Here is a 57,671-nt window from a genome sequence, read left to right on the forward strand (position 1 = left end):
CTACCTAGGCCGCTAGTTCTCGTTCTCGTTACAAGGCTCCGCCTACCGCAGCCTGAATTCAGGTTGCGGCAGGCAGAGCCTGCGATTCAGTCCGTCACAAGGCGGAGCCTTGTAACGAGTGACTCGTGACGGGGTTCCTGCCTCGTCACGCTATGTCTTTCAGGCTCCCGCCTGACCAGCGCAACGAATTCAGGCTGCGGTAGGCGGAGCCTTGTAACGAGAACGAGAACTAGCGGCCTAGGTAGGCGTCGATTTGTTCGGCTTTGCGGAGCAGGTAGGGGATGTGTTGCTCGGTGGTTTTCACCAACCTTGACATCTGACGCATTTGTTCGCTGAACTCGCCGGCAAACTTGCGCTGTTGCTCGTCGCGCCACGTTTGTTCGAGTTGATTCATTTGGGTTCCGAGCGCGGTGGAACGCTCTTTCAGCTCTTCGACAAATCGATGCAAGTGCGATGCGAATTGACGAAGTTGTTCGGGATCGACAACAGCTTGACTCATGAGGATTCCTTTTGACTTGCGGCGGCTTGTTTTTCGGCGGCGATCGCGTGATCGAGCTGTTGCAGTTGTTTGCGGTAATGCTGGCCGGTTAACGAGAGGGCCAGTTTTTCAGAGAGTTCTATGAGCAGCATTAGACTGGTGCGGCGAAGCGGCTTTGGTGCGACCACGGCCCGTCGGAGAGCGACCGCACGAAGTTCCTTCATCGCGGGCAGGTCTTTGCCCATCGCGAGCAGGCACTTTGCGCGAAGGAAATGTGCTGCCGGCGAGTACTCGTCCAGTTCGGTCAACCGCCCTGCGTCCTTGTACGACTCTTCGAATAGTTCGGCATCGAACTTTGCCTCTGCCATGACAAGTCGGTAGCTGACTTGCGACGGGTCGCGTTCCAGCCGCGCGCGACAGACATCCATGCGGCGGTGAGCCCAGTCGCTGCGGCTGCGTTCGAGTTCCCGGTCGGCTTCGACCGAGTTGATACGATCCGCCAGATCCGTGACTTCGCGGAGCTGTTGCAGCGAGCGGGCCAAGATCGCTTCTTCGAGCTGCCAAGTCACCTGTTCGTCGTCAGGAAAAATCTGCTTGGCTTGTTGCAGTAATCGCTTGGCTTCGATCGGACGTTGTTCGTCGCGATAGATCGCCGCAAGTTCTAAAAAGCCGTCCAGGTCGGTCGGATTGGCTTTGAGTTTGTGTTCGAGTTCTTGCCGACGTTCCAGTTGGACTTTTTGTTTTTGTTCCTGCGAAGCTTCGCTGCCAAAGTCTTCGGTCGTCGACGGGCGTCGCAGAAGTTCGTCGGGCGTGACCGGTCGCCAGCGTCCGCCTTCGAGTGGGCTGAGGTCGGGATTGCCAGTTTGGTTTCCCGTCGACGCGGAAGACTCCCGAGTTTGCCCTTTGGATTCACGGGGCATTGGCTCGCTTGCTAACGGAGAACGGCCAGACGTGTCGGTCATCGGATCGACAGAGCGGAATTGAGAATTGGACTCGTTCATGGCTGCCGCAGATTTAAAAGAAAAGGTTGCAGCGGACGAACCGCTGCAACCCAGTTTGAACGCTCTTTCCGCTGGATGCAAATCGGTAAGGGCAAATCACCAGGGGGCACGGATGTAATAGTACCCGAATTGATCCGTGTGGCTGGGCCACGCTGGTGTGGGTCGGAGCTGCCCCGCGGGTGCCGCGCCGATGCCTGGTGCGCTGCGTCCGAATTGGTGATGGATCGGATACATCGTGTTTTGGCTGACGCCCCAGGCGTAGTTGGTACGCATGTGAGCGGTCGGCGGAACGACAACGGCCAACGGTTGGTTGTAGTTCTGTTGGTAGTATCCGCCGTGCCAAGGACGGTCCATGGCAAAGTTATGCGACCAACGCTGGGTCATTGATTTGCGTCCGACGGCCGAAGCATCGTCGCTGGTCGCCACGGAGAACGTCGCGACGCAGGCCAGAAGAAGCAGTAGTTTTCGCATCTTTCTATTCTGTGGGTTAAAAGTCTTTGATCGATCGATGGCGAACTGGGTTAGCGTGGCAAACGCAGCTTGTTCCAGTAGACGTTTTCGATGGCGGTGCGAACGGGCGGGTAGCTGTATTTGACTTTCGTACGGTTCAAGCCACGGCCGTTGTCATAAAAGTTGTGATAACGGTCTTTGTGCTTGTACATCATTTCGTGCGGATAAAACGGTTGGTACGTGAAGTACGTGTTTCCGACGAATTGTGGCACTGGCAACGGAGAAACGTACATTTGGGCGTTTGCCGCGTTGCAGTTGCCTTGCGAGTAAAAGTTGTAAAACAGATCCGGACGGTCGTATTGGCGCGGTTGGCAACCGATTTCCTGGTTGCGTCGTCCCAGCCCAAGTTTGCTGAGGCAGGATCCGTCGGCGCAGGTTCCGTTTTCGCATGCCGGGCAGCTGCCGACAGCTTCGCCTTCATAAACGATGTCGCCGACATAGTTGGTCGGGGCGACAGCGGGAGCAGCAACCGTGTCACTGACCACTTCTGCTTTCACGATGAATGCTTCGTCGGCGTGGCTGGTCGAAGTGATCGTCGCCAGTGACAGCCCGGCGGCCAGAGCGACGGAGGCGACAATGTATTGTTTGAATTGCAGTTTCATCCGGTGGTTCCTCCGAACCGTTGTTTCAGCCAAAGATTCCGTTCTTGGTAACGAGGCAAACGCGCCTCAAGCCTGACTCCCGCGTCACCTCATTGACGCTGGCCTTGGTGCGAGCGGTGTCCGCCTGACAAACTTGCTGGCAATCTAGACCCACACAGCAATCCTTGTCGGTCGAATTAGGGGGTGTCCCACAGTCGCCGCTTTTGAAGTCGGGCGACCGCTGTATCGAGCACCACCGAAGCGATCGCCAGACGCGTTTCCACCCGCCTATTCGGCCTAACCGGAAAACTTTGCCGCCGTCGCCTATCTAGAAAAACTAATGCTGCTGCCGTAACTTGGTCGATCACGCAAGGCTGGTGAACCACCGACAGACGACTTTTCGAGAGTGCAAAGGACCCCTAACTCGTGGCAAAACGACGTACCCGAAACCAGACAGGAAAGAACGGTAAGTCGCTTTTCGAATCGGTTGATGAATCGATCTTGCAAGCGATCCCGCTCCGTCAAGCGGCACAAGAACGCTACCTGAACTATTCGCTTTCGGTCATCACCAGCCGCGCGCTGCCCGATGTTCGTGACGGGTTGAAACCGGTACAGCGACGAACGCTGTACACGATGCATCAACAGGGGCTGAACTCGACCGCCAAGCATCGCAAGTGTGCGAAAGTCGTCGGGGACGTGATGGGTAACTACCACCCCCACGGTGACAGCTCGATCTACGAAGCGTTGGTGCGGATGGCCCAGCCGTTTTCGATGCGAATGCCACTGATCGACGGCAGCGGCAACTTCGGCAGTGTGGACGGCGACAACGCGGCGGCGATGCGTTACACCGAATGTCGTATGACGCCGATCGCGGGCGAGGTGTTGGCGGACCTGTCGACCCGCACAGTGCCGTTCAAAGCGAACTATGACGGCACCCGTGAAGAACCCGTCGTGCTGCCCAGCCGTTTGCCGAACCTGCTGCTCAACGGGACGACCGGCATCGCTGTCGGGATGGCAACCAACATCCCCCCGCACAACTTGAAAGAGATCGTTGCCGCACTTTTGAAACTGCTGCGTGATCCCGAGATCAAGGATTACCAACTGGTCGCCAACGACGCGATTCAGGCACCGGACTTTCCGACCGGCGGGCAGATCATCAACACGAAAGAAGAACTTCGTGAGATCTACCAAAACGGTCAGGGCACGATCAAGCTGCGTGGGACGGCGAAGGAAGGCGAAGCGTCTACCAAAGCACAAAAGATTCTGCAGATCGATTCGATTCCCTACAGCGTCAACAAGGCGTTGTTGGTCGAACGGATGAGCGAACTGGTGTTCGATGGCAAGCTGCCGTTGGTGACCGAAGTTCGCGACCTGTCGACGGATGAGATCCGCATCGACGTGTACTTAAAGAAAGACGCGGATGAATCCAAAGTGCTCGCGTTTTTGTACAAGCACACCGACTTGCAAAAGAACTTCAACGTCAACATGACGTGCCTGATTCCGACGGAGAATCCTGAGCTTGGGACGCCGGAACGGTTGTCGCTGAAGGAAATGCTGTGGTACTTCTTGAAGTTCCGCTTGGAGATCGTCACACGACGACTAGAAAACGAGCTCGCCGCCCTGGAACGACGGCTGCATATCCTCGAAGGCTTCGCGCTGATCTTCGATGCGCTCGACGAAATCATCAAGATCATCCGCAACAGCGACGGCAAGGCTGACGCGGCCGCAAAGATCATGAAACGTTTTCCAGCCGACCAAGGCGGCCTGGACGAAGACCAGACCGATGCGATTTTGGAGCTGAAACTGTATCGGCTCGCTCGCTTGGAAATCAACTTGATCATGGACGAGTTGAAAGACAAGAACAAACGGGCTCGTCAGATTCGCAAGCTGCTGAAAGAAGACACCCAAGACACGAATTCGTCTGGACGTTGGGCGATCGTTCGCGAAGAAATCGAATCGCTCGTGACGACCTACGTTGGCGACAAGTGGTCTCGACGTTTGACCGCGATCGATTCCAACGAAAGCGAACTGGAATACAGCGAAGAAGACTTCATCGTCGCCGAAGACTGCCACGTGCTGGTCACTCGCGATGGCTGGGTCAAGCGTCAAAAACAAATCAACGATCCCTCCAAAAGCCGTCTGCGTCAGGGCGACGAAGTCCTGGCCGTTGTGGCTGGCGACACACGATCGACGCTCGGGTTTTTCTCGTCACTTGGCGTCTGCTACACCACGCGGTTTATCGACGTCCCCGCCTCGACGGGCTTTGGCGAGCCAATCCAAAAGCTGTTCAAAATGAAAGACGGCGAACGCATCATCGCTGTCATGTCATTCGATTCACGAACGCTTGCGGGCAGCATTCAAGAGGATCCCAAGCACCCCGATTACTACCCCGAAGTCCACGCGATCGCGGCGACCACCAACGGTTATGCGATGCGGTTCGGGCTGGCCGCGTTTGCAGAGCCGTCGACCCGAAGCGGTCGCCGCTACGCACGCGTTGCCACAGACGCCTCGGTGATCGATGTGTTGGCGATCGGTGGCAGCGAAGTGTTGCTGGCCGTTTCGACGAATTGCCGGGCGATCGTTTGTGAAAGCGTGGAAGTGAACTATCTGTCCGGTGCTGGCAAAGGCGTGATGTTGATTCGCTTGGGCAAGGACGACCAGTTGCTGGGATTCAAGGCCAGCAGCGGTGATCGTGATCTGCTGACAGTGGAAACCAACCGCGGTGCCAAAAAGACAATTAGCACAGCCAAATACCGCGTGACCAGCCGTGGCGGGCGCGGCGTCGAAATTCAAAAGAACGGCAAGATCGCCAAGATCATTGCACCGCCACCGGCCGCGCCGGAACCTTTCGAGGAATCGTGATGCGTCTGCGGCCCTCGCTGTGATAGCGACCTGTCACGCGGGCCTGTGACATCGATTCTCCCGACAACTAATCCAGAATAACTCAACCGCAACCTACTTCATCAATGGCAAAGAAATACAACGCCGAAGCCATCGTCGCTCTCGAAGGACTCGAACCCGTTCGTAAGCGACCCGGGATGTATATCGGCGGGGTCAGTAGCGCCGGCCTGCATCACTTGATTTGGGAAATCGTCGACAACTCTGTCGACGAAGCCATGAATGGCCACGCCAGTGAAATCGTGGTGACGTTGCATAAAGACGGCCAGTCGGTATCGGTCGGCGATAACGGTCGTGGGATCCCGGTCGACAAGCACCCCAAAACCAAAAAGCCAGCTTTGGAAATGGTGCTGACCGTGCTTCACGCCGGTGGCAAGTTCGAAGGGCAAAACTACAAAACCGCCGGTGGTCTACACGGCGTCGGAGCTTCGGTCGTCAACGCGCTCAGCAAGTCGTTGACGGCGGTCGTCAAACGTGATGGCGCCCAGTACAAGATGGAATTCGAGCGTGGAGTCCTGAAAGGGCGGCTGCAAAAATTGAAAGGCGCCGTTCGTGGGACCGGGACCGAGATCACCTTTTCGCCTGACCCACAGATCTTTCCGAAAACAACGTTTGATGCCGAAACGATCCGCCACCGTTTAGAAACCGCAAGCTTTCTGCACCGCGGATTGAAGGTCGTCTTTGACAACCAAGTCGACGGCAAAAAGGAAACGTTCCTGCACGAAAAAGGCATCGTCGATTACTTGGCGGCGGTATTAAAGGAACGGAAAGCCCGACCGATTCACGAAGCACCCTTCACACATGCGGTCGACGACGACATCCGTTTGGAAGTCGCAATGCAGTGGACCGAGTCGACCGACGAGCACGTTCGCAGCTATGTCAACGGGATTCCCACCGGCAGCGGCGGTACCCACGAAAACGGTTATCGCGGTGGCTTGAACAAGGCCGTACGGAACTACATCGACACGCACAATCTGACTCCACGCGGGGTCAAGATCACCCACGAAGATATTCGCGAGGGCATGGTCGCAATCGTGTCCGTCTTTATCAGCGATCCACAGTTCCAAGGTCAAACGAAGGACCGGCTGAACAATACCGAAACACACAGTGCTGTCGAATCTGCGGTGCGTGGCGAGATCGAACAGTGGATGAACAGCAACCGTTCGATCGCGGATTCGATCATCGCTCGGATCATTGCTGCCGCGCGGGCTCGAGCGGCTTCGCGCGCCGCGTCCGAAGCGGTTTCCCGAAAGGGCGGATCGAAACGGACGATGCTGCCCGGAAAACTCAGTGATTGTGTCTCCGGTGGCAAAATGGAATCCGAGCTGATCATCGTGGAAGGCGACTCGGCAGGCGGAACAGCCAAGCAATGCCGCGACCGGAACTACCAAGCGATTTTGCCGCTGCGTGGTAAGGTGCTGAACACCGAGAGCGCGACGCTGAAAAAGATCCTCGACAATCGCGAAATCCAAGACGTCGTTGCTTCGCTGGGTTGTGGTATCGGACCGAAGATCGATCTCACGCAGCTACGATACGGACGCATCATCTTGCTCGCCGATGCGGACTCCGACGGTCATCACATCACCACGTTGTTGTTGACGTTCTTCTATCGCCACATGCCACAATTAATTTCGGACGGGCGATTGTTTATCGCCGTTCCGCCGCTGTACCGAATCGACTTGGGCAAAGAAACCTACTGGGCAAAAGACGACGCGCACCGCGCGAAGATCCTGACGGAGTACAGCGGTCGTGCGAAACCGGAGATTACCCGCTTTAAAGGTCTGGGAGAAATGATGCCCAAGGTTCTTTGGGAAACAACCTTGGACCCAGCCAATCGTCAGCTCTTGCGCGTCGAAGTGGACGACCAATTAGAAACCGACCGTGTAATCAGCGACTTGATGGGCCGCGACGCTTCCGCCCGATTCCGCTTCATCATGGATCGTGCCGGCGACGCCGAAGTCGATGTCTAGACTTTTGTCGGCTTCAAGTAAGATGGCTAAGTGATACGGCGCCGGTTTCGACGGACGCCACAACGCTTCGACCAACCACTTGAAACGATGCGCCAATTCTACCTATCAAACTTGCTCGCTTTCGTTGCGTTCTTTCATGCGTTCCCAACGGCGTTGCAAGCCCAGCGTTCAGACGACCGATCGGCTGATGCAATTGCGACAGAGCTTGCGAACAAAATCACCAAGGTGTGGCGCAGTGGATTTGAAAGTAACCTTGATCAAGTCGCAACAGTTGAAACGAGTCCAACGATCTCGGCCGGCCTGATTCCACTTGAACAGATCCGTGTCCGTTTCAACGACCAGTTTGAGTGGACTTTGGCTCGTGACGTCGTGAAGAAACGGCTGCTCGAACGGTTTACGTTCGAAGAGCTTCAGACGATCGCGACGTTTTATCAGTCCTCTGCCGGACAAAAGATGCTCGCCCAAACCCCAGCGTTAGAGCAAACACTTTCGCAGCTTGTCCAACACGGAATGCTGCGAGCAAAACTTTCCAAGGTTGCCGAGGGGCAATTGCGAGAAAAACTTTCTTCGATGGAACCCGCGGATCAGAAGTTTGTGATCGACGCGATGAAGGAAAATTCCGTGGACACGAAGAATCTGCTCGGACGCTGGCATGCAGACGACCGAGATGAAACCGGCGAGGGTTACGTCGGTTGGAATGAACGGCAACGATCGGGCAAATGGACAACCGTCGCACGAAGTGTCGACCATCAGGCGAAAGAGTATTGGACCTTTGACGACGAAGGCATTTGGTTTTCTAAAGGACGACTGATCGTTGAGATCTCAAGCCAACCAGGGTCGCTCGCGCTGTTCACGATTGTTGAAGAAGCGACACCAACTGTCCTAAAAAGTCGGACGGTCGATGAGACGATCGGACATTCTGAGTGGCCATTGAATGAAGATGACCGCATCCCGATCAAGATTCCTGAAATGCCTCTGGGCTATCGCGATCCGTTGGTCCGAGCGAACTGATTCGATCCCTTAGCAAACAAAACGACGCCACTTTACGGTGTCCAAGTCGCCGAGCTAGCGGCGACTTGAACGTTATCGATTCGGACGTGCCGGACTTCAGTGATGGTGTCCGCCGTGATGACGGTGATAGTGTCCCGGCACGACGTCGTAGTGATTTCCGTGTCGGTAGACTTGCGTCGGATAGTAGTCGATGTGTGGCCGACTGGGGTGATAGTTCCGATATCGACTGGTGTAGCCGTAGGAAGGTGAATAGCTGCGGTAGCTGCTGTAACCTCGATAGGTCGGAACCCCATAGCCGAAGCTGCGTGACGAGAAGCCACCGTAGTGAGCACCAAACGAGCTTCCGTAGTTTCCGATCCGGAGCGAGAAACCCTGTGCGTTCGCAGCCGGGGTGTCAGCCAGTGTGAGTGCACCGATAGCGATGAGCGGGGCCACGATCATAGTCAGTTTTCGAAACATCTTTCTGTCCGTAGAGGTCAAAAGGTGAGCGGCGTTCGGCCGCGAATTGCATGAATGGTTGAGGTGTTGAGGGCAGCCATGGTTAGCCGCCCGGCTCGTTCCCTGAATAAAAGCATCAGGCGGACCATAAGAGTGCCAAACCCGGAAACACACGTGAAACACGGCAAAAACCCCACTCGAGGACCAATACACAGAAACGATAGGTGTTGTCAATGTGAGTGCGCGGCTGTTCGAAATGAGACTTTGCTGGCGGATTTCTGCGTTGATCGACTGCTTTCCTTACCCGCCGAATCCGGGGTGTAGAACGTGTAATTTGCGGGTGGTCGCTCCCGGCTCTTGTGCCCCCACGAGGAGGGTTGGATCGAGTACGATTGCACCAGCCCGGGGGAGGGCTAGAGTGACTTGCATGGAAGCGGCCACAACGCACGTAGCGGAAATGAATCCATGGGCGCGGCTGACAAGCGTCGTGAGAAACTTCGACAGCTGTTCAAGAGTTTGGCACCGATCAGTGCGTTTTCGAAGGAACAGGTGCGTGAGTGCTGTCCTGATTTGACCGCGGGGTTCGTCAGCGCGACGCTGAAGGACCTGGTCCGTGAAGGAATTCTGGATCGCTACCAGAGCGATGAGAACGAAACGTTTGCGTGGCGAAACGCGCAGATTCGTGTTGATCCGTCGCATTGGATCGAGCGTCAAGTCAGCGGGAACCAAGTCACCGCACAGCCCGAGCATGAGCGGCCTCGCGAGCGTTTGCTTGCGGTCGGTGCCGAGCAACTCCGGGACGCAGAGTTGCTGGCGATTTTGATTCGGGTCGGGATCAAAGGGGAATCGGCGATCGAGGCGGGGCGTCGGCTTTCCCGCGCATTTGACAAGAACTTGGCAGAGCTACGTTTGACCAGCAAAGATGACTTACGCAACGTCAGCCCTGCAGTCACGGTCACCAGCTACGCCGCGATTATGGCTGGGATAGAACTGGGGCGCCGGGTCGCCGCACAAGAACGTCGGCATCGCCGCGAAAACACGCCGATCACCAGCACGACTGCTGCGATAGCGTATTGCGAGGAAGCGTTTGACAACTTGGCACGCAACAGCGTCCAAGAGGAATTCCACATCGTGACACTGAGTACAAAGCATCTGCCAATCAACACGCACCTAGTGACACGTGGGACGCTCGATGCGAGTTTGGTGCATCCGCGCGAAGTGTTCCGATTGGCGATTCGTGATTCTGCGGCTGCCGTCATCCTGGTACATAACCACCCGTCAGGGGATGCGACACCGAGTCGCGAGGATCATCAGGTCACCAATCGGTTAACCGAGGCGGGTAAACTGATTGGTATTACCGTACTGGATCACATTGTGGTGGCGTCGGAAGGTTCGATTAGTATCCGAGAATCACGTTGAAACCCACTCGGCCCAATTGCTCGTGGCGACTATGTTGAAGCGCGCTTTGCTGAAACATGCCGTTCGTTAAAGCGTGTCGTGCCAAAGTCGACTTTGGCCCCTCCAATTGATTAACGCGAGCCATCCCACCTTTCCCGCCTCATGAATCAAACATCTTGTGATCTAAATGTGGTTGCCGTCGAGTCAGGGCAACATTCACACGCGGCCTCAACTATTGCGAGTCGGGAAAAGCGGCAGTCGTTGGCTGGAAAGTTGGTTCGCATCAGCGCAGCCGCCATTTTGGGGTGTGGGCTCGCGAGTGGGCGTGTTCACGCAGATGAAAACGATGCCGATGTCGAGCACGTCCCGACGATGCGTGAAATGCAAACGCAGTCCGTCGAAACAGGCAAGCCTGTATACGGTCACTGGGGCACCGATCCGACCAAGTTCAGTACCTGGACCAATCACAGCAACCGTTTGATTCCTGTCTACACATTCGGCATGACGCTGGATAAATGGCGTGAAGAAGGCAGCGCCTATCATGATCAGGCGCGATTGGAAGCGATGGCTGGCGAATTGGGCGACGGCGTCGTCAATCCGCAAGCAACGTACTACGACCAAACCGATGTTTACCGTCTGCAAAAGGCGGCCGTCGATGCGGGTTATACGAACATCATCGTGATGGTGTTTGACGGCATGGATTGGCAAACGACTCGCGCCGCTGCGATCTATAACACCGGCGAAATCAAGTACGAGTCCGGCCGCGGCACCGGCCTTCACTTCCAAGATGACCGACGCGTCACAACAGACTTTGGCTTGGTCGTTACGAGTGCGGCGGCAAGTGGCGCGAAGACTGACGTCGATGCCCAAATGGTTCGCTCGGTCAGCGAAGGGTCCAAACGCGGTTACAACATCCAACTCGCCGGACGCACCCCTTGGGATGAACGCGACAATAGCGACTACCTGATTGGCAAAGATCGTAACGTTCCGCATACCGTGACGGATTCGGCGTCATCGGCAACCAGTTTGTTTAGCGGGATCAAGACCTACAACGCGTCGATCAACTACGCAGTCGACGGAACACAGGTTGCACCGATCGCACGCGAGTTGCAACGCGACAAAGGGTTCAAAGTCGGCGTCGTGACCAGTGTCCCCGTCAGCCACGCGACTCCAGCCGCAGCCTACGCCAACAACGTCTCTCGAAAAGACTATCAAGACATCAGCCGCGACTTGGTCGGTTTGCCATCGGCGTCTCACCGCGACGAAGCATTGCCGGGCGTCGATGTGCTGATCGGAAGTGGGTGGGGCGAGTCTGACGACAAGGACAGTTCCCAGGGCCAGAACTACGCTCAAGGCAACAAGTACTTCCACGAAGAAGACATCAAGTCCTCGGATTTGGAAAACGGCGGACGATACCGCGTCGTGCAGCGAACCGCAGGTCAAAATGGACGTGAAGGCTTGATGACGGCCGCCGAACAGGCTGCCGAAAACGGTGAGCGTCTACTCGGTTACTTTGGCGTCGGCAAAGGCCATCTGCCGTTTGCAACCGCTGATGGAAACTTCGATCCGACAGTTGATGTAAGCAAGGCCGAAGAGTACTCCGAAGCCGACATTGACGAGAATCCAAACGTCGGTGATATGGCCGAAGCCGCATTGACCGTGCTCGAAAAAGCTGACCAAGGATTTTGGTTGTTGGTCGAAGCTGGCGATGTTGACTGGGCCAACCACTCCAACAATTTGGACAACAGTATCGGCGCTGTTTTAAGCGGTGATGCGGCGTTCACGCGTATCATGGACTGGGTCGACAAAAAAGGCGATTGGGAAAAAACGTTGGTCATCGTCACCGCCGACCATGGTCACTACCTCGTGATCGATGATCCTCAAGCGATCGCGGATGCGGGAAAAGCGAAATAACCCTTCAAGGAACGGATGATGATTAATCGTCGAGAGTGCCTGTCGCGTTGTGGTTTTGGACTCGGCGCGATGGCGCTAGCGGATCTCTTGGTCCGAGACTCTGCACAAGCCAGCGACGGCGTGCTTAGCGGCGCGTTGCATCATCCGGGGAAGGCAAAGTACGTCATTCACTTGTTCATGAATGGCGGCCCCAGTCACGTTGACACGTTCGACTACAAACCCGAACTCAATCGCTTTGCGGGAAAGACAGCTCCCAACGGCAATCTGAAAACCGAGCGGCCGACCGGCGTCGTACTCGGCTCGCCGTTCAAGTTCAAGCCGTATGGCGAATCGGGAATCCATGTCAGCGAACTGTTCGAAAACACGGCCAAGCATATCGATGACATCTGCCTGATTCATTCGATGCACGCCGATGTGCCGAATCACGAACCGTCGCTGATGTTGATGAACACGGGAGAGTCACGATTGGTTCGTCCCAGTGTCGGTTCTTGGCTGTCATATGGACTGGGCAGCGAAAACGACAACCTGCCGTCATTCGTAACAATGTGCCCAGGTGGCTATCCGATCAAGGAGTCACAGAATTGGCAGAATGCGTTTTTGCCGGGCAAATATCAGGCAACCTATGTCGATTCTAGCCACCGGCAAATCGATCGATTGCTCGAAAATATCCGCAGCGAACTGGTCGCCAAGCCTGACCAACGCGACCAGCTTGATTTTTTAGCCGACCTGAACCGGCGACATGCCGCAAGTCGTCCGCACGACGCAGCTTTGGAATCACGTCTGGACTCGTTTGAACTCGCCTATCGAATGCAAAGCGAAGCGGCTGACGCGTTTGACACGACTCGCGAGCCACAATCGATCCGCGAAGCATACGGCGAGCACGATTTTGGTCGGCAAACGCTGATCGCCAGGCGATTGGTTGAACGTGGCGTGCGATACGTGCAGCTTTACACTGGTGCAGGGCAGCCCTGGGACAACCACGACGACTTAGAAACGGGCCACCGCAACTTAGCCGGACAAGTTGACCGTCCAATCGCGGCTCTGCTCGATGATTTGAAACGGCTTGGCCTGTTTGAAGAAACGCTGGTGATCTGGGGCGGCGAATTCGGCCGCACTCCCGTCGTTGAAATGCCTCGCGACGGTGCCAACCAAGGCAAAATGAATGGCCGCGATCACAACCACTGGGGCTTTACGGTCTGGATGGCAGGCGGCGGCGTCAAAGGCGGACAGACGGTCGGCAAAACGGACGACATCGGGTTTCAATCGGTCGAAAACCGTGTTCATGTGCACGACCTCCACGCGACGATGCTGCACCTCATGGGCATCGATCACAAGCGTCTGACATATCGCTACGCCGGGCGTGACTTCCGCTTGACCGACGTACACGGTCGTGTCGTCGACGAAGTCCTGGCGTAACTTCGTTTAAGCGGATGACAACTTATTTGGCTGGTGTACCCATCAGGTGGTAATGCAGGTGAGGAACCTCCTGTCCGCCCGCTTCGCCGCAGTTGATCGCAACTTTGTAGCCTGCGGCCAATCCTTCGTCGGCAGCAATTTTGCTGAGCACGACCATACAGTGTCCAACCAACGGGGCATCGTCTTCGGAAAGATGAGCCAGTGAAACGATCTCCCTCTTTGGTATCACCAACACGTGGACTGGCGCCTTGGGGGCGATGTCACGGAAAGCCAAGCATTGCTCGTCTTCGTAGACAATGTCTGCCGGGATTTCCTTGTCGATGATTTTCTTGAAGATCGAGCTCATGAATTTTCAATCCACCGTTTTACGTCCGAGTCATCTGGCACATCCAATTGCCGGAACTTGCTGATTTTCCCGGCCGGCTCATCGTACAACAGCATCGTCGCCGTTGACAGTTCACTGGCAATCGGTGAATCGATCAGCAGTGACGAATCGGAAGCGTTCAAACGTCCGAGCAGACGCAGTTCGACATCGTGTTGAGACTGCCGTGGCAACCAGCGGCTGACGATTTCGGCGCTGCCACAGACCAATAACGTATAGACGTGCGCTGGCGGGCCGTCTTTGAGCAATTCGCGAAACGCTTGGCCGCCAGACATCGGGCCGCTACCCGCGTCGAGCGAAAAACTGAAGGCATCGTCATGACGAAAGTCGCGGAAGCGATCGAGCGGGTCGATCACGACAACAATCGGTGGAACACCGACGGCTTCGTCGCCGCGTTCTTTGATCACGTCAACCAACCGTGTGATTTCTTCGGTTGCGTCACGTGGTTTGACTTCTTTTACATTGATCCCGGCTTCGCTCAGCCATTCGTGCATCGATTGGGATTCGGTGGGGCGATTGCCGTTGAAATAAACGACTTCCAAATCGGAGTACGTTTTTGCGAATCCCGAGACCACTGACGCGATCAATCCTGGGCGGGCGTCCGCAGGCGGGATCATCATGACATTTCGGCCCGCGTTGCGGCTCAGTTGCAACGCGACAGGCGGTCCGATCTCGACGGCTTCTCCTAGCAGTCCATGCAACTCTTCACGAGCCGTTGCGTCATGGTCAATCGCGGCGTTGGCGAGCGCCGGCGTCCAACGACTGGGGCGATTGCCTTCGAAGACGACGGCGGGGGGCAATTGATCGGTGAAGGACGCATCACGCTCGGAAATCGTGTGCAGCAACTCGTGCAGTTTTTCGGATCCCAACCAAGCGACTTGGAAAGGCTGGTTGCCTTCGATCAAGCCACCGGCGTCGTTGTAGATCGCTTCACCAGGTCGCGAGATCAATCGGGCGGCGGTGTTGTCATCCGACAGAATTAACGCCGCGTCGGATTCGCTGCACTGCATCGCGATGCGCACCGCCATCTGGCCAAGCGTCGCACGTGGTAGCGAGTACGCCCCGGCGAGCGATTGACTGCTCAGCACGACATGAATCCCGAATGAACGCCCTTGGCGGACCAAGCGATCGAGCAGCATCGCACATTCGGCGGCGACTTTATCATCGCGAATGAACAGCTCTTGGAATTCGTCGACCACCAACATGATCCGGGGCATCGACTGGCCGCTGACACGACGATACTCGGAAAGCTCTTGCGTGGAGTGTGCGCGAAACTGTTCACCGCGTTGTTGCAGTTCTTCATCCAAACGCTGCAGCACACTGCGTCCGAATTCCCGTTCGCTTTCGATGCCGATCACGCGGGCGTGCGGCAATTGACAATCCGCGTAAGCTTTGAACTCGACGCCCTTTTTAAAGTCCAATAGGTAGTACTGCAGTTGATCGGGCGTGTAGTGATAGGCCCCGCTGGTGATCAATGCGTGCAGCAACGTACTTTTACCCGATCCCGTTTTACCGGCGATCAAGACGTGTTGTTTGACGCCTTCGCCAAGATCGAGTGCCAGGCTTCGGTGTCCGCCTTGGCTACCGATCGTGATTTCGAGGCCGTGATCGGAACTGTCGCTGCCGCCGACGGTGGGCAGCATGCTTTCGAGCGGAACTTCAACACGCGCGGCCATCGTGGCGGCGGTTCCGACCGTCTCCACGACTTTGCCACGGTATTCGGCAGGCAGGTTCGCGGTCGGTTGAAATTCCAGCTTCTCCAGCCCCTCTTGATTCAGGCTCCAGTTCCCCGCCGCATCGATCGACAGTTCGATTAATCGTGCGTCCGAAGGTCGAGGCAAATCACTTGGCCAAGGCGTCGACTCGTCACAGGCCATCAACACAAACACGCCGCAGCGGATGCCTGATTCGATCAAGGCTTTGAGGTGTTTGTAAGCACCACGGGTTAAGCCTTCCGGCAAACCGACGGCAGCCACCGCGTGATAGGGTTCGGCCATCGAGCCGGCCAACACGTTGTAGTCTTCGACCCGTTCGAAGCGATCACGCAAACTGGATTGCAAGACGTCTTCGGCGTGCTGGGCGACTTCGCCCAAACGCGATTCGATTTGATTTTCGGTCGTCCATACCCGATGCCCTACTAAGGCCGGGTCATGATCGGTCAGTGACATAAACGAAGTAAAGCTTTGCCCACGTCCGACTGGATCGATCAACGTTGTTCGTGTGCGGCCACCGGATGTGCCGGTCAGCATACGCCACAGGACCGCTTGGATCAGTTCGATCGCCTGATTCATTTGCCCTGACGCGGCTCGAATCAATAACCCGCTATGCAAACGTCGATGCAGTGCGATGCAGAGCGAATCCGGAATTTCAGCCGGATTGAACATCGAATCGATCGCGCCGCCGGAGTCAGTTGCTTTCTGTACTGAAATAGTTTGATAGAGCAAATCGCCAACGGCTAACTCGCCGACGGGGACATAGTTTAAGTTTGGCTCGGACGTTTGAACTTCATTCGCGACTTGTTCCCAAGACGGAAATCGTTTCGAAGCATTGTCACTGAGTGATGAAATCCGATTCAGACCTACCCGAACACCTTCACGCATTCGATCCGTTACGTGTTGCAATTCATCGTGTCGTCGCTGGGCGTTGTCTTCGCGACGTTGATGCAATCGTTGGTCTGTCTGTGACAGTCGCGATGTGATTGACGCGGCAACCGATTCGGCTTTTTGGTTCATCTCCGCATTCAGCGAGTCATAGCCATTTTGAAAGCCGGTCTCCAACTGGCCGAGTTGTTCGGTCAAGCGATCGCGGGCGGCCTGTTCTTCGGCCATCAGGGTTTGGTTCAGGTGTTCAAGCTGTTCTTTGCGCCACTGTTCCGCTTGTCGCAGGTGTTCGTCACGGCGGGCGATCAGTTCTTCGCTTGACAGACGGGCCTGTTCGACCGAAATCTTTTTGCCGATCTCAGCGGCTTCTTCGGCCGCCCGCACCGTGCGGTAAATCCGGGGATAGGTTCGTCGTGTTTTGCGTCTTAGCGGAATCAAGAGAGCTGCGAACAAGCTAATTCCGAGAACGCCGGCGACAGCGACACCGGCCAGCATGACCGTCCAGAATGATTCGGGGCGCATCAGGACAACTGCGGTGATCCAGATCACGACGGCCGTTGCGACACCGGCGGGTAAGTAGAACGAATCAACAATCCGAACCGACGCTCCCGTTTGAAGGTCAATCACCGAATCATGAGCACGCTTTGTCAAATCACCGATGACTTCGACGGTGTGCCGAATCGAAGTTGGCCGTTCATACTCGATCACGTCCTCGGGGGCTTCTGCTGGCGGGACATTGGGGAGGCCGTCCAATCGGCGAACCGTCAATTCACAAGTCCACTGCATGTCCTTGCCGATCGCGACCATCGAGTGGTTGATCTTTTCGATTTCGCGTTTGCTTAGCTCGCCTGGTTCGTGCTTGTGCGATTCGTATTGGTGTTGGACGGCGCTGCGCCGGGCGTCGACTTTGTTTTCGATCGTCTCAACGCCTTGGCTTTTCTTGCGACGATAGAGTGATGCCAAGCGATTGATTTCATTCCGCAGCCGCAGCGTTTCGCTTTCATAGGCGGCAAAGACTTTTTCTTCGGCCGCGTCCCATTGCGAGAATGTCGTGTAGCGATCTCGCCGGCAGTCGGCGGTAACCCCGTTCCGCTCGGCGACCAGTTGGACCTCTTCTTCTTCACGCTGTGACGCATGTTGATGAACTAAGTTCAATCGCTCGGCGTGGCAGGTTTTGAAGCGAGCGATCAGAGCATCCAGCAACACTCGTTGCCGAGTGGGCGAAAGTAGTCCTGCTGGAGAGACGGACGAATCTTTCATAGCGGTGTACCGAAAGACGAGATGAGACGCGACAAGAAAAGGTACCCGACAAGGTCCATGCCGGATTTGTCGACGTCACATTGCGTCTACATTTTTACGGCCTCTCCAGGCCGGTGTCGCTACATTCAGTATACCTCGCGAGACCCTGTCTCGGTGTCGCTGATCGCGACCTGGGCCTTGCGGAGGTTTTCGGTGAATTCCGCTAAGCTGGCCGTAAAACGGCTCAAGCTGGGGGCGATCGCTGACAGGTCTTCTTGTTCGAACTGACGTGCCCGGTCATCTTTCCAGACCTCTTTCGTCTCCTGCCAGAGTCGGGCGAAGTCATTGAAGTCGCGTCGGAAGCGATTTTGTGCATCCGTCAGCGGGGCAAGATTCAATGGCTCGAGCATTGGAACTCCTCGAATGACTTAAGAGACGAAGTAACACCCGGTGGGCGTGGGGCCTCCCACCGGAAGGGATGTTATGCGATGGCAGGATTAAAGGTTGCCACGAGCGTGTTTGGCGAGCGTTTCCTGGTACTTTTTCTTGCCCTCTTCGACACTTTTGCGAATCGCCTTGGTGCTCTGCTCACTTTCTTTCCGCAGTTCGGCAATCATCTCGAGCGATTCGACTTGAAAGTCACTGATTGCGTCAACCAGTTTTTGCACTGATTCGGGGTCGATGGTGCTGCCGTAACCGGCTTTCAGGGCTGCGCGTTCGAGTTCCCGTCCGAGAGTCGCGATGTCTTCCAAGCCTTTGTTAACGCCTTCTTTCATCGCTTCGGTTGCTTGCGTGACTTCGTGCAAGCCGTGCTGGCTTTGATAGACGGTGCCCAGGATGGTGAAGACGTGTTCGTTGGTCGTAAAGAACGTGACCGCGCGGCGATAAACGCGCTCCTTGACGTCGTGGGTTTGCTTCAGTTTTGTGACCAAGGTTTCGCCGACGTCGTAACCGATTTGCAGGTTCTCGGCGATGTCTTTTAGCAACTGGTACGTTTCGTCTTCGTCTTCGAATTGTTTGCGGGCTTCGTCGCGAGCCAGTTCAAGTTGGCTTTTACCCGCTTGGTCGGTTCCAGCGTATTGATCGAGAGCGTCCTGAGCGTCAGCGAGTTTCTGTTTGGCGGCTTCCAGGACGGGCAGATGATCATCGAACAGTTCTCGCGCGAGGACTTCCGCTTCTTTCAAGGCAAAGCGAAAGTCGATGTACGCGTCCATGATCATGTCTTCGCTTTTGAGAGCCGCCTTGGTGTCCTTGGCAACTTCCGCGTAGGTCTCGGTGATTTTTTCGAAGCGATCGGTCGGTGTGCCGCGACGAATTTTCATCCACCAGTTCGACAGTTTTTCGGTGCCGCTGATTTTGCCATCGTCTAGCTGTGCGATCAGCCGCTTGCTGTCTTCGCGAATCGAATCGAATTCCTGCGTGATTTGCAGGTAGCGATTACCGACTTGGATGCTCTCGACGTTTTCGCGGACTAACGCGTTGAACGCGCCCATGTGTTGGATCACGTCGGCGATGGCCAGCACTTTGGCTTCGTCCAGATGTTTGACGCTTTCCAGCAGCGTGATCAATTCTTGTGGTGCGGCATTCTTGCTGTCGACGCCGAACTCGCGAAGGACGGTGACGGCGCTATTGAGATACTCGCGCATTTTGCTGCTTCCGCCGGTGGATGCCGTGGGTTGCGTTTGGTTGGCGGAGGCGGTCGCTTGTTTAGACATGATCGATTAAATGAGAAAACGAAGGAAAGACAAAGCCCTGTAACGCGCGCCCCGAAAGACGGATTTCAGCTCCCTAGTAAGTTAGCGCGTCACCTGCCAGGATGCAATCGACCGACATGGATTGATTTTGTGGGCCGATCCCTACAGCGGCAATCCTAGACGAGGGCGATTTCGGGTGAGATGTGTGACAACGTGGCATTCGTTGCCGCTTGGACATGGGCCAAAGTCACAGCCATACATGGCGCGAAAATGATTGCTTCGCGTTTTGCTCGGGTGGCGTGGCAAAATTTCAGTTCCTGAGCCAAAATGGTTGGCGTCCCTTTCCTTTTGATTTTCGGAATTTGCGATCAAGCTGATGAGTCAGGCACAAGCGACACAATCGATCGACGAACTTCCCGAGCACGAGCTGACCATCGCGGAAACATTGCGTGTGATGGATGTCGCACGGGAAATGCGTGACCAACGCGAGCAAGCGGAGGTGATGTTTCGACGTGACGAAATGCGAGACGCGTTGCGGGCAAAGCTTCTGAGGACTGCCGCACTTTCTGGGGACAGTGTCACCGAAGCGGAAATTGATGCCGCCATTGACCAATACCTTGAAACTCAACACACCTACAGCGATCCCCCATCCGGATTGCAATCGGTTTTTGCATACGGCTGGGTTTGGCGGAAACGAATCGCCGCGATCTTGGCATTTGCCGCGGCCGCTGGCTTCTTTTATTTGATTGCCTAATTCGACCCGTACTACGACAGCCAAACGACAAGCTCCTATGACCATCTCTGGACCGGCGATGCATCGCCAGTTGATCGAAGGATTCAAGCGACTGCAATCGCGGGTCGATGAGGCCCGCCGGATGACCGCCGGGATGGGCGACGATCGTGGAACTCTCGGCGATGATCGAAGCACTGCCCTGTTGGACTTGGCCAAGCACTACCTGCCCGAGTTGTCGGCCGAATCGATTGATGCGACTTGGTCAGAAGTCCGTGGCGAATTGAGCCAAGTGTTGATGCGTTTACAAGATGAATTGCGACGCAGCCAAACTGAACTTGCCAAATACAACGACCGGCGATCGATCGAAGAAGACCGCTTGCTAAAACTCGACAACGAACTCGATTCGCTCACCGAAAAGCGAGATCGTTTGGCCAGCGATGTTCAGCAACGTCTGTCGGAAGATCAGGAATTCGTCGCTTTGACGAGCCAAGCTGCTGCCGCTGAAACCGCACTCGAACGCGCCGAAGCCAACTTTAACGAGATCGAGCAGGATGCCGCTCGCAAGTTGCCAAGTTTTCAATCCAGCACGTTTTTCAACTATCTCTATGATCGCAAGTTTGGCTCAAAGCAATACGCCGCTCGCGGATTCACGCGGCGGATGGATCGTTGGCTGGCAAACTACATCGATTACTCGAAGGCTAAGAAAAGTTATGACTTCTTGGTGAAGACGCCCGAACAAATGCGGCAGATCATTGCCGAAGATCGCAAGGCGCTCGACGTTGTGATGGAGTCACTCGAACAGCGTCACGAAGCCGTTGTACGTGAGTGTGGATTGCAAGCGGTGATCGATTCGGTACAGCGACTAAGGGATGATCGCCAGTCGCGGTTAAACGAACTGGAACTGATCTGTTCAAAAGTTGAATCGCTGGAAACGCAAATCGCTGACCTAGAAAATCCACGCGGCGATTATTACCGCCAAGCGATTGAAGCTTTCCGGCACGTTTTAGAATCGATCGAGACAGCAGATCTCGACGCGCGAGCCGTTGCGACGGAAGAACTGACCGACGATCAAATCGTCGCTAGGATTCGCGGCATCGATGAAAGTTTGGAACGGCTCGACGAACAGCAGGAACGTTCACGTGAACAGCAACGCCAATTGCAGCGTTGTCTGGATGCATACGGCCGGATGATGCAGCGTTTTCGGGCGGCGAAGTTCGATTCCAATCGTTCGTACTTTGTTGATTCGTTCGATCTGCTTGCTCTGATCGATCGGGCGGGACAGGAAGCGGACATTGACGAACTCTGGTCAGCGATGAAGACGGCGCAATTCTCGGGAGCTGCGACAGCGAATCAGGTCGCCATGTTGGCGGCAAACCCGATGGCGACGCTGATGACCGGAGCGATGATGAATGTCGCGGGGGCTTTGAACGAGCAAGCGATTGAAGCGGCAAGGCGTGCCGCCAGCCGTCGACAACATGGCTATGGCAACCCACATCGCGATGATTTCCCAGGACGACGTCGTTCACACTGACCGTTTTCCGTCGGCGACATGAAAACGGAAAGGGGGCGACTATTGGCGCTTTAACATTGATCCGAATGGGGGAAGGTTCTCGCATTTGCACCTGCTTTCGCATGTGGGGGTCTCCTGGGCGACTGATCTGATTTCGATAGACGCCCAACAACCGCTGGCATTTGCCTGTCGCATTGATCGACTGCCGGCGTCGATGAATAAGGGTCAAGGTTTAATGAACTCGAAGATCATTTCGTTTTGCCTCACCGTTTCGGTTCTGCTGTGTGGACTGCAAGGCTATGTGCTTTGGAGAATCAACGAGCACATCGCAACGGAAGCGATTCAGTCGGTGCGTTTGCAGGTCGTGGTTGCTACCGCAGTCGTCATAGCGATGGTCGCGATTATCACGAAAATCTTTGCCAATGGGGCGACCAGCTATGCGCTGGCGATGTCGCAATCAGCGTCGAATCCCAATGGTCCTCAGGCAAAGAAAAAGGCAGCAAGCAAAGAGGTTATCGAAGCGGTACATCAGTTCGATGAAAGCATCCAGCACATCGCGCACAACACCGGACGCGCACTGGACGTTTCTCGAGAGGCCGTCCACGCCACGGTCCAAGCTCACGAGTCGATCCAGCGTCTCAACGCAAGTAGTGACCAAATCGGTGACGTCGTGAAAGCGATCGCGGCGGTAGCCGAGCAGACCAACCTGTTGGCGCTGAACGCGACCATCGAAGCGGCGCGAGCCGGCGAATCGGGAAAAGGCTTTGCAGTCGTAGCCGGTGAAGTCAAAAACTTGGCCAAAGAGACCAATGATGCGACCGAAGCGGTGCTTCAACGGGTCGAACAAATCAATCGCGATACGGATTCGGCCGTTAAGATGATTCACAACGTGACCGACATCATCAACCAAATCAACGAGTGCCAAACGATCGTTGCTGACGCTGCCCAGCGTCAGATCCAGACCAATAGAAAGGTCTTCCAGACGTTCTCTGAAAACTGACGGTTTCGACAAGTCCTGAATTTGTCGGCGATGGCGTCATCACGGTATGATGCGCCACATGGACGTTGATGACATTGCTACCGCCGCACTTGAGATCGAAGATCAGTCGAAACGCGAAGCGTTTGTTCGGCAGGCTTGTGGTGGTGACGCGTCTAAATTGAATCGCGTGACCGAGTTGATCGTCGCACTGCAGCTCAGCGACGCCGACGGCTTTTTGGACGGAGGCATGTTCGCCAAAGACAGCCTGCCAGCCGAGTCGCCGCAAAATGTGCCCGAGCGTTTCGAAATTCGAAGTCGACATGCGGTGGGAGGGCTCGGTGAAGTTTTTGTGGCATGGGATTACCAATTGTCACGAACGGTCGCGCTAAAGAGCATCCGGACTGAATGGACAAGTAATCCGGACGCGGCAGCGCGATTCCGACGGGAAGCCGAAATCACGGGCTACCTGGAGCATCCTGGCGTTGTACCTGTTTATGCCTTCGGCGAACACGACGACGGGCGGCCGTACTATGCAATGCAGCTCATTCAAGGCGAGACCCTGCAAGCGGTCGTGACCCGGCATTTGGATTTGGATGAGCTTTCCGTCAGTCGCAAGAAAACAGCTCGACTTTGGTACCCCCAAGACGTCTTGCGAGATTTGTTGAACCGGTTTCGAGACGTTTGTCTGACCATCCAGTACGCACACAGTCGTCAGGTCATTCACCGAGACTTGAAGCCCTCGAACATTATGCTGGGGGCCTATGGGCAAACCTTGGTCGTCGATTGGGGCTTGGCGAAACGAACGGACAACGTTTCTGATCTTGCGGGAGATGTACCCGGCGCGAACTTTGAAACCCTGGATGTGGCGGATTGGGACCAGCAATCGGACGCCGGATCTTCGGTCGAGCAAACCCGGCACGGCACGACCTTGGGGACACCTCGATTTATGAGCCCCGAGCAGGCCAAGGGCGATGTTGAACGAGTCAATGAAGCGTCCGATATCTATTGCCTGGGTGCGACGCTGTATTTCATCTTGACCGGAAAGGCACCTCACGAAGGCGAATCGGATCTCGAATCGACATTCCGTAAGATCGCCGAAGGCCGAATCGAAGTTCCGCACACGGTCGATCCGTTGATTCCCCGCGCGCTGTCCGCGATTGCGATGAAGGCGATGCGGCGATCGGCAAAGCATCGCTACCAAAATGCCGGTGACCTGGCAGACGATGTCGAACGCTATCTCGCCGACCAGACGGTGAGTGTTTATCAATCGCCGCCAACGGAGCGTTTGTTTCGGCTGGCAAGAAAAAATCCCGCTCGCTCGGCGGCAATCGTTGTCGCCACAATCCTGATCGGTATCGGATCGATCGCGGGCTTGGCCGTTCAGGACGAAATGGCACGGCGAAAACTTCTGTCGCAGCGAAGGGAATCGAACGCGGAGCAACAGATCCGGTTCCAAGCCGAGACACGGCAGAAAGAAGCTGCGGCAATGGTGGGAGCGGCGACCGAACGCAGCCACGCCGCAATTCGCGATGGACGTTATTCGGATGCAGCCACTTTGGCAGCGTTGGCGATTGATCGTATGGGCGACTTGGAATCATTCGATCGTCTCCGCGAAACATGGCTTCAGAAACAGGATCGTCTCCGTCGATTAGGTGCGTTCGTTTCGCTTGTGCGCCGAGGAGAAGATCTCGATTACCTCGCCCGAGACACTGAAGCGGCGATCTTGCTGCAGGCTTCGCTCGGCGAACTCGGAGTGTTTCAAAGCGAAAGTTGGTGGGCCGATCTGCCGGTACAGGATTTGACGCCCAGCCAAGCCGATGCGATCCGCTGGAAAGTCTATCGCGTCTTGACCGCTTTGAACTCGATTTATCTAAAGCGAATGGTGATCGTGATGGGCGGCGACAAGCAGGGTCGAACGCCGAGTCTGTTTCGATTGCTAAGAAGCTTTCTAACGTCAAACCTCGGGGCGGACGAAGCTTCGGCCACCGAATCACTGACTCGGCGAATCGAGACGTTTCGTCCCAGTCAGTCTGCGATCTGGTTGGGCAGCATCGCACGGTTCCGATTGCATCACGGGTCCCGCATCGAGCCCGCTGAATTGGGACCACCCAACAACGCCGCCGACGGACTGGAACTTGCGATCGCCAGTCTGATCGCAAGTGTCGATCCGGCTTACCGCACCTGGTTCAAAGACTACGGCGTGACGTTTGTGCCCAAACGCGAAGGCCAGGCGGATGCCGACTATGCGGTTGATGTTGCGTTGGAAACACTGCGGCGGTCACTCGATCAGTCTCCCGCCGACTATTGGATCGGTATGACGACCGGACAAGCCTATTTTTTGAAAGCCCAAGCCGCGTCGCGTGCTCATGATCTCGATGAAGCGATCCGTTGGCTGGACTTGGCAAAGATCCAGTATGGGCGTTGCATTGCAATCCGTCCGGAAACCGCGTTCGCGCATGCCGACCGCTCCACCGTCGCACTCGAGCTCGCTTTGACCATGCGAAGCAAGGACGCTGACTGGACCGGCAAAGCATCCCGAATCGAAGAACTGTTTAAGCTCAGTTTGGACGACGCGAGTCGAGCGGTTCGAATCGCTGCTGACCAAGATTGGCCGTATTGGCATCTCGGTGCCGCTGCAGCGTTCGTCGACCAGCCTCGGCTGGCGATTGAATCGTTCTATCAAGCGATTGACCTAGGCTTTGACGTTGCCGAAACACTCGACGGACCGATCTTGAAATTGAATGACCTTCGGGGACGAACCCGGGCAGTCGAATACGTACAGCAACGTTATCAAATCCTTCGTGACAACGAAGCTGATACCGAACACCTTGCCGAACTCGCCGCGTTGATGGCGTCCTTGGAATACTCGCGTGATCGCGTCGACCAAGCAAAAGGTTGGGCGGATCGCGCGATCACACATCAGCCGGATCATCCGCGAGCGGAGCAGATCCTGGGATGGTGCGCTTTCAAAGCTTCCGAGTTTGACGAAGCCGAACGTCATTTCCGAAACACGCTGGCACAATTGCCCGATGACGTCGTTGCAACGTTGGGCCTTGCTCGACTGATCGAAGAACGTGAAATCGAGCCGAATGAAGAAGTTCAGCGTCTCTATCAAAAAGCGACGACTCAAGCGATTTCAAGACGACACCAATCGAGTGCATGGTTTGGTTTGGCCAAACAGGCTGTCCGTCGCGAACGATTTGATCAAGCCGTGGAGGCGATCGAGCAGGCGCGGCAATTGGACCCCGCTTGCGATGTGACGCCGTTCGCTGAAATCGCGAGGGCGCAGGCAATTGTTTGGCTTAAACAATTACGTGAAACCGACGACGAAGAAGCGAAGAAGCTCTACTACGCCAAGATAGGATTATTAAAGGAAACCGCAGACCGTGTCGCCGCGCTCCCGAATGCCTCGGTAAACGAAATCATTCAAGCCAACGGAAACGGATCCCCCAAGGTGTTGCCGATTCTTGATGGAGAGTTCGAACTTCCGATGGGGCGGTACTGGCGATTGAGACCAGGGGAAGACACTCAATCGGGTGTAACCCATTTGCGGGTTCGACCGAAAATTGAAGTTGATCTCGAAAAACAAAAATCGGTTGAGCGATCCATACTGCGTATCGCCGCACCGCAGGAAGTCGGTTCCGAAGGCAATTGGGAATTGTCCCAATCGCTGCCAGCCGTGGCCGGTCAGCGCTATTCACTCTTGTTGCGGTGTAAGCAAACCGCCCAACAGCAGCGGTCCACTGGTGTGAATTGTGAAGTCGTCGTGCGGTCCAACGGAGAGGAGTGTTTGCGGCGGTCGCTTGGGGAAGTCGGCAAGAGCTGGGACGACTGGCAGTGGGAGTTTCAAGTTCCACCTCGCGACGAGTCGCTTGCGATGATCGATGTCGTGATCGTTATCCCTACCGACAGGGCAGCGACGCTTTGCCTTGATCGGATTCAGGCCGTACGTTTGGATTGAGGTGATTCGGATACAATACGAGTAACGGATCGCTACCGAATCGAATTCTCCAACGGAATGAGGTCTCGCAATGGATGTTTCTCGTTCGCATGCTACGACGTCGAAATCGATCGACGCGGGTCGCCGCACGACAGCCAACTTATCCATCGCCCAGTATCTGATTCGGCGTCTGCAGGATTACGGAATTGCACAGATGTTCGGAATCCCTGGTGACTATGTCTTATCGCTTTATAGCGAACTCGAGAAAAGCCCGATCGAGATGATCGGTTGTACTCGCGAAGACTGTGCGGGGTTTGCCGCCGATGCTTATGCGAGGATCAACGGCATGGGCGCAGTCTGCGTGACCTATTGCGTCGGAGGGCTTAGCGTTTGCAATTCAATTGCGGGTGCGTATGCGGAAAAATCACCCGTCGTTGTCGTTACCGGGTCACCGGGACTCAAGGAACGTTCGCGCGGCGCGTTACTTCACCACATGGTGCGAGATTTTCGAACTCAGTACGACGTGTTCGAAAAATTCACGATCGCGGGAACAGAGCTCTCGGATCCCCTGACTGCATTCTCGGAAATCGATCGGGTGTTGGATGCCTGTGATCGATTCAAGCGTCCGGTTTATTTGGAGATCCCGCGTGACATGGTTCGCGTCGTTCCGCCAATCACCCACAGTTTTCGTGGCGTGATGCCTACTCAGGATCCCGAAGCCACCGGCGAAGCGATTAAGGAAGCGGTGCAACTCATTCGATCGGCAAAGCAACCGGTGATCGTTGCCGGTGTCGAGCTCCACCGGTTCGCGCTTCAAGACGAACTGTTGACGCTGGCTGAGAACGCGAACATTCCAATTGCGACGACAATGCTGGGGAAAAGCGTTATCAGCGAGCAGCACCCAAGCTTTATTGGATTGTACGAAGGAGCGTTGGGAGATCAGGCGGTCACGCGGTTTGTCGAAGAAAGCGATTTAGTGTTGTTGTTGGGAGCGTTCCTAAGCGACATCAACTTGGGAATCTTTTCCGCCAACTTACGCCCCTCGGCTTGTATCTACGCGACCAGCGAAGAACTGCGTATTTCGCACCACCACTATCACAATGTCGGCTTGAAAGACTTCTTGGACGGGTTGGGAACACTGCCGTACCCCGAACGTGAACTCCAGAAACCGATCAAACACGCGGCGAACGATGTCGGTGCGGTGGAAAGCGATTCGACGAATGACGACAACACGGCACCGAACGGTTTGCGAACAAGTTGGATGATCCAACAAATCAATCAGCGGCTTGACGGAGAAACGATCGTCGTTGCCGATGTTGGTGATTCGTTGTTCGCGGCGACAGAATTGACGATTCATGACCGCGGCGAATTTTTAAGTCCGGCATACTACACATCGATGGGGTTCGCGATTCCGGCCGCACTGGGAGCCGCGACGGCGAAACCTGATCATCGTGTTGTGGCATTGGTTGGCGACGGGGCGTTTCAAATGACCGGCCAAGAATTAAGCACGCTGATTCGCTACGGGCACAATCCCATTGTTATTGTCTTGGACAACCATGGGTATGGCACCGAACGATACTTGCATGCCGGAGATTGGGTTTACAACGAAATCCAGCCGTGGAATTACTGCAAGCTTTTGGACGTTTATGGCCGCGGCAAAAGCCATTTGGTTGCGACCGAAAGCGAATTTAAGAATGCTTTTGAGGATGCCTGGAACGATGCGGGCCAGTTGCATCTGATCCAGGCCAAGCTTGCCGAGAACGACGCGAGTGATACGCTTCGCAATCTCGCATCACGAATGAGTCGAAACGTTAGCTAATCGTCACTGCGAATCGTCACTGCGAATCGCGCCGGCAAGGCTTACTTGGGAAGGACTCGCTCGATTTCCAAGGCAATTTTGTCGATCGGCAGGACGACATCTGCGAGGCCTTGTTGGACCACATTGCCAGGCATGCCCCAGACGACGCTGGTTTCTTTGTCTTGAGCGATGACCATGCAGCCTTTTTCCTTTAAAGCCCGAGCGCCTTCGGTTCCATCGATTCCCATACCGGTCAGGATGATACCGAGGCAGTTTTCGCCGAATGTACTGGCCATCGAACGGAACATCGGGTCAGCAGCGGGACGGCAAGAATGGATCGGCGGTTCCTGGTTCAGTTTGGTGATGATCTCGTTATTTCGTCGAATCACCGTCATGTGAAAACCGCCCGGCGCGATGACGATTTGTCCGGGCGCGATGACTCTGTCGTTGCTCGCTTCGACCACCGAATGTCCGCGCTCCGATGAAAGTCTTTCGGCCAACAAAGCTGTGAACGAAGCCGGCATATGCTGGACGATAAAGATTGGCACCTTCAAGTCGACCGGCAATCGGCTGACGACGGTCGCGAGCGCTTTGGGGCCGCCTGTCGAAACACCGATCCCGATCGCATCGATTCGCGCCGGGGTGGTCACTCGATTGATGGCGGGTTGTCGCTGCGGCGTCATTCCTCCGACCGGATTGCGACCCATTCCAGCGGCGAGTCCACCCCCGCCGCCCACACCACTTAGTGCTTTGGCTTTGGCTTTGGTAGGAACCAGACGATAGATCTTCGGGAGCAATTCTTCTTTCAGTTGCGAGACCGCATTGCTGATATGCCCTGCGTCCACCGGTTTGGTGGCGAAATCGTCGGCTCCTGCTGAGATCGCGTCCATGGTCGCTTCCGCACCGTCTTGGGTGAGCGCGCTGAACATGATGACAGGAAGCTTGCGATCCACTTTTCGGATCTCGCGAACTGTTTCAATGCCATCCATCACCGGCATCCCGACATCCATGATGATGATGTCGGGGCGGCAACGCGGCAGTTTGTCGATCGCGTCTTTTCCGTGCACCGCTTCGCTGACGACTGAGATGTCTTTGGCGCTATTCAGGGTCGAAACCAGCAGACGTCTCATCATGGACGAGTCATCGCACACCATTACACGTATGACTTCGTTCATTCGCTACACCTTGAATCCGATTCGCATAGATCTTTACAACTCACTTCCAAATCTGCCTGGGTTCGTTCGAGAATCGGTTCCGTGATTTCAGTGAACGATTCTAGTAATGGACGGTTTACCACTTCTTCTAACATCTTGATGCCTAAATTGCCTTCTGGATCATAGCTCATCGATTCGCCAGATCGTTGCAGATGATTGGCAAGATGGTCCGCTGCGGAGGTGATCGCAACTAGCTTTTGATGGTTGCACTCTGAAGACGGGGTGTGATGAAATAGGATAGACTCGGTTAAGGCGTGCGGAAGCCGTTGTCGGTTCGCGAACCAAGCACCGAGATGGCAGTGATCGGTTTGAAAAATCTCTCGCTCTCGCTGGAGTGTTTGTTGAGATTCTTGAAAATTCAACGGGTCTGCAAGCTGGAAACGATCCGGATCGACCAATGCGAAAATCAATCGGCCCAGGTCGTGTAATAAGCCGGCGGTGAATTCTTCGCCATCAAAGCCGAGATCTAAAAATTCGCCGAGATAGACTGCCACTGTCGCGGTCGCAAAGCTGTGGCGCAACAGTAACTCGCGCACCCAAATCTGTTCGATCGGTAGCCGTTTCATCATTCCGGCCGTGCTGGACGCGATGATCAGGTTTTTGCACTGGCGAATTCCCAGTCGCGTGATCGCACGGTGGAGCGAGGTCAGGGTTTTGCCACCGGCGAAGACCGGCGAGTTCGCCAAAGCCAAGGTATCCGCGGCCAACATTGGGTCTCGTGAAATCACACAGGCAAGGTGTTGCGGGCGACACTCAGGGTCTTGTGCGATTTCCAACGCTTCACAGGCCGCAGACGGCAGACTCAGCGTCTCACCACGACGCCCCTCGAGAAGCGCTTGGAGCGACTTCGGCGGCGTTTCGATGTGAAGAGTTGGGTCCATGTTGTGAGCCGAGTGAGGCTTGTGCGGCGAGCGTTAGGCGATACCGATTGGTTTACGTTGTCGTTCTGGTCTTACAGTTGATACTTTGCCTGCATCTGGGAGCCTCTTTTCCCCGAACTCGATTGACCGGAGATTGCACCCTTTACCTCACTGCGAAGCAATTCTGTCAGTGACAGCACCGTGTTGGCGATCATGTTGTTTCCATCGGCCAAATCGGCAACGTTGTTGGAAATCTCGGCTGTCATCGCGGTTTGTTCTTCGACGGCCCCGGCGATCGCGTTTTGGCTTTCGTTGATCTGCGAAATGATGTCGCTGACCAATTCGATCGCGTCAGTCGCTTCCATGGTGTCGCCTTGGATCGCTTCGATTCGGCGGACAATGTCTTCGGTGGCAGTACCGGTTTGGGCGGCGAGTTCCTTGACTTCGTTCGCGACGACGGCGAATCCTTTGCCAGCTTCTCCGGCACGGGCTGCTTCGATGGTCGCATTCAACGCCAGCAGGTTCGTTTGCTCAGCAATCGAGTTGATCACGCGAATCATCTCGCCGATTTCGGTACTGCTTCGTCCCAATCGAGAAATCGTTTCGGTCGTCGACCGCGCCGCATCGACCGCATTTCGTGCGACACTCGCCGCGCCAGTCGCATTGCGGGCGATCTCTTGAATCGAAGCTTCGAATTGTTCGACTGCGCTGCGAAGTGATTCGGCGCTCGTGCTGACGTTCTGTGCCACGTCACCGGTGGAGCCGATGGATTCCGATGCTTTAGCAAGTACTGTGACCGCTTTTCGCGAGCAATACATCGAAACAGCGAAACACCCAATCGTGATGAGGATCGCTCCTAGCATCATACGATAAAACTGTTGTTGCGCCAGATACGAAGCATCGTCACCGATGGCCATCACGACGGCATGTGCCGCTTGATGTGCGTCTTGGGTTTGCGCGATCAACATCGCCCGTAGGTTTTGAACGCGTTCTTTATCAGCGATTTGTAGCGCGGAGAGAAACTCGTCGGCAAGCTTTTTCTTATGCTCGAAAGCCGTCTGTGATAAATCGAGTGCCTCGGCCACCGATTCGTCGGCGGGATGGATTTCCCCAAATTCATGTTCGCCGCCGAACCGTAACAGCGATAGCGACTCCATCATCAGTTCGTAGGTCGCTTCCGGATTGGCTTTGTCGCCTTCGGCGATTTCGAGCAATTCTCGCGTGTGGCGTTGGTTGAGCATCCGTTGCCGACCGCTCAAGTTTGTCGCCGCAGCGCTGGACATCAGTTGCGAACTTTGCAACGACATCAGAAAAACTTGCACCGTCATTCCGGCCAAGCAAATCAGCGGAATGGCAGCGATATACCAGCGAATACGACCAAGCTTTTTCGAGGACTTAAGCATGTTCTTTCATAGAAGTGAAAAAGTTCTTTTGTAATTCAGTGACCTGATTACGGGACGGGGAACCTGCGATCAGGTGGATGTGTGACGTACAGGCTACTTTGATGTTTTCAGTCGGTCCGCGAGTGAGCGACTTGATTGAAGCACACGATAGACGCTCTGGCTGATTTCATCGGTCGCTTCTTGTTGTTGCGAAACCGCACCGGCGATCGCGTCTTGGTTCGAATCGATGTTGTTGATCGTGTCTTGTACATTGCGAATATCAGCAAGGAGACGCGATGCGGTTTGCTGAACCGACTCGATTCGTTCGGTGATCGCGCCGGTGGCATCCGCTGTTTGTTGGGCGAGTCCTTTGACTTCGCCCGCAACGACAGCAAAACCCTTACCTACCTCTCCGGCCCGGGCGGCTTCGATTGTCGCATTGAGGGCAAGTAGATTGGTTTGCTCGGCGATCGATTCGATCAATTGCACGACGCTGCCAATTTCTCGTGTGCTCGCATCGAGAGCGTTGCTCTGTTGGTGGGTTGATTCGACCAGCGACACGACGAGTTTCGCATCACGAGACGCGTGGGTCGCATATTCGGCGATGCTGCGGACGTTCGCGGAGAATTCTTCGATCGATGTTGCGATGCAGGCCGTATCGTTGGCGACTTCGTCACCGACAGCAGCCCCGATTTCGGCTGCCTTTTTCGATTGATCATCACGGATGGAACGGAGCACCATCAACGAAAAGAGTGAACTGATCGCAAGCAGGATCACCACGGCCACGCCGCCTTTCGCGAGCGCCGTCTGGGCCGCCGCTTCGGCTGGTTGCAAAGATTGCACAATTTCGAACGCACCATACAGGTCACCGGCCTTCATACCTTCCATCGGGTAACCGAGCACGTCTGTACCAGTGTCGTTGCCCCATAGCTCTTGCGACGTTTTCGGATCGCCGTGACAAATCAGACAACTATTGTCCAGCCGGATCGATCGAAACAGGTGTGCTGTATTGGTGGCGGCATCAACTTTGACCAATTCAGCGGCGTTCGTCGCCCTCAATTCTGTCAACGCGTCGAGTTGAAATTTGTTGGGCTTATGGTCAGGGTTACGTGGGCGAAATGCAGGAATGCGATAGGTGAAGTCAGCCTGTTTTGAGACATGTTCGATCGCATTGAATGCCGCAATGATCGGAAGCGTCGAAAGCAGTTTTTCTTGTTCGCCCTGATTCTGCAACTCGATCAACTCGTCAGTGGTGACAATGCCGTCTTTCCACTGTTGGTTCATGTGATCACGCGTCGCTTCGGCGGATTCGCAGAGTGCCAGACCACGTTCGACACAACTGTCGATCGCTTTCTGTTTTGCATCAACGTAGTACAAACAAGCCATGCCGATCGCCAAAAGTGCAGGTAGCAGCACTCCGAGCATCAGGACTCTTGTAAGTTGCGAAAGACGACTAAGTAAATTCATCGATGGAACTCGACACTAACTATCAAGTGACATTGGGAACAAACAGGGCGTATCAGGGCAATCAATTCAAATCAATCGGAGGGCAATCTGGAATGGAATCAAGGTTTGCTAGGCGAACATCGGGTTGTCGAATCCTCGTGGCGCGACATGTGAAACGACTTGATCCAAGTCGACCACTTCGGTGACGCGATCGCGGATGATGCATTGACCTTTGTTGGGTTCGTTCAGCATCGAAAGGGGCACATTGACGACATCGACGATGTTCTCGACGACTACGCCTACATGCATTCGTCCGGCGGAATAGACGACCGCATTGATCAAACCGTTTTCGTCTCCCGAAACACCTCCGCCGTAACCATTGCCCAATTGAAGCAACGGCATGATTTCGCCGCGGTATTGGATGACCTGCTCGTTGCCGGAATGTTCGATTCTGCTTGCTTCGAACTTTTCCAACCGCGCGACAGTGGAGAGTTTGATTGCCGATCGATTTCCGTTATCGGACTCGACCAACAGCATCAGTTCGGACTCCGACATGCCATCGAGGTGTGCGAGGTCATTGTTTCGCGGAACGCGATCACGGTGTTCTGACAAAACGTTGCTGCGTTGTGCGACGCCAAGCACGTCCAAGATCAGTGCGACCATCCCATCCCCCATGATGGTAGCACCTGCATAGCAGGCAATATTTTCTAAAAAACCGCCTAAGGGCTTAACGACAATTTCTTGACTGTCGATCACCGAATCGACGACTAACCCGAAGTGCCGATCTTCCGCTTGCAGGACGATAATATTGACACTTTCGTTGTAGTCGTTCCGTCCCCGTGGCGGACGCAGGCCGAGCAGTTCGTCGAGGAACACCAACGGCAAAAGGTTTCCGCGTAAGCGATAGACGGGGACGTCATGGATGAACTCGATTTCACATTTGTCGAGGTCACAATCGAGGCGTACCAGTTCCAGCAAACTGACTTGTGGGATCGCGTATGCTTCGCCGGCTGTCTCGGTGATCAATGCCGGAACGATCGCGAGTGTCAACGGAATCTTGATCCGGAGTGTCGTCCCCTTTCCGGCGACACTCTTGATTTCGAGTGTCCCGCCGATCCGTTCAATATTTGTTTTCACGACGTCCATACCGACGCCGCGCCCTGAAACGTTTGTGACCGTTTGTGCCGTCGAAAAGCCTGGCAACAAGATCAGGTTGATCAGCTCACGCTCGCCCATCATGTCGGCTTGCTCGGGAGTGATTAGCCCTTTCTCGATCGCCTTGTCACGGACGCGATCGGCGCGAATTCCGCCACCGTCATCGCAGATTTCGATGATGACTTGTCCGCCTTCGTGGAATGCCCGCAACAACAAGATGCCTTCCGCACGTTTGCCGGCTTCCAGTCTGGCTTCTGGCGGTTCAATCCCGTGATCGACCGAATTTCGGACGATGTGTGTGAGCGGGTCCTTGATCGCTTCAAGAATCGTTTTGTCAAGTTCCGTGTCAGCGCCTTCCATTTCGACGGCGACTTTCTTTTTGCAAGCGGACGCGAGGTCACGTACGACGCGTGGCAGTTTGCTCCAGGCATGGCGGATCGGTTGCATCCGAGTCTTCATCACGCCTTCTTGCAGCTCTGTCGTGATCAAGTTCAAACGCTGTGAAGCCGCCAGAATATTTGAATCTTTCGATTTCTCGCAGATACGCAAAATCTGATTCCGAGCCAGCACCAGTTCGCCGACAAGGTTCATCAATTTGTCGAGGAGATCGACATCGATTCGCACCGTGGAGTCGGCAACGGATTTGCCTTTCTCTCCGTCGGATGGCTTCGGTGGCGTCTTCGCTTCACTGACTTCGGCCGGTTTTGGCGTAGGGACTGCGGCAGCCGGTTTGGACTCGGCAGGTTTGACAGAAGTCGTCTCTGCTGCGGCGACGCTGGGTTCGGGGGCGACGTGATCGGCACTTGCGTCTTTCCCCGATGCGTTTTCATTCTCGGCATCGGTTGCTACCACTGCGGGAGTCGAGCCGTCGACTTCACCCTTGGTATCAAGCAGTTCTTGAAGCTGTCCGATCAGCGACGCATAGTCGGCTTCGCCTTCAATTCCGCTGTCTTCCAAATTGGTCAGGATGCTGCGGATGGCATCGACCATGCCGAGCAAACCATCCGCGATATGATTGTTTAGTTGAAATGCACCATCGCGAAGTGGGACCAGTAGGTTCTCGCCGACGTGGGCGACTTTCTCTAGTTTGGGAAGGGCGAGAAAGCCAGACGTGCCTTTGATCGTATGGATCGTTCGAAAGATACTTGCGAGTCGATCGCGGTTATCCGGTTCGTCTTCGAGCGCAAGCAGATCGCTGTCAAGTTGGTCGAGGCTTTCATAGCTTTCGACCAAAAACTCTTTGATGATGTCGTCAAGTCCGTCCACAACTCAATTCCCCGTACAGGTTGGCTTTAAAGGCATCGATGTGTGGCAACCGTGAACGTCCTTCCGGTTGCGGCTAACATGCCAGACCGAGACCGTCTGCAACTGCAGAATGTCTGCGAATACAGGGAACGATAGAACGCCACTAAATACGCGATCGAATTCGCAATTTGGAACTTACGGGAATAGGGGAACACCCCAGCCAGCACAGCGAGGGATAAGCCAGCAGTGCAGGGACCGAACCCACAAAAGAGAAACGGGTGTCCGGTGGCAGACGCGGAAGATCTGCAACAAGACTGTCGGGCAATGCAGTCTTGATGGTGCGTGAGAACGCGAAGAATTGGGGGTGAACGCAGTCGAAATCGCGACACCGAAGCGACGGACAACCCTCACTGGGATTGTCCGGCAGACCAGATATCAGTGGCCTTGAATCAGTCGCCCATAAACATTTCGCCCAGACCACCAAGCAGGCTTCCTTCGCCCTTGCGTGTGTTGCCCGCGGCCGGGATCGCGGAAGCAAGGCGACCGGCGAATCGCGAGAACGGCAACGATTGCAGCCAGACGGGGCCGGGGCCTCGGACGGTAGCGAGGAACAAGCCTTCGCCACCGAAGAATGCGTTCTTTAGCCCGCCAACAAACTGCACGTCATAGTTAACGGTCGGCCCCATCGCGACCAAGCACCCGGTATCCAAGCGAATCGTTTCGCCCGCTTCGAGTTCTCGGTACATCATCGTTCCGCCCGCGTGAATGATCCCGATGCCGTCGCCGCGTAGACGTTGCATGATGAAGCCTTCGCCGCCGAACAGTCCAGCGCCAATCTTCTTTTGAAATGCGATATCGACGGTCGTCCCGCGGGCGCCACAGAGGAACGCGTCTTTTTGGCAGATCACTTCGCCGCCAAGTTGATCGAGGTGCAATGGAATACATCGCCCCGGATAGGGCGCACCGAAAGCAACTTGGGCACGCTGCTGAGATTGATTGGTGAATGTCGTCATGAATAACGCTTCGCCGGTCAGCACACGTTTTCCGGCCGAGAGTACCTTGCCGAATAAGCTGGAGTCTTGTTTTGATGGGTCGCCGAAGACGGTCGCCATCTCGATCCCGTCGGTCATGTACATTAGCGCGCCCGCTTCGGCGATCGTTTGCTCGCCCGGGTCAAGCGTGATTTCGACGTACTGTGTTTCGTGTCCGAAGATCTCGTAATCGATTTCATCGCTGGTTCGTGCTCGACCATCCGATGATTGACCGCCCCGCATCGTCACCGGTGCGGAGCTGATTTGGACTTCACCGGCCGAGAACTGGTCATCGTGGTCGGCGGTGGTGTTGACCCCCGATCCCAAGCCAGCCGACTCGAACGGGTCATCCATTGTTGCCGTGCTGCCGGGCACATTGAATGCGTGACCACAGGTTCGGCAATTGACCGTTTTTCCGGTCATGTCGTCGCCGGCTTGGTACTGTTTTCCACACATGGGGCAGTTAAATTCCACGGTCAATCGTCCTTCTTGATTTGGCGGTCGTCATTTTGGGAGCTGCGTTTTAGCTGCGGGCGCGTTTAAGCCAAGGCCTCACCGTAGCGTCGATGGGGCGCGGCCGCTTCCTCGGTTGTGATTTTTTCGAACATCGATGCTTTGCGTATTCGAACGCCACCGCGTGAAATTGCGTCACCGTGTGAAATTGGGATGAGGATCGCAGTTTCTAGAGAAGCGTTTGGGAGCCCCCACTCGTCGCGCCCCAGACGAAGTTTTACACTCACGGTGCAATCTCCGGTCCAGACCGATTGGATCGCGGCATTCCCCTTCACGCCGCGAGCGGCAGCGGGAACCCCGCAAACCGCCGAATTGCCACCTCCGGATCTCCCGGATTTTCCATTGAGACTCCCCCCTCATTCCTGAAAAGAAACGATATGAGTGCCAATCATCGACGCGGAACGTTGACGCTGCACGCCGGCCAGGAACCTGATCCGACAACGAACAGTCGGGCGGTGCCAATTTATGCGACCACCAGCTACGTGTTTAACGACACGGATCATGCGGCCGCATTATTCGGGTTGGCCGAGTTCGGCAATATCTATAGTCGCCTGATGAATCCGACGGTCGACGTCTTGGAAAAACGTTTGGCGGCACTCGACGGCGGTGTGACCGGTTTGTGCTTTGCGTCGGGGCAAGCGGCAATCACCGCAGCAATTTTGACGATCGCACATAGTGGTCAAAACATCGTCAGCAGCACGTCGCTTTATGGCGGCACCTGGACATTGTTTACGCAGACGCTCAAAAACCTGGGTATCGAAGTTCGATTCTTTAATCCGAACGAGCCCGATAAAATCCACGAACTGGTCGACGAGAATACGCGATTGGTTTACATGGAATCGATCGGCAATCCGAAAAACGACGTGCCGGATTTCAAAGCCATCGCCGATGCGGCGCACTCGGCACCGCACGGGCCAGTGCCGGTATTGTGCGACAACACGGTGATGACACCGATGTTGCTGCGTCCGATCGAACACGGCATCGACATCGTGATCTACAGCACGACAAAATTCTTGGGCGGCCACGGCACGCATGTTGGCGGTGCGATCGTTGACAGCGGGAACTTCAAGTGGGCCGACAATCCCGAAAAATGGCCCGAGTTCTGCGGACCTTCGCCGTCGTACCATGGTGCCGTCTTTGAAGAACATCTTCGCCCAATGGGAAACATCGCTTACTTGGTTCACATGCGGACGCACTGGTTGCGTGACACCGGTGCCGCGATGAGCCCCTTTGCCGCGTTCCTGTTCTTGCAAGGTTTGGAAACGTTGCACCTGCGGATGCCACGACACTGCGAAAACGCCAAGAAGGTCGCCGAGTTCCTGGAGTCCAGCGACGCTGTCGAGTGGGTGAACTATCCAGGATTGAAATCACACAGCGACTATGATCGCGGTCAGCAGTACTTGCCCGACGGCCAAGGCGCGATTCTTGGATTCGGTATCAAAGGCGGTATGGAAGCGGGCAAAAAGTTTATCAACTCGTGTGAGCTCTGTTCGCACTTGGCCAACATCGGTGACGCCAAGACGTTGGTGATTCACCCCGCCAGTACGACACACCAGCAGTTGTCCGCAGACGAACAGCGTCAGGCAGGTGTGGTGCCCGAGTACATTCGTATGTCGGTCGGTATCGAAGACGCCGACGATATCATCGACGACTTGAAGCAAGCCTTGGCGGCTGCCACCGCGTAATGTCCGAGAAGGCGGCTGAGAGCCAGTCTTTTGAAAGCACCGACGACAATCGTGTCGTCGGGCCGCTAACGCATGCTCGCCATGTCGCGTTCGATGGTGAAATCGAGTTGGAACGTGGCAGCAAGCTTGACGGGGTCCGGTGCGCTTTCGAAACCTGGGGAGAACTGAATGACGACGCCAGCAACGCAGTGCTGGTCTGTCATGCGCTCTCCGGTGACTCTCATGCGGCACGCCACGGCGAAGACGATGATCCCGGCTGGTGGGACGATTTGATCGGCCCCGGCAAACCGATCGACACAGATCATTTTTTCGTAATCTGTCCCAACGTATTGGGCGGATGTCGAGGGACAACGGGCCCTGGCGATCTGAATCCGCAAACCGGCAAGCCCTACGGAGCCGATTTTCCGCGGATCACGATTGGTGACATGGTCACCGTGCAGAAACGTTTGATCGATCACCTTGGGATCAAGCGTTTGCGAGCGATCATTGGTGGATCGCTAGGCGGGCACCAAGCGATGAGTTGGGTGTCCCGATTTCCCGATGCGACGGAGCTTTGTGTCGTCATCGCGTCGAGTGCCCGATTGACCAGCCAAGCGTTGGGATTCGATGTGATTGGACGCAATGCGATTCAGACCGATCCGCATTTTTACGACGGTCAGTACTATGACCAGCCGGAGCGCCCGGACACCGGATTGGCAATCGCACGAATGCTTGGCCACATCACTTATCTATCGACGGAGGTGATGGAGAAAAAGTTTGAATCGGATCGACACGATCCGCGTGAAGTCGCGACCAGTTTCGAACAACGGTTCAGCATCGGTTCGTACCTCGCCTACCAGGGACAAAAGTTTACGACTCGGTTCGATGCCAACAGCTACGTCACGATCACGATGGCGATGGATCTGTTTGATCTTGGCACCAGTCGATTGCAACTGATGGAAACCTTCGGTGAAGCTCAGTGTGAGTTCGTTGTTGTGAGTTTCAGCAGCGATTGGCTGTTCACACCGCATCAGTCTCGGGACATCGTCAACGCGTTAACGGCACTTGATAAATCGGTCACCTATGCCGAAATCACTTCGCCACGTGGGCACGATTCGTTCTTAATCAACGAAGACATCGCCAAGTACGCGCCTTTGATCCAATCGCGTTTGGGCGACGTTGATCGTATTCCGCCGTCGATCAGCAAGGTCGAATCGTTGATCATCAACGAGATCCCAGAAAACGCATCCGTGTTGGACTTGGGATGCGGCGATGGCCATTTGCTGGCAGCGCTTAAACAACGCGGGCATCAAAAACTGGTCGGCGTCGAAGTCGCCCAGTCCAGCATCTTGAACGCGGGGCGGCGCGGACTGAATATCATCGACTATGACTTGAACGAAGGCTTGCCGGCATTTATCGATAATCAGTTTGACGTGGTGGTGCTCAGTGCGACATTGCAAGCTGTCGCAAACATCGAAAAGTTGTTTGACGAGATGCTGCGGGTTGGCAAACGCGTGATCGTCAGTTTCCCAAACTTCGCCTACAAAAAACTCCGCGAAGATTACGTCGTCCGGGGACGCTCACCGAAAGCTCCGGGCGAATTCGGTTATGAGTGGTTCAATACGCCCAACCGACGTTTCCCTTCGATCGCGGACGTTCATGACCTCTGCCAACGGAAACAGTTGCGTTTGGTGGACGAGTACTATTTCGATGCTTCTACTGGCGAAGTGATCGCGGCGGACGACGATCCGAACCTGAACGCCGACACGGCGATTTTGGTCATGACCAGGGAATAACGTTTTTTCGCGATCCTAGCGGCGGTGCTTGGAAACTAAGCCAAGATCCCTGTCGTGAAAGCGAATCTTGGGTGTCAGCAAATTCTGCATTCTTGCCACGCGGCCGAAACCTTCTCGCCATCGCGTTGGTAAAACAAGTGGAAATGCTGTCCGGTTCACGTTGAACAATTCCGTCGGAATCTGAGATGTTAAACACTTCGCTGGGGCGTTGGTTGGCCCTTTCATTCGCCGCCAGTTCGATCGCTTCACTGGCATCAACGGCGGTCGCCGAGGACGATCCACGTGATGTATCGCGACTGCTGCCGCCGACCACGCTCGCTTATCTTGAGATTCCCAACCCGGATTCCATTGCCGAAACCATCTTAGGCCATCCCATTCGGGCTCGTCTGGAGTCGATGCCGCAGTACGACCAAGTTGCGAAGTCCCAGCAATACGCGCAAGCCCAGGTTGGACTCGCGATGGTCGAGGGCTTGTTCGGTATGCCACTTCGCGAAGTCGTCCAAAATACCACCGCAAACGGTGTCGTCGCGATTCGCGACGGAGCAACCGACGGAGCCGCGGTCATCCTCACGGCGAAAGATAAGGAATCTGCCAAGACGGTTTTTGAGAAGGCGATGCAAGTTGCATCGATCGAATGGTTCAACGGATTGGAGCCGGTGGAGTATCGTGGCATCACCGCCTACAAAAAACGCGACGTACGGGTCGCGATTCACGAAGACCGGATCTTGATTACCAACAATTCGGATCTTGGGCGGTTTATCCTCGACCAAATGCTCGAACCATCTGGCGAATCGCTGCACGATGACCCGGCATTTCAAGCAGCCAAACAAACCCAAAGCAACGAAGCGGACGCCTGGGCGTACGTCATATTGGATCCTTTTCGATCCAAGGGGAAATTCGAGAAGCTGCACCGCGACGTTCGCCGTAATCCAGTCGCGGAAGCGTTGGTGGGCGGCTTACTGAGCTGTCTGGACGAGACGCCCTATGCGACGGCCGAGGTTGATTTGACAACAACCGGGCTTGGCTTGCAGTTTGTCATTCCGTTCGTCGAAAGTGCGATTCCCAGCGAACGAGAATATTACTTCGGTCCCGATCATGCTGGTGTTGGTCCCGCGATCCCTCAGCAGCCTCAGCAGTTGCTTAGCTTGAGTACCTACCGCGACTTTTCCGCGATGTGGTTGCACTCCGGTGACCTGTTCGATGAACGTATCAACGACGAGTTTGCGAAAGCTGATGCCACACTAACGACAATCTTTTCTGGTCACGACTTTGGCGAAGACATTCTCGGTTCGGTCGAGCAGGAATCGGGTTTGTTGCCGTTCGCCAAGAATTCGCCGATGGACAACCTGTTCCGGCAATCAAGCTGCCCGCGTTTGCGTTGCTAATGAAGATGGAAAATCCCGATGAAGTGTCGAGGGAATTCAAAAGGATTTTTCAAAGCCTGGTCGGTTTTATCAACATCATCGGTGCTCAAGAAGGCAATCGCCAATTGGAACTTGACCTCGATAAGCTTGACGGAGGTGCCCAGTTGGTGATCAGTCGCTTTGTTCCCGAGCGTGAGGACGAAGGTTCAACCGATGCGCCGATCGTATTCAATTTTTCACCCACGCTCGGATTCTCTGGTGACCGATTGGTGCTCGCCAGTACCACTGACCTTGCAAAACGCTTGACCGTTTCGGAAGAGCCAGCATCTAGCGAAACCCAAGCGAACACGCAGTTATTGCTGTCTGCTGATGTGCTGCAAAAAGTTGTCGTGGACAACCGATCGCAACTCGTCGCTCAAAACATGCTTGAAGAAGGCAACTCGCTGGAGGAAGCTCAGGCGACGATCGACTTCATCACCAACATGATTGGCTATTTCAAGTCTGCCAAAGTCACGTTTGGGCCTTCGGCCGGAAAACTGAAGCTGGCCGTCGATGTCGAAGTCAACACCGATCAAACTGACTTGGTAAGCGAGTGAATCGCAAAGGGTGAACCCAATGGCTGTCGGAACCGCTTTCACGATTGATCCAGATTGGGCGTGGGAACGCTTTACACCCACCGACGATCAGCCATGGGGTCATTCGCTCGCGTCGCATCTGCTCCGTCGTGGCGGATTTGCACCGACCGCGCAGCAATTGGAACAGGCCGTCAAATCAGGATTCGAATCGACCCTCGACGGACTCACGGACGTCGAGAACACGTCTCAAGATTACTTGGACGAGATACGAACACTCACGCGTGCGGCGCTCGCCAGTGGCAGCAACAAGCAACTTGCTGCCGGATGGGTTTATCGGATGCTGACGACACCGCATCCGTTGCTCGAAAAGATGACATTGTTCTGGCACGGCCATTTCGCCACAAGCGCGACGAAGGTCGATGATGCGGAGTTGATGCTGCAGCAAAACGAATTGCTCCGCCAGCATGCTCTCGGCGACTTTCATGTGCTGTTGTTGGAAATCTCCCGTGATCCGGCAATGCTGATTTACTTGGATTCGGTGACCAACCGGAAGTCACACCCGAACGAGAACTATGCTCGCGAAATCATGGAGTTGTTTTCACTTGGCGAAGGCAACTACAGTGAAACCGATATCCGCGAGTTGGCTCGCTGTTTTACCGGTTGGGAGATCAAACGCAAACGTTTCCGATTCAACCGATTTCAGCATGACACTGGAAAGAAAACGGTTCTCGGAAAAAGTGGATCGTTCGGCGGTGAAGATGCCGTGCGGATCGTCAGTGAGCAGTCATCCGCACCAATGTTTCTGTGTGAAAAGCTGGTGCGATTTTTCGTTGCCGACGATTTGAAGTGCACGCCTGAATTGTTGCAACCACTTGCTGACCGCATGCAAGCAGATGACCTTCAGATCGCACCGACGGTGAAACGGATTTTGGGAAGCAACCTGTTTTTCTCGGAGTCTGCGCGAGCCAGAAAAGTTCGTTCGCCGGTCGAGTTTGCGATCGATTTACTTCGGTCACTCGAAGGCACCACTGACACTTACATGGTTGCCGAAGCGATTTCTGATTTGGGTCAAGGGTTGTACCATCCGCCCAGCGTCAAAGGTTGGGACGGAGGTCGGGCGTGGATCAATTCGTCAACGCTACTCGGACGATCGAATTTTGTTCGACGACTCGTCGACCATCCCAAAACCAGATTTGGAAAGCAATCACTTCGGGAATACTTGGACGATCGGGGCGTTGCGACCATCGATGATTTGCTCGCGTTTGTTCAGCCGATCTTATTTGCCGTACCGCTAAACGATTCTGTTCGCAACCAAATCGAATCGATCCGTTTGAATTCGCTTGATCGAAGTGCCAACGGTTTTGAAGATGCAATTCACCTACTGTGCTCGCTGCCGGAGTTTCAGTTGTCATGACAAAGAAAATCAGCCGACGTCGTGTCCTCCACTCATCGGCCGCTAGTGTCGCGGCACTTTCGCTGGATCAAGTGGTCGCCTGTCCGAGAACGCTGTGTCTTGGAGCGAGGAATTCAAAATCGGATGGCAAGATTCTGGTCGTCGTCGAGATGGCCGGTGGCAATGACGGATTGAATACCGTCGTTCCGTTCAATGATGATGCTTACCGCAAGGCTCGGCCAAATCTGCGAATCGAGAAATCGAGCTGCTTGGCGATCAATGATGATCGTGGTTTCCATCCGGCACTTACCGGGTTTGCGTCATTGCTTGAACAGGGGAAGCTTTCGATATTGCATGGCATCGGCTATCCAGATCCGAACCGATCGCACTTCGAGTCGATGGATATATGGCACACTTGCCATCGCAAGGACGAGCCTCGACCCGACGGTTGGATTGGGCGGGCATTGCAAGCGTCAAGACGGGAAAGCAACGATCCGCCAGCGATTCATTTGGGATCTGAACAACAACCGTTCGCGCTGATGTCACGCGAACTGCGTGTGCCATCGATCCAATCTTTGCAGCAATTCCAACTGCGAAAGAATGGAAGTGTAGACCTCTCCGAGACGATTCGTGAACTGAGTGCTGAAACGACGTCTGACGAAAACGAGTTGCTTGGCTTTATCCAAAGCAGCACTTCGTCGGCGATCATGACCAGCGAGCGTATGGAGCAGACACGAAAACAAAAGCCAAGCCAATCCACGTATCCGAAAAGCAACCTTGGTCAGAAACTGCAAACGGTCTCGCAGTTGATCGCTTCGGATCTTGAAACAAGAGTCTACTACGTTCGTATTGACGGATTCGATACACATGCCAATCAACCCGATGCGCATACTGCGTTGCTTCGCGAAGTTGGAGATGCCGTGAACGCCTTTGTGGCTGACATCAGCGGACAAGGCAACGGTGACCGGGTCTTGGTGATGTGCTTTAGCGAGTTTGGCCGGCGAGTGGCTGAGAACGCGAGCGATGGAACGGATCATGGGACTGCCGCGCCCGTGTTTTTCGCTGGCGGTCGAGTACGTGCTGGCGAGGTCGGCGACTATCCAAGTTTGACCGACCTCGAAGAAGGTGACTTAAAGCACCACACCGATTTTCGGTCGGTCTATGCCACCGTTTTGCAGCAGTGGCTTGAGTGCTCAAGCGATTCCATCCTGGACGGATCGTTTCCCATGCTTCCGTTCTTGGACGTTGGCTGAGAACGCGTGCCTTATTCGGGACTGTTTCCTGAACGGGGAACCCAGGTCTCTGGTTCGTCTAGCATGTAGGGCTGATGAAAGACTGTCATCTCGTCGCCTTGATCCTTTAACCACGCATCGAGTGCATCCGACAATTGCTGACGGTTGGCGGCATGTGCCGTTTCGTCGATCAGGTTGTTGCGTTCATAGGGATCCGATTCCAGATCGTAAAGTTCCTCGGCAGGCCGAGCATGGTACCGATTCATTGCGTCGGCAGCCGTCGCATCTGTCTTTGCGAGTTCTTGCCATTCGAGAATGTAGTCGCTCGAGTTCGCTCGATGAAGCAGATCGATGTGTGTCGTGAAGGCAAACTCGGGATGCAGGTTGCGAATGTACTTGAACCGACCGTCGCGTACCGAACGAACGGGATACACGTTCATTTGTCGGTCGCCGCTGTGTGTGGTGAAGATCAGTGCGCGATGCGTTTTTGCTTTTCCACTGAGCACATCGGCAAAGCTGGCACCGTCAAGTCCGGTCGGTACCTCGCCGCCAGCCAACTCGATTAAGGTCGGCAACATGTCCACCCAGCTGACCATCGCGTCCGTACGTGTGTTGGCTTGAATGTGTCCTGGCCATGAGACGATCAATGGCACACGAATCCCTTCTTCGTACAACGTCCATTTGCCGAGCGGGAACTGTGCGCCGTGGTCGCTGGAGAACACGTAGATTGGATCGCCTTGAAGATGTTTCTGTGTCAGTGTCCGCAGGCTTGCTAGAACTTCGTCGAGCTGTTTAACCTCTTGCAAGTATCGTGAACGCTGAACTCGCGTCCGCGGCGTATCGATCAGCATCGGTGGCAAGTACACACCAGCGGGATCAAAGCTGGAATGATTTGGCCAAGGTACGTGCGGATTGCCAATCCCGACAAACAGGGCCAATGGCCGGTCATCCTTTCGGTTGTTCAGAAAGCGCGTTACGTTCTGCAGTAGCTTGGGCATCTCCTTGGCATTCTCGACGACTTCAAAGCCGAACGATTTAGCGCGATTGGAGTGGGCGATTTTGCCGAACGACGCGACTTGATAACCAAGGTCCTTCAGGACGAAGGGCAGGCGATCAACGTCAGCACTTGGTGTTGAATGGTTTTCCTCGGCACCGTTGCGGGCTGGCATCAGCCCTGTCAAAAGCGCGGCCCGACTTGGCGCACAAGATGGGCTGGCAACGAACGCTTGATTGAACGTCATGCCTTCCGAAGCGAGTGCTTCTAAGGCTGGGGTTTTGATTCCATGTTCGTCATAGACCGAGATGTCTCGCTGAGACAAATCGTCGGCCAGATAAACGACAATGTTGGGACGTTCGTTTGCAACGGCGGTGCAAACGGAGAGGAACAGCAAGGCGGCAGAAGTGAGAAAACGCATCGGCGGCTATTGTTGGGTAGCAAAATCGAGTTCGCTCGAGATTATACCCACCGCGTTTCAATTCCGATGCGCGATCAACCAAAGGCGGCAACGTGATGTTGAAGTCAATCCGGTTTACGGTTGCTCGTTTTCGATCACTTCTGGGCTCGCCGGATCTTCTGGGGCCCGTTTACGGAGCTTGCGTTGCAGGGACCGCCGGTGGATGCCCAATCGACGTGCCGCTTCGCTGATGTTGCCACCGCAGTCCGATAAAACTCGATGAATGTGCTCCCACTCGTTTCGTGCAAGCGACGGGGCGGGGAAGCTGACTTCGCCAGTCGGAACTGTCGGGCAGTCACCACGTGCGAAAGCGGCTAGGATGTCATCGGCATCGGCGGGCTTGCTGAGGAAGTTCACTGCACCCGCACGCACCGCATCGATCGACGCGGGGATGCTGCCGAATCCGCTGAGCATGATGATCCGCGTATTCGGATTCATCTGCAAAAGTTTGCGTAGTAGGTCCAGTCCTGACTTGCCAGGCATCCGCAAATCGAGCACCGCCAAGTCTGTCGGGGAGTGATGAAACACTTCGACAGCTTCGTCGTAAGTGCCGGCGGTTTGGACCAAGAATCCCCGTTGACGAAGCGCCATTGCAAGTCGGTCCCGCAGTATCACGGTGTCATCGACTAGTAGAACGCTGTCGGCGCCAAGATCGGCAGCGGTGTAAACCGGGGCGGAATCGTCTGTCATGTTTCTGTGATTGGTAATGCTAAGCGTTGTTCGCCCATGGGGCCGCACCAGCTACCAGTTTGCCAGCTGCGTCCGCTGTGACAGCGAGCGGGCTCCACGTTTCCATTGTAGGTCACAGTTCAAGCACGCCTATCCCACGGCAAGGCTACGTCCGGTTGATTTACCGAAATGCGACCTGCAGCGATCACTGGAAAACGCAGGAATGTTCGAGCGAGCCGCGATTGCAGAGCCTTGCCCCCAACCACTGAACATTGATCGTGTGACGATTGGCCGCTATGAAAATCGGCGACTGATCACACCCAGGATACCGCCGCTGCAGAACAGCCCGATGATCGTGATCGCGAATAATCCACCACTTGCGCGCAACCGGCCGTCTAGCTGGTCGTTTTGTACGGCGCGTTGGATCAACGCCTGTGCCTCGGGATCAAACCGCAGCTCGACGGCGATTTCTTTCAGTTCTTCGTCGCCTTTGGTGATGGTGCCTTCGTATCGCCGCGCGACCAGTATTTCGCGAATCGCTTGGTCGCTTAGATAGCACTCATCGCAATTCCAATCGTAACATTCCTTGATGTACAAGGCGATGTTGGCCCGCAGCAGCGCCATCAGCTTGTCTTCGCAGGCCTCGATCGTCTTGCACCCACCCGTGGTCACTGGCCACGTGTGATTGCTCCCTTCGATGTTTCGTTCGGCGTCGGCCCAGCTTGGCCAATCGTCGGGATAAGTGATATGAGTTAGCGGCGCGACCGAGAGGTTCGCCGATCCTTGGGAAGGTTCGGCCGAGTCGTTGTCCGGTTGTGGCGGATCTGTTGGGGACTCGTCAGAGGCTGATTCGTTCTCGAGAGCTTCGGATTCAGTTCCCGAATTGCCTGCGGCTTCGACTTTGTCGGTGGGCTCGACCGTTTCGAGATTCGATTCAGGATCGGATGCTTCGACCACGGCCGCTTCGACCACGACTGAAGCCACTTCGGTTTCGGCATCTTGGTCGGTGATCGTTTCGGCATAGCCGACGGTTGCGACAAATGCGACCACGGCAAAAGCGGTCAAGGATGGCAGTAGGTGTTTCATGATTGAACCTCCATCGCCAAGGTTTCGTGATCGGGAGAAGTGGCATTCGGTGATCGTCGCCGATGACGGAGGTGCGAGAACCGCTCGATCTCCGATTCATAGGAACGCGGGTTGATCCAAGGGGCTGACATTTGCGTGGCGATTGCCAAGCCGCCGGCGACCAGCAAACCGATCGGCTGGGGAATAGGCAGGATCTGGTGAGCGCCCCAAGCGGCGACGCAGACGACGGCGACGCTCCAAAGGCTCAGTCGTGTGCGGCGAAGCGGGTCAACTGATTTCCACCAACGAATGCCACCGAACAGCAACGCGAAGTGTGCCATCATGCCGGATGCACGAATGGTTCCATCGTTGTGATAAAGGGCTTGTGGGAGATCGCTTTTCAGAAATTCGCTGTATGCGGGAATCGCGGGCAACAGGAAGTACTCTGTCAGTGCAAAGGCCCATAGTCCAACCATCGCACCGACACCGGCCAAGACCAAGCGTCGAGGCAAACTTTCGCCTTCGTTGCGTTCCCAAAGTTTTCCAAGACCAAGAATGCCTTGCGCCCCGACCAGGACGACAAGTGCCATCCAAAAGAACGGGGCAAGCTCGATCGCCGTGACATCCCCACTGCGAAGCCCGATGACTCCCGCGATGACGGCCATCGCAAGCACGGTCAACGAAGATGCCAGCCAAGACGTATTCAATTCTGCCAAGCGGACCAAGTTGTGTTTTGCCCGAAGCGTATTACGAACTTCGTTTTTCCATTCGGTTTTTGACTTCGCACGTTTCGGTTTCGACGATTGGCGAGATGCCAATTGGTGTGCTCGCGCATAGCTGGGCTGTTCGTTCGTGTGCAGCACCATTTGCCGGATGATGTAGTACGGCACATAAATCGCTGCCAACACCGACAACACAGGCAGCAACCAACTGGTGTTTAGGAACAGCACGAACGCGACCACCGCGCCGATCCAAAACCGAGATCGGGGTGACTGTTCGAGTGATTGCCACCACAACCCAAGGTCGCTGGTTGATTTGCGGATCGCGCGTAGCAGCGGTTCTTCGGTTGGCGAGGAATATGGCCCAGCGACGGCTGGTGCGCCAATTTGCGGGGCGGGTGATTTTTGTGTTGGAAAGCTCGCGACAGGCTCGTGAAGTTTGCGACCACGAGGTGTGGGTTTCAAAACTGGGGACTGGAGTGCTGCGATCGCAACGGCATCAGAAGAGTCCAACCCGAGTGGCGCGATCATATCCGCCACGGTGGAAGGACGCTTGGTGGGGTCTTTGTCGAGCGCCGCACCGATGACTTCACGATACGGCGACGCGATGGCGCTCAAGTCCGGCAGCGCGGTCATGTGTTTGACGATGATCTCATGACAGCTATCGCCGTCAAAGGGAACTCGTCCGGTCAGCAATTCGTAAAGGATGATTCCCAACGCATAGATATCGATCTCGCGTCCGTATTGCCCGCGTCCAATTTCCGGGGCCATGTAGTGGAACGTGCCGACGCTTTCGGTGTGACCACCACGCTGGGACGCGCTGATGTATTTACTCAGTCCATAATCGCCGACTTTGACGATCCCCAAATCATCGAACACGTTGCCGGGTTTTAAGTCCCGGTGGACGAGTCCGGCACTGTGCAGATGCGAGACGCCGGCGGCAATTCCGGCAAACCAACGTCGGGCGTCGGTCTCTGTTAATCCGGTCGGATAGAGATCCAGCACGTCACGGAGGTTTTGTCCGGCGACGTATTCCATCACCACCCACGAACCGCTGTCGGCATCGCGACAGATGTCAAACAGCGAGACCAAGTTTGGGTGCTTCAGATTAAGGCACTGCGATACACCGCGGATTTCGACGTCCAGATTGCGCTGGATTCGCTTGAGTGCGACCTCTTTTCCGGCTTCGCTGACCGCAAAGTACACTTCGCCGAACCCGCCAACACCGACACCACGCCGTATCGTGTACGGTGGCAAAGGTTGTGAGCCGGGTGGATAGGTGAACGACATGGGCCGGGAATTCGTTGACGAGCCGGCATGCGCCGAAGGCACACAGCCGAGCGAAGTTTCAGCGAGTTCCATTTTATCGTTGATCGGGCCCGCGTCACGCTGAATGCGCGAAGACTTTTCAGATCCGATTTGATGCAATTTCTGTTTGCGCGGCTTCAGCGAACCCCAAAACGCGTCGACGAAGTTCATTTTGCCAAAGCAACATTTCCCGCGTTTGGACATTGGTGAGTCCGCACGGTCCGCTGATTGGGATTCGGGACGCTTTTCAGGTGCGAGTGAGTTCATACTTCTTCCAACATCATGTCCAAAGGTCCCAGCGATTGACGCTGGCCAGGAATCAGGTCCACAAACTCACGCGCCGTTTCCGACGCGAGGAATCGCGATGTGTTGCTGCTCCGATTCAGCTTTGCCTTCCACCTGCCGTCTCGAATCACGAGGACCGCTGACACGTCCATGCCCGAGCAGCGAATGTGGTTGGCTTCGGTCGGGCCAATCAACAGGGTTTGTGCGGCGATCAAGATGTGATCGACATGCCCGTCAAATCGATGCGGAGGCTGCAATTCCAAAACCGCGGAGGCTGACAGGACCGATGGCTTGCGAAGCAACATGGTCGCCGAACCCGAAATCGGAAAACGGCTGCCATCGACAAGCAATTGGCGTTTGGGCGGGGCCATTGACCGGGGCCCAGAATTGTTGCCGTCAGAAACCGACGGCGACCAAAAGTAATCGCCGCCGTGGCGAATCAACGTTCCTTCATTGCGTCGCCAATCGGCTTGCACGGTTACGTCTGCTGTCTCGCCATTCTGACGCACGCCGCCAATCGTCAGCCGGTCACCGGCGAACAGGGCGTAACCGCCGCAGCGATCGATCCACAATCGCCAGGCGTCGGTTTGCGGTGAAGATTGGGTGGGGCGAATCATCGAATTCATCGTCACGAGACGTTGTAAAGAGACAGCGGTGAACAGCGATCAGTCGACTTGGATCGAAACCAATTCCGATGCAGGCTGCTTGCCATCGAAGTAGGCCGCGATGTCGTCGAGCAAGTTTTCGTCGCTCGGTTCATCGAGATCGATTCCACTGAAGTACTCGACGTCGACACGCATGGTTTCCTCTTTCACGTCAATATCTGTGGCAATTTCGTCCAGCAGTCGACGTGTCTGAGAAAGATGGCTGTCGTCCAGATTCAAGTCACTGGCGGTCTCGGCAACACGCAGGGCGCCCAAGCGGGCTTGCAGGTTCTCGATCTCCACCTCCAGTTGACGCTTGGCATTGAGCATCTCTTCCATGCGAGCTTCAGCTGAAGCCAGCGACGATTCGCGAGCTCCCAACATTTGCTGCAGCTTTTCAGCCGTCGCGCGACGGGTCTTGAAACGCTTGAAGCGGTTTTTCAAGTCCTCTTTGACTTGGTCCGACGAGTAGCTGCGACCTGCATAGACGAAATGTTCGTCGCCGCCCTTCAGGTCGTCGGTCAGTCGCTCGATGTCCGACTGAGCTTTGGTGAGCTGCGTTTCGGTGGTCTCGAATTCCTTTTGCAAGCGAACGACTTCAATTTTCTCAGACGCAATTCGCTTGGCGTTTTTCGTGATCTCGGGTTTCAGATCCGAAATCATCTGACGTGCTTGCTTGATCTTCCATTCCAACGGAACGGAATCACTGGCGGTTTCTTTCAGGTAATTGACGCCGCATTTTGTATAGCTGGACAGTGGAATCCCCACCGCCAAGCTGGACAACAGGGCGACGGCGCCGCCGGTGATGAGGGCTTTTTTCAACATGGATTGGTTCCCCAAAGGTGGTCGGAGGAGAAGAGCCGAAGGTGTTGTGGCTCGCTTCACCCTCCTGTTCGGCTCGAACAACCAAGTCTTGGGGCGGTCGGAAGAATTTTTTTAAAGCCCGGGATAGCCGCTGTTACCCCCTCACGTTGCGTGAAGTCCGTTTCAGGTTGGGTGGTTCGGGCAGTTTCTTTGGGGAGTCCGCAGGCTTTTTCGCCGTCTAGCTGATCACACTGATCACGGTCCATGTACCGGTGATCAGCATCGCAATCGCGGACAGCCACAAGCAAAGGTCCCAGAACTTGCCTGGCTTGAGCTCTTCAATGCAGCGTTGGTAGCGGAAATACAGTGCCGCTCCGCCGAGCATCGGCAGCATCACGCCTTGGGTGATCCCACTGATCAGGACCAGTTTTGCTGGGGATTGGAACTTCAAGAAAATCACCACGCAAAGCAGTGGAAACACACCGCTTAAGATTCTCACCCAGCGTTGGTACGTTTCTTCGCTGTGGTCGACCAGTCCGATCACCCGCATGCAATCGGCGAATGTCCGGGCATGGGACGCGTTGGCGACAAAGAATGTTGAATACAGCACCGCGATCGCCCCAAACAAAAAGATCACCGCTGCCCAATCCGAGAACACCGGTTGAAACATCACGGCAAGCGTCCGCACCATCTCGCCTTTCTCTGGATTCAAACCGATCCGGTGCAGTACGGAGGCGCCCATCAGAAAGAACGCCATTGTCGCGAAGGTGTAGATCACCATCGCTCCCCAGGCGTCGACTTGCATTACACGCATCCAGCCAGCCGCACGGCGTTTCCATTCTGGTGACCCATCGTTGTCCCCAGTAAATCTGCCATAGCCTTTTTCTAAACACCAATACGGATAAGTGATTAGCTCTGCCGCACCGACGCCGATGATCCCAAACGTGGCCAATGCGGTGGCGATCGGGTTGATGCCTTCCATGCGACTCGGCAGATGGAATTTAAGTCCTGACAGAAATTCTTGGGCACTGAACGCGAACTCGGCTTCGCTTTGCAGCCAGTAGACATTGACGACCACCAGCACCGTAAAGGATGCGACCAAGGCGGTGCTGAATGACTGGATCAGACCGTATCGACCGACCACCAAAATCACGCTGGTGATGACGGCGATGATCACTGCCCAAATCGCCGCATCGTTGGTCTCGGCATGCGCGGTATCCGTTGGCGGGTACGCATCGTCGTACCGGGCCCAGGCTTCGGCGATCGATTTTTCGGTTTGTGCTTGCGCCTCGGCGGAGGGTTGCTCCCTTTCGACCGACTGACGCAGCGATCGAAATTCTTCGAAGGTAGCCAATTGCTGGGCGTCGGCCGCTTCGTTGTACGCTTTGCCTTGGTCAGTTAACGGCGCGGTGATCGCGAGTGCTTGCCCAACACCGCCGACGATGCCGCCAAGTTGCGAAATGCTGGCCAGCCACATCACCAACCAATACCACACCAGCCAATTGCCGCGCCCGCGAACACGGGGACCGGGAACTTCGTCCAGAGCAATCAGCGTCGTCTTGCCACTGATGATGGCGTATCGGCCAAATTCGATTTGTGCAAAGACCTTGATCAGGCATCCGAGCAGGATCAACCAAAGGAGGCTGAAACCGGCTTCGGCACCCGTTTTGGTGGTCGCGATTAATTCACCACTGCCGACAATGGACCCGGCGACGATCAGCCCTGGGCCAACCGAGGCTAAGATGCGAGTGATTTGATGGGGAGGTTCAATCGGTTTGTTCATGGCGGAAGAGTTTAGCACTTTGTCCGCCGTTAATGGTGTGAGGTTGGCGCTTTAAACGGGCGAATAGCCGGCGCTTGCGTGACCCGGTGCGATCGGACGATAATTGGGACGCACCTTCGAGACTCATTCACTAGGATTGCATGGCTGCCGCGGCCCCGCTCGATACAACGATCGGTGTAATCACACCGGAAAACATTGCCTTTGAATATCAATTGGCCGGGCCGTTTCGACGTCTGCCCGCCTATCTGATTGACTTCGCGGTCCGCTGGTTCGTCGTGATCGCGGTTTGGTTGGCGCTGGCGATCGCGGGCGGGCTGATGTCGTTCCTGTCGAGTTTTTCAGGACCGCTCAGCCAAGCGTTCTTTATGATCGGGATCTTCGCCATCAATTGGTTTTACGGAACGATCTTTGAAGCGTATTTCAACGGGCGGACGATCGGAAAATGGATGTGCGGAATTCGTGTGATCCAGGTCGACGGACGCCCGATCACACCGCGCAGCGCACTGCTTCGGAATTTGTTGCGTGTCGCCGATCTGGCGCCAGCCGCATCGCTTAGCATGTTCGATCCGGAATTGCCGCCACAGCTTGTGATCCCATCCGGAATCGTAGGACTGGTCACCATGATGATGACACAGCGAATGCAGCGGATGGGCGACTTGGCAGCCGGGACAATGGTGATCGTTGACGAACGCAAGTGGCAATTGCCCGTGGCAAAAGTCGACGACGCGCGTGTCCCCGCGCTCGCATCGTTCATTCCGGGTGACTATCTGATTACGCGCAAGATGGCACGTACCTTGGCAACCTATGCCGAACGTCGGCACTTCATGACACCGCCACGTCGTCGCGAGGTTGCACGCAAGCTTACCGATCCGTTGATCGAGCGTTTCGAATTCCGCAAAGATATCGACCCCGATTTGCTGCTCTACTCGCTTTACTACAAAACCTTCTTGGCTGATTCTGCGACCGAGTCACCTGACCTCGGGCCGCTTTCGGGATACAGTCCACTTGCCAAAGACGCGGACAAGGTTGGCGGGTTGGCCGACGAAACGATCCGTGAAATGGCTCAATCGGTTCCGGTGGTGACGGATCCGGCTGCAACGGTCGAGACAGTGAGTGAAGCGAAAGAATGAATGTTGCCAAGCTATTGGAAAAGCGGAGGACCGATTGGTCTGAGCTGGAGCAGCTTTGCGAGGCGATGGAGCTCCGTGGACGAACCGATTCGCTTGGCGCTAAACATCGTGGGGCGAGAGGCATCACACGGTTTGCTTCGTTGTACCGAGCGGCATGTGCGGATTTAGCGCTGGCCGATGCGTATCAGTTGCCTCCCAATACGGTCACGTACCTGCACCGCTTGGTCGCTCGCGCGCACAATCAACTCTATCGAACGCAATCCGCGTCGCCGGTCGGTTGGTTCCGCATCTTGTTTGAGGAAGCGCCCCAACGAATTTTCAACGACGGTTGTGTCCGGGTGGCGACGATCGTGTTTTTCGGATTGTTTGCGATGGCGATGATCATGGGAGCTGCCGAAGACCAGTTTCCCTTGTTCGCGGAAAACGTTTGTGGCAGCGAAATGCTGAAAAAGACGGAAGCATCGTTTTTGGAACCGCTAAACGTCGCACCGCAAGAGTATTCAGCGCGAGCAGCGTTCTACATCAGCCACAACACCGGCATCGGGCTGCAGTGCTTTGCTTGGGGGATTTTGCTGGTCCCCTGTTTGTACACGCTCGCTTATAACGCCGTGGTACTCGGGGCGACTTTCGGATACATGTCCCGCGATGGGATTGATGGCGCCGACCACTTCTTCGAATTCGTCACCGCGCATGGACCTTTCGAACTGACAGCGATCGCATTGTCAGCCGCTGGCGGGATGCGGTTGGGACTGGGGCTATTTCAAACTCATGGGCTATCACGTGTCGATTCGATGCGTCAGGCCGGTCGCGACGCGGTTCCGGTGATGGCCGCAAGCGCGGCGATGTTCGTACTTGCCGCGTTCACCGAGGGCTTCCTATCGCCGAGTAGTGCACCGTATCTCGTGAAAGTGGCGTGGTCGATCACATCGAGCAGTTTGATCACGTTGTACTTTGTCGTTTTGGGGTTCCCACGTCAGGGGAGTACCGACCGGTCGTTGGTTCGGACGGCGCGTTATTCGGATTTAGTCCAATCACGCGAAACCGAAGCGGGGAGGTCCGCCGGTGCAACTTGACCAAACACATGTCGCGATTCGCGTACGCACGCTTTCAGAAATCGGTGACCTTGCGCTCGTTTTGCTGCATCGTTATCCGACACTGTTACTGAAAGGGTTCGTGATGGGGGCGGCGCCTTGGGCGATCGCGAACGCGTTGTTGCTGTATTGGATCCCGATTACCGAATACCAATACGGGATGGACGATCCGGAAGCCCGATGGCAGATCGTCCGCTATTTGATTTGGATGGCGCTATTGGTGTTTTTGCAAACGCCTGCCGCCGGTGTGGTGACAACGATTTACTTGGGGCAAGCGGTATTCGAATCGAAGCCGAGTTGGAAAAGTGCCGCCAGTAGCGCCCGGCAGATGTTCGGACGCTGGATACGCCTGTTGGGGTTCCGCCGCTTGGCGATCCCGGCCATGATCATCGCCGGCATCAGACTGTTTCAACCTTGGAACACGACCTACGATGTGACGGTCCCGCTGGCAATTTTGTTCGTCGCGATTGTGATACGTGCCAATCGACCGTTTTTGCCCGAGATGATTTTGTTGGAGCGGTGCCCCGAGCGAAGCAAAAACTCAAACGAAATGACATTAAGAAAGCGGGCAAAGGCATTGCATCGTCCTTCCGGAAGCGACGTTGGCAGCCGATGGGTGATCACCGCGGCAACGCTGTGCATCCTTTTTGCTGGACTGTTTTATAGTTTGGTTTGGTTTCGAGGGATCGCGACGGGCTACTGGAATTTTGGATTGGTGACGCTGCTCGGTTTGTATCCGGTCGCACTTTGGACCGTCGGCGGGTTGAGTGTCGTCGTGCGTATGATCGCTTATTTGGATACAAGAATCCGGTTAGAAGGCTGGGACGTTGAGCTCGCTGTGCGTGCCGAAGCGATCCGGCAGTTCGGCGAAGAGGTCGAAATCGTGAGCGGCTCTGTCGCGCCAGCTCTCCCGGTGAGCGGCAATCGAGGAGGCGTGTAATGTTCGAGTTCAGCCGCCTTCGGTGTTTGCTCGGCCTTTGGATTGCATTGGCGCCAGCGGCAGCCAGCGCACAAGACGCTTCCGGTAATCCGTCGCTCAATTTATCGCCCGCGGCTCGATCGCCGGTGGGCGAATCGCTTTCCGCAACACCTTGGTACGATGCGGATCAGAATCAGTTAATTCCGATCACGGTCGTTCCGCGAAGAGATGATTCGGTCAATCGTGAGAGCCGTTGGTTGCCAAAGGCACCTGCGATTCAAGCAAAAAGCAAAGCCAACGCCAATCCGACGACAGGCAACGCGTCAACGCTGTTTGGGTCTGGCTTCACACTGTCAAATCTGTTCGGTTGGCTGTTCTTGGTTTCGATGGTGATCGTGATCGTCGGATTAATCGTTTACGCGATTGGCCGCGCGGAAGTG

Annotated in this window: 43 protein-coding genes (1 of these 43 running past the window's edge); 21 read left to right on the plus strand and 22 right to left on the minus strand. The window is 55.4% G+C overall.

The features are described 5' to 3' along the window. Positions 1-229 precede the first annotated feature (229 nt). The 4 genes from CGZ80_RS20520 to CGZ80_RS20535 form a co-directional block, all read right to left on the minus strand. Complete coding sequence (locus tag CGZ80_RS20520) at positions 230-499, minus strand: WXG100 family type VII secretion target (RefSeq protein WP_094417560.1); 270 nt, start codon at positions 497-499, stop codon at positions 230-232. Next, positions 496-1,479 carry a hypothetical protein gene (locus CGZ80_RS20525; RefSeq protein WP_094417561.1) on the minus strand — a complete coding sequence of 328 codons (984 nt, stop codon included), beginning with the start codon at positions 1,477-1,479 and terminating at the stop codon, positions 496-498. The genes CGZ80_RS20520 and CGZ80_RS20525 overlap by 4 nt, the downstream gene beginning before the upstream one ends. Before the next feature lie 96 nt (positions 1,480-1,575). Then, positions 1,576-1,950, minus strand: a complete 375-nt coding sequence (locus CGZ80_RS20530; RefSeq protein ID WP_094417562.1) for a hypothetical protein — start codon at positions 1,948-1,950, stop codon at positions 1,576-1,578. 50 nt (positions 1,951-2,000) lie between these two features. Beyond that, positions 2,001-2,591 carry a hypothetical protein gene (locus CGZ80_RS20535; RefSeq protein ID WP_094417563.1) on the minus strand — a complete coding sequence of 197 codons (591 nt, stop codon included), beginning with the start codon at positions 2,589-2,591 and terminating at the stop codon, positions 2,001-2,003. Between the two features lie 405 nt (positions 2,592-2,996). Here CGZ80_RS20535 and CGZ80_RS20540 point away from each other — a divergent pair, with 405 nt between their 5' ends. The 3 genes from CGZ80_RS20540 (at position 2,997) to CGZ80_RS20550 (ending at position 8,449) form a co-directional block, all read left to right on the plus strand. Beyond that, a complete protein-coding gene (locus CGZ80_RS20540; protein WP_094417564.1) occupies positions 2,997-5,432 on the plus strand; it encodes a DNA topoisomerase (ATP-hydrolyzing) subunit A in 2,436 nt (811 codons plus the stop codon). Between the two features lie 104 nt (positions 5,433-5,536). Next, positions 5,537-7,438 (plus strand): type IIA DNA topoisomerase subunit B, encoded by a 1,902-nt coding sequence (locus CGZ80_RS20545; RefSeq protein WP_094417565.1) that lies wholly within the window; start codon positions 5,537-5,539, stop codon positions 7,436-7,438. Between the two features lie 87 nt (positions 7,439-7,525). Beyond that, positions 7,526-8,449, plus strand: coding sequence for a DUF2059 domain-containing protein (locus CGZ80_RS20550; RefSeq protein WP_143544056.1), 924 nt, complete (start codon positions 7,526-7,528; stop codon positions 8,447-8,449). A 96-nt stretch (positions 8,450-8,545) separates the two neighbouring features. Here the strand turns inward: CGZ80_RS20550 and CGZ80_RS20555 are convergent, their stop codons facing one another. Then, positions 8,546-8,908: a hypothetical protein gene (locus CGZ80_RS20555; RefSeq protein ID WP_094417567.1), complete on the minus strand. Its 363-nt coding sequence runs from the start codon at positions 8,906-8,908 to the stop codon at positions 8,546-8,548. 444 nt (positions 8,909-9,352) lie between these two features. On the opposite strand from CGZ80_RS20555, the gene radC reads away from it, so the two are divergent. The 3 genes from radC to CGZ80_RS20570 all read left to right on the plus strand — a co-directional run bounded on the left by radC (position 9,353) and on the right by CGZ80_RS20570 (position 13,615). After that, the gene (radC, locus tag CGZ80_RS20560; protein ID WP_094417603.1) at positions 9,353-10,306 is read left to right on the plus strand and encodes a RadC family protein; all 954 of its coding nucleotides are present in this window, start codon (positions 9,353-9,355) and stop codon (positions 10,304-10,306) included. Between the two features lie 141 nt (positions 10,307-10,447). Beyond that, on the plus strand, positions 10,448-12,199 hold the full coding sequence (locus CGZ80_RS20565; protein ID WP_233148552.1) for an alkaline phosphatase: 1,752 nt from the start codon (positions 10,448-10,450) through the stop codon (positions 12,197-12,199). 18 nt (positions 12,200-12,217) lie between these two features. Then, positions 12,218-13,615 (plus strand): DUF1501 domain-containing protein, encoded by a 1,398-nt coding sequence (locus CGZ80_RS20570; RefSeq protein WP_409994560.1) that lies wholly within the window; start codon positions 12,218-12,220, stop codon positions 13,613-13,615. Between the two features lie 22 nt (positions 13,616-13,637). On the opposite strand, the gene CGZ80_RS20575 is transcribed toward CGZ80_RS20570, so the two are convergent. The 4 genes from CGZ80_RS20575 to CGZ80_RS20590 all read right to left on the minus strand — a co-directional run bounded on the left by CGZ80_RS20575 (position 13,638) and on the right by CGZ80_RS20590 (position 19,551). After that, positions 13,638-13,961, minus strand: coding sequence for a histidine triad nucleotide-binding protein (locus CGZ80_RS20575; RefSeq protein ID WP_094417569.1), 324 nt, complete (start codon positions 13,959-13,961; stop codon positions 13,638-13,640). Beyond that, positions 13,958-17,857, minus strand: a complete 3,900-nt coding sequence (locus tag CGZ80_RS20580) for an FtsK/SpoIIIE domain-containing protein (protein WP_094417570.1) — start codon at positions 17,855-17,857, stop codon at positions 13,958-13,960. The genes CGZ80_RS20575 and CGZ80_RS20580 overlap by 4 nt, the downstream gene beginning before the upstream one ends. Before the next feature lie 125 nt (positions 17,858-17,982). After that, complete coding sequence (locus CGZ80_RS20585; protein ID WP_094417571.1) at positions 17,983-18,246, minus strand: hypothetical protein; 264 nt, start codon at positions 18,244-18,246, stop codon at positions 17,983-17,985. Between the two features lie 87 nt (positions 18,247-18,333). After that, positions 18,334-19,551 (minus strand): cell surface protein, encoded by a 1,218-nt coding sequence (locus tag CGZ80_RS20590; RefSeq protein ID WP_094417572.1) that lies wholly within the window; start codon positions 19,549-19,551, stop codon positions 18,334-18,336. A gap of 355 nt (positions 19,552-19,906) precedes the next feature. Between CGZ80_RS20590 and CGZ80_RS20595 the strand changes: the two genes are divergently transcribed. From CGZ80_RS20595 to CGZ80_RS20615, 5 genes are all read left to right on the plus strand, one after another. Continuing rightward, positions 19,907-20,284, plus strand: coding sequence for a DUF6384 family protein (locus tag CGZ80_RS20595; RefSeq protein ID WP_094417573.1), 378 nt, complete (start codon positions 19,907-19,909; stop codon positions 20,282-20,284). Between the two features lie 37 nt (positions 20,285-20,321). Next, positions 20,322-21,794 (plus strand): hypothetical protein, encoded by a 1,473-nt coding sequence (locus CGZ80_RS20600; protein WP_094417574.1) that lies wholly within the window; start codon positions 20,322-20,324, stop codon positions 21,792-21,794. A gap of 214 nt (positions 21,795-22,008) precedes the next feature. Then, entirely contained in the window at positions 22,009-22,773 is a 765-nt protein-coding gene (locus CGZ80_RS28770) for a methyl-accepting chemotaxis protein (protein ID WP_315851426.1), read from the plus strand. 58 nt (positions 22,774-22,831) lie between these two features. Next, entirely contained in the window at positions 22,832-26,713 is a 3,882-nt protein-coding gene (locus tag CGZ80_RS20610) for a protein kinase domain-containing protein (RefSeq protein ID WP_158249836.1), read from the plus strand. Positions 26,714-26,783: 70 nt separating this feature from the next. Beyond that, a complete protein-coding gene (locus CGZ80_RS20615) occupies positions 26,784-28,511 on the plus strand; it encodes an alpha-keto acid decarboxylase family protein (protein WP_094417577.1) in 1,728 nt (575 codons plus the stop codon). Between the two features lie 41 nt (positions 28,512-28,552). Here the strand turns inward: CGZ80_RS20615 and CGZ80_RS20620 are convergent, their stop codons facing one another. From CGZ80_RS20620 to CGZ80_RS20645, 6 genes are all read right to left on the minus strand, one after another. Continuing rightward, complete coding sequence (locus tag CGZ80_RS20620; protein WP_094417578.1) at positions 28,553-29,665, minus strand: chemotaxis response regulator protein-glutamate methylesterase; 1,113 nt, start codon at positions 29,663-29,665, stop codon at positions 28,553-28,555. Further along, positions 29,662-30,585, minus strand: a complete 924-nt coding sequence (locus CGZ80_RS20625; RefSeq protein ID WP_094417579.1) for an HDOD domain-containing protein — start codon at positions 30,583-30,585, stop codon at positions 29,662-29,664. The genes CGZ80_RS20620 and CGZ80_RS20625 overlap by 4 nt, the downstream gene beginning before the upstream one ends. A gap of 71 nt (positions 30,586-30,656) precedes the next feature. After that, positions 30,657-31,967 (minus strand): methyl-accepting chemotaxis protein, encoded by a 1,311-nt coding sequence (locus tag CGZ80_RS20630; protein ID WP_094417580.1) that lies wholly within the window; start codon positions 31,965-31,967, stop codon positions 30,657-30,659. A gap of 93 nt (positions 31,968-32,060) precedes the next feature. Then, positions 32,061-33,413 carry a methyl-accepting chemotaxis protein gene (locus tag CGZ80_RS29150; RefSeq protein WP_094417581.1) on the minus strand — a complete coding sequence of 451 codons (1,353 nt, stop codon included), beginning with the start codon at positions 33,411-33,413 and terminating at the stop codon, positions 32,061-32,063. A 108-nt stretch (positions 33,414-33,521) separates the two neighbouring features. Next, positions 33,522-35,813: a chemotaxis protein CheA gene (locus CGZ80_RS20640; protein WP_094417582.1), complete on the minus strand. Its 2,292-nt coding sequence runs from the start codon at positions 35,811-35,813 to the stop codon at positions 33,522-33,524. A 428-nt stretch (positions 35,814-36,241) separates the two neighbouring features. Beyond that, a complete protein-coding gene (locus CGZ80_RS20645; protein ID WP_233148553.1) occupies positions 36,242-37,297 on the minus strand; it encodes a TIGR00266 family protein in 1,056 nt (351 codons plus the stop codon). 416 nt (positions 37,298-37,713) lie between these two features. On the opposite strand from CGZ80_RS20645, the gene CGZ80_RS20655 reads away from it, so the two are divergent. From CGZ80_RS20655 to CGZ80_RS20680, 6 genes are all read left to right on the plus strand, one after another. Continuing rightward, entirely contained in the window at positions 37,714-39,021 is a 1,308-nt protein-coding gene (locus tag CGZ80_RS20655; RefSeq protein WP_094417584.1) for an O-acetylhomoserine aminocarboxypropyltransferase/cysteine synthase family protein, read from the plus strand. Then, positions 39,021-40,796, plus strand: coding sequence for a homoserine O-acetyltransferase (locus CGZ80_RS20660; RefSeq protein ID WP_094417585.1), 1,776 nt, complete (start codon positions 39,021-39,023; stop codon positions 40,794-40,796). Before CGZ80_RS20655 ends, CGZ80_RS20660 begins: the two co-directional genes overlap by 1 nt. A gap of 185 nt (positions 40,797-40,981) precedes the next feature. After that, entirely contained in the window at positions 40,982-42,181 is a 1,200-nt protein-coding gene (locus tag CGZ80_RS20665) for a hypothetical protein (RefSeq protein ID WP_094417586.1), read from the plus strand. Next, complete coding sequence (locus CGZ80_RS20670) at positions 42,181-42,756, plus strand: hypothetical protein (RefSeq protein WP_094417587.1); 576 nt, start codon at positions 42,181-42,183, stop codon at positions 42,754-42,756. The genes CGZ80_RS20665 and CGZ80_RS20670 overlap by 1 nt, the downstream gene beginning before the upstream one ends. 19 nt (positions 42,757-42,775) lie before the next feature. Next, entirely contained in the window at positions 42,776-44,149 is a 1,374-nt protein-coding gene (locus tag CGZ80_RS20675; protein ID WP_094417588.1) for a DUF1800 family protein, read from the plus strand. Beyond that, positions 44,146-45,381 (plus strand): DUF1501 domain-containing protein, encoded by a 1,236-nt coding sequence (locus CGZ80_RS20680; protein WP_094417589.1) that lies wholly within the window; start codon positions 44,146-44,148, stop codon positions 45,379-45,381. Before CGZ80_RS20675 ends, CGZ80_RS20680 begins: the two co-directional genes overlap by 4 nt. An 11-nt stretch (positions 45,382-45,392) precedes the next feature. On the opposite strand, the gene CGZ80_RS20685 is transcribed toward CGZ80_RS20680, so the two are convergent. From CGZ80_RS20685 to CGZ80_RS20715, 7 genes are all read right to left on the minus strand, one after another. Next, on the minus strand, positions 45,393-46,775 hold the full coding sequence (locus CGZ80_RS20685) for a sulfatase (RefSeq protein ID WP_094417590.1): 1,383 nt from the start codon (positions 46,773-46,775) through the stop codon (positions 45,393-45,395). 114 nt (positions 46,776-46,889) lie between these two features. After that, a complete protein-coding gene (locus tag CGZ80_RS20690) occupies positions 46,890-47,504 on the minus strand; it encodes a response regulator transcription factor (protein WP_094417591.1) in 615 nt (204 codons plus the stop codon). 273 nt (positions 47,505-47,777) lie between these two features. Next, positions 47,778-48,569 carry a hypothetical protein gene (locus CGZ80_RS20695; RefSeq protein ID WP_094417592.1) on the minus strand — a complete coding sequence of 264 codons (792 nt, stop codon included), beginning with the start codon at positions 48,567-48,569 and terminating at the stop codon, positions 47,778-47,780. Next, positions 48,566-50,842, minus strand: a complete 2,277-nt coding sequence (locus CGZ80_RS20700) for a serine/threonine-protein kinase (protein ID WP_233148554.1) — start codon at positions 50,840-50,842, stop codon at positions 48,566-48,568. The genes CGZ80_RS20695 and CGZ80_RS20700 overlap by 4 nt, the downstream gene beginning before the upstream one ends. Next, positions 50,839-51,477: a hypothetical protein gene (locus tag CGZ80_RS20705; protein WP_103296715.1), complete on the minus strand. Its 639-nt coding sequence runs from the start codon at positions 51,475-51,477 to the stop codon at positions 50,839-50,841. The genes CGZ80_RS20700 and CGZ80_RS20705 overlap by 4 nt, the downstream gene beginning before the upstream one ends. 48 nt (positions 51,478-51,525) lie before the next feature. Continuing rightward, complete coding sequence (locus tag CGZ80_RS20710; protein WP_094417594.1) at positions 51,526-52,329, minus strand: hypothetical protein; 804 nt, start codon at positions 52,327-52,329, stop codon at positions 51,526-51,528. Between the two features lie 217 nt (positions 52,330-52,546). Beyond that, a complete protein-coding gene (locus CGZ80_RS20715; RefSeq protein WP_198953752.1) occupies positions 52,547-54,091 on the minus strand; it encodes an Nramp family divalent metal transporter in 1,545 nt (514 codons plus the stop codon). A gap of 140 nt (positions 54,092-54,231) precedes the next feature. Between CGZ80_RS20715 and CGZ80_RS20720 the strand changes: the two genes are divergently transcribed. The 4 genes in view from CGZ80_RS20720 to CGZ80_RS20735 are tightly spaced (each overlapping or abutting the next) and all read left to right on the plus strand, a layout consistent with a single transcriptional unit that may run on beyond the window. Continuing rightward, positions 54,232-55,221: an RDD family protein gene (locus tag CGZ80_RS20720; RefSeq protein WP_094417595.1), complete on the plus strand. Its 990-nt coding sequence runs from the start codon at positions 54,232-54,234 to the stop codon at positions 55,219-55,221. Beyond that, positions 55,218-56,294: a stage II sporulation protein M gene (locus tag CGZ80_RS20725; RefSeq protein ID WP_094417596.1), complete on the plus strand. Its 1,077-nt coding sequence runs from the start codon at positions 55,218-55,220 to the stop codon at positions 56,292-56,294. Before CGZ80_RS20720 ends, CGZ80_RS20725 begins: the two co-directional genes overlap by 4 nt. Further along, complete coding sequence (locus tag CGZ80_RS20730; protein WP_094417597.1) at positions 56,284-57,252, plus strand: hypothetical protein; 969 nt, start codon at positions 56,284-56,286, stop codon at positions 57,250-57,252. Before CGZ80_RS20725 ends, CGZ80_RS20730 begins: the two co-directional genes overlap by 11 nt. After that, positions 57,252-57,671: the 5' end (the start) of a DUF4129 domain-containing protein gene (locus CGZ80_RS20735; RefSeq protein ID WP_094417598.1), read on the plus strand. Its footprint extends 432 nt past the window's final position; the window shows 420 of its 852 coding nt (coding positions 1-420); it begins with the start codon at positions 57,252-57,254; the stop codon falls past the right edge of the window. The genes CGZ80_RS20730 and CGZ80_RS20735 overlap by 1 nt, the downstream gene beginning before the upstream one ends.

This window comes from Rhodopirellula sp. MGV (assembly GCF_002251265.1).
In the GTDB taxonomy this organism is placed as follows: domain Bacteria; phylum Planctomycetota; class Planctomycetia; order Pirellulales; family Pirellulaceae; genus Stieleria; species Stieleria baltica_A.

Bases quoted from the DNA above. Each gene is read 5' to 3' on its own strand.
- CGZ80_RS20520 (WP_094417560.1), bottom strand. From the start codon at position 499: ATGAGTCAAGCTGTTGTCGATCCCGAACAACTTCGTCAATTCGCATCG.
- CGZ80_RS20525 (WP_094417561.1), bottom strand. From the start codon at position 1,479: ATGAACGAGTCCAATTCTCAATTCCGCTCTGTCGATCCGATGACCGAC.
- CGZ80_RS20530 (WP_094417562.1), bottom strand. From the start codon at position 1,950: ATGCGAAAACTACTGCTTCTTCTGGCCTGCGTCGCGACGTTCTCCGTG.
- CGZ80_RS20535 (WP_094417563.1), bottom strand. From the start codon at position 2,591: ATGAAACTGCAATTCAAACAATACATTGTCGCCTCCGTCGCTCTGGCC.
- CGZ80_RS20545 (WP_094417565.1), top strand. From the start codon at position 5,537: ATGGCAAAGAAATACAACGCCGAAGCCATCGTCGCTCTCGAAGGACTC.
- CGZ80_RS20550 (WP_143544056.1), top strand. From the start codon at position 7,526: ATGCGCCAATTCTACCTATCAAACTTGCTCGCTTTCGTTGCGTTCTTT.
- CGZ80_RS20555 (WP_094417567.1), bottom strand. From the start codon at position 8,908: ATGTTTCGAAAACTGACTATGATCGTGGCCCCGCTCATCGCTATCGGT.
- radC (WP_094417603.1), top strand. From the start codon at position 9,353: ATGGGCGCGGCTGACAAGCGTCGTGAGAAACTTCGACAGCTGTTCAAG.
- CGZ80_RS20565 (WP_233148552.1), top strand. From the start codon at position 10,448: ATGAATCAAACATCTTGTGATCTAAATGTGGTTGCCGTCGAGTCAGGG.
- CGZ80_RS20570 (WP_409994560.1), top strand. From the start codon at position 12,218: ATGATTAATCGTCGAGAGTGCCTGTCGCGTTGTGGTTTTGGACTCGGC.
- CGZ80_RS20575 (WP_094417569.1), bottom strand. From the start codon at position 13,961: ATGAGCTCGATCTTCAAGAAAATCATCGACAAGGAAATCCCGGCAGAC.
- CGZ80_RS20580 (WP_094417570.1), bottom strand. From the start codon at position 17,857: ATGAAAGATTCGTCCGTCTCTCCAGCAGGACTACTTTCGCCCACTCGG.
- CGZ80_RS20585 (WP_094417571.1), bottom strand. From the start codon at position 18,246: ATGCTCGAGCCATTGAATCTTGCCCCGCTGACGGATGCACAAAATCGC.
- CGZ80_RS20590 (WP_094417572.1), bottom strand. From the start codon at position 19,551: ATGTCTAAACAAGCGACCGCCTCCGCCAACCAAACGCAACCCACGGCA.
- CGZ80_RS20595 (WP_094417573.1), top strand. From the start codon at position 19,907: ATGAGTCAGGCACAAGCGACACAATCGATCGACGAACTTCCCGAGCAC.
- CGZ80_RS20600 (WP_094417574.1), top strand. From the start codon at position 20,322: ATGACCATCTCTGGACCGGCGATGCATCGCCAGTTGATCGAAGGATTC.
- CGZ80_RS28770 (WP_315851426.1), top strand. From the start codon at position 22,009: ATGAACTCGAAGATCATTTCGTTTTGCCTCACCGTTTCGGTTCTGCTG.
- CGZ80_RS20610 (WP_158249836.1), top strand. From the start codon at position 22,832: ATGGACGTTGATGACATTGCTACCGCCGCACTTGAGATCGAAGATCAG.
- CGZ80_RS20615 (WP_094417577.1), top strand. From the start codon at position 26,784: ATGGATGTTTCTCGTTCGCATGCTACGACGTCGAAATCGATCGACGCG.
- CGZ80_RS20620 (WP_094417578.1), bottom strand. From the start codon at position 29,665: ATGAACGAAGTCATACGTGTAATGGTGTGCGATGACTCGTCCATGATG.
- CGZ80_RS20625 (WP_094417579.1), bottom strand. From the start codon at position 30,585: ATGGACCCAACTCTTCACATCGAAACGCCGCCGAAGTCGCTCCAAGCG.
- CGZ80_RS20630 (WP_094417580.1), bottom strand. From the start codon at position 31,967: ATGCTTAAGTCCTCGAAAAAGCTTGGTCGTATTCGCTGGTATATCGCT.
- CGZ80_RS29150 (WP_094417581.1), bottom strand. From the start codon at position 33,413: ATGAATTTACTTAGTCGTCTTTCGCAACTTACAAGAGTCCTGATGCTC.
- CGZ80_RS20655 (WP_094417584.1), top strand. From the start codon at position 37,714: ATGAGTGCCAATCATCGACGCGGAACGTTGACGCTGCACGCCGGCCAG.
- CGZ80_RS20660 (WP_094417585.1), top strand. From the start codon at position 39,021: ATGTCCGAGAAGGCGGCTGAGAGCCAGTCTTTTGAAAGCACCGACGAC.
- CGZ80_RS20665 (WP_094417586.1), top strand. From the start codon at position 40,982: ATGTTAAACACTTCGCTGGGGCGTTGGTTGGCCCTTTCATTCGCCGCC.
- CGZ80_RS20670 (WP_094417587.1), top strand. From the start codon at position 42,181: ATGAAGATGGAAAATCCCGATGAAGTGTCGAGGGAATTCAAAAGGATT.
- CGZ80_RS20675 (WP_094417588.1), top strand. From the start codon at position 42,776: ATGGCTGTCGGAACCGCTTTCACGATTGATCCAGATTGGGCGTGGGAA.
- CGZ80_RS20680 (WP_094417589.1), top strand. From the start codon at position 44,146: ATGACAAAGAAAATCAGCCGACGTCGTGTCCTCCACTCATCGGCCGCT.
- CGZ80_RS20685 (WP_094417590.1), bottom strand. From the start codon at position 46,775: ATGCGTTTTCTCACTTCTGCCGCCTTGCTGTTCCTCTCCGTTTGCACC.
- CGZ80_RS20690 (WP_094417591.1), bottom strand. From the start codon at position 47,504: ATGACAGACGATTCCGCCCCGGTTTACACCGCTGCCGATCTTGGCGCC.
- CGZ80_RS20695 (WP_094417592.1), bottom strand. From the start codon at position 48,569: ATGAAACACCTACTGCCATCCTTGACCGCTTTTGCCGTGGTCGCATTT.
- CGZ80_RS20700 (WP_233148554.1), bottom strand. From the start codon at position 50,842: ATGAACTCACTCGCACCTGAAAAGCGTCCCGAATCCCAATCAGCGGAC.
- CGZ80_RS20705 (WP_103296715.1), bottom strand. From the start codon at position 51,477: ATGATTCGCCCCACCCAATCTTCACCGCAAACCGACGCCTGGCGATTG.
- CGZ80_RS20710 (WP_094417594.1), bottom strand. From the start codon at position 52,329: ATGTTGAAAAAAGCCCTCATCACCGGCGGCGCCGTCGCCCTGTTGTCC.
- CGZ80_RS20715 (WP_198953752.1), bottom strand. From the start codon at position 54,091: ATGAACAAACCGATTGAACCTCCCCATCAAATCACTCGCATCTTAGCC.
- CGZ80_RS20720 (WP_094417595.1), top strand. From the start codon at position 54,232: ATGGCTGCCGCGGCCCCGCTCGATACAACGATCGGTGTAATCACACCG.
- CGZ80_RS20725 (WP_094417596.1), top strand. From the start codon at position 55,218: ATGAATGTTGCCAAGCTATTGGAAAAGCGGAGGACCGATTGGTCTGAG.